The organism is Kocuria sp. UCD-OTCP, from assembly GCF_000349605.1.
GTDB lineage: Bacteria > Actinomycetota > Actinomycetes > Actinomycetales > Micrococcaceae > Kocuria > Kocuria rosea.
The window spans coordinates 180550-236741 of record NZ_KB714683.1; the positions used below are offsets into that span (position 1 = coordinate 180550).

The window sequence follows — 56192 nt, forward strand, 5'->3', positions numbered from 1 at the left end:
CGCCGCGGAGAGGGCGAACGTGGGAATGGTCGCGCCCACGGGGCTCGGCAGCACGTAGGTGAGCACCAGCGAGCAGACCGCGCCGACGGCCCACACCGCCACGGCGGCGGGGTTGACCCCGCCCCGGTACCAGTACCGGCCGCCGCGCCCGCGCAGGATGTCCGCCGCGTAGGCGCCGCGCTGGACCACGTAGTAGTCCACCAGCATGATCGCGAAGACGGGGATGAACAGCGAGCCGATCAGCACCAGGAACTCGGTGAACTGGTCCAGCAGGCCCAGCCGGGTGGACCCGAGGACCGACACGGCCCCCAGCACGAGCGCCGTGGGCAGGAACCGCAGCCTCCGCGAGGGCGTGAGGTTCACCACCGAGGAGACCATGCCGTAGACGACCATGGTGTTGGTGGCCATCACCGACAGGAAGACCACCACCGCCAGGGGCGCGCCGAAGGCGGCGACGAGCACCGTCGGGTCGAACCCGACCGCCTCCCCGCCGTCGAGCACCACGTAGGCGACGGCGGTGGCCCCGAGGCTCATGGCCGCGACCGTGGACAGGACGTACCCCGCGCCGGAGCCGATCATGCCCGCGGACTGCCGGCGGGCGAGCCGGTTGAACTCCGCGGAGAGCACGGTCCAGGAGATGGCCGTGGCGATGACGACGTCGAGGACCGCGATGGGGGACCAGCCCGCCCCGGGGTCCACGGGCAGGGCGGCGAAGTCGGCCACCGGGTAGGACGTGAACGCCACCGTGAAGACCCAGGCCATGATGCCCAGGATCACCACAGCCAGCCACGGCTCCACCCGGGCGATGCCCTCGTGGCCGAGGACGGCCAGCGCCACGACCAGCGCCTGGCAGAGCACCGAGAACAGCACCGGGTTCGAGTAGCCGGTCGCCTGCGCCACGAGGAAGTTCACGGTGACGCCGGCGAGCATCGCCTGCACCCAGCTCCAGCCCATGAGGATGACCACGTTCGCGGCCACCGGCAGGAAGGACCCGCGCAGGCCGAAGGAGCCCTTGGTCAGGGACATGGTGGCGAGACCGGTGCGGGTGCCCATGTTCCCCACGAGCACCAGCACCGCCCCGCCGATCAGCGTGCCCAGGACGATCATGGCCAGGGCCGTGGGCCAGGACACCCCGGGCACGAACAGCGTCCCCGTCAGCAGGGTGGTCACCACCAGGTTCGCCGCGAGCCAGATCATCCCGATCCGGCCCGCGCCCAGCGTGCCGCGCAGCGGGCCGTAGCCCTCGGAGTTCTCGTCCAGGTGGTCCGAGAGCCGGGACCAGGCGCTCACGGGCGGGCCTCCGCGCGGTCGGCGCCGGAGCCCGCGAGGCGCTCGTTCCACTGCCGCAGCACCCCGGCGTGCGTGGGGCGGGACAGCAGCGAGACCACCACGTAGACCAGCGCGGAGCTCGCCAGTCCCAGGTAGATGGGGGCGTTGGCCAGCACGCCGAAGACCGCCATGGACGCCACGGTCACCACGGACCCGACGAGCATGGACAGGGCCGCGCCGAGGCTCGTCCCCCGCCGCCACAGGAGCCCGCCGAGGATGGCGACGAGCAGGCCGCCCACCAGGATGTCGTAGGCGATGGTCAGGGCGGTGACGGTGTCCGAGACGAAGATCGAGATCACCGTGATCACCACGCCGAAGACGAGCACGTAGAGCCGGTCCCCGCGCAGCGCCTCGGCGGTGCCCTCCGGGGCGGGGGCCGCGTGCCGGGTGAGCAGGGACCTCAGGGTCGGCACGACGTCGACGCGGGCCACCGTGGCCGCGGCGATGAGCGCGCCCGAGGCCGTGGACATCATGGCGGCGACCCCGGCCGCGAGCACGATCCCGCCGAGCCCGGCCGGGACGTACTGCTGCGCCATCGTGGCGAACGCGTCGTCCGGGGAGGAGAGGTCCGGGGCCACGGCGGCGGCCGTCATCCCGATGACGGCCCCGGCCACGCCGTAGAGCGCCACGTAGGCCGCGGAGGCGAGCCCGCCCCAGCGGGCGACCTGCGGGGAGCGGGCGGTGAAGACGCGCTGCCAGATGTCCTGGCCGATCAGCATGCCGAAGCCGTAGACCACGAACTGGGTGACGATCGCCTGCGTGCCCATGCCGTCCCAGGTGAAGAACGTGGCGTCCAGCCGGTCCTCGAGCCCGGTCCAGCCGCCCGCCGCGGAGAGGGAGAACGGCAGCAGGACCAGGAAGATGCCGACCGTCATGAACACGAACTGCATCATGTCGGTGAGCGTGATCGACCACATCCCGCCGAGCACGGAGTACGCCACGACCACCACGCCGCCGAGCAGGATCGCCCACGACCGGTCGAGCGGGAAGAGGACCGAGAAGATCGCGGCGTACGCGGAGGTGGAGGTCACCGAGAGCATCACGGTGTAGGCCAGCATCACGAACGAGGACGCCTTGGCCCCGCCGCGCTCGCCGTAGCGCAGCTGCAGCATCTGGGAGACGGTGAACACCTTGAGGGACTGGATGCGGCCGGCAAAGAACAGGCTCAGCGCGGCCAGGCCGGTGGCGATCGCCACCACCAGCCACATCCCGGAGATGCCGTAGGTGTAGCCGAGGCCCACCCCGCCCACGGTGGACGCGCCGCCGAGGACCACTGCGGCCATCGTCCCGGTGTAGAAGCCGGGGCCCAGGCGGCGGCCGGCCACCCGGTAGTCCTCGGCGTCGTGGGCCCGGCGGCTGGCCCAGAGCCCGACCGCCACCATGGCGACCAGGTACAGCACGATGATCAGCACGTTCATGGGTGTCGCTGCTTCCTCGGGGCGCGGGCGCCCACGGGGTCGATCGGGAGCCTCCCCGGAACGGGGTTGCTCTACAAGAAACAAAAGTTGTCCCACATAGTATGATGCAGATCATGTTTTGGGAANAGGTACAGCACGATGATCAGCACGTTCATGGGTGTCGCTGCTTCCTCGGGGCGCGGGCGCCCACGGGGTCGATCGGGAGCCTCCCCGGAACGGGGTTGCTCTACAAGAAACAAAAGTTGTCCCACATAGTATGATGCAGATCATGTTTTGGGAACGGGTCCGGGTCGTGACGGGCGGGTAAAACCGTCCGGGAGGAGGCGTCGTCGTCGTGAAAGCACTGCCCATCGAGAGCTCCGGGCACACCGCCGCCGTGGGGTCGCGGCTGCGCAACCACCGGCGGCGCAGCCACATGACCATCGACCAGCTCGCCTCCGCCGCGGGCCTCACCAAGGGCTTCGTCAGCCGGGTGGAGCGGGACATCACCTCCCCGTCCGTGGACTCCCTGGTGCGGATGTGCCAGGTGCTGCGGATCGACGTGGGCGCGCTCTTCGCCGGGCCCGCCGACGTGGAGCTGGTCCGGCTCGAGGACGCCCCGCACATCGACCTCGGCGGCGAGGGCATCGAGGAGCAGCTCGTCACGCCGTCGGCCCAGCGCCAGGTCCAGGTCATCCGGGCCCGCGTGGCCGCCGGGGGCCGGGGCGAGGACGCGATGTACAGCATGGACTGCGAGACCGAGGTGCTGCACCTGATCAGCGGCCGGTTCCGGCTCCACGTCCCGGACCGCACCTTCGACCTGGCGGCCGGGGACACCGTCACCTTCCCCGGCTCCGAACCGCACACCTGGGAGAACCCCGGCACCGAGGACGCCGTGCTGCTGTGGATCCTCGGCTCGTGAGCCCCCCGCCCGGCCCGTCCGCCACCCCCGCCAGCACGCCTGTCAGCACCCGTGTCAGCATCCACCGAGAGGACCGCACACCATGAACCCCGAGCGCATCACCGGCACCACCCCGGACGGCACCCCCGTCGTCGGACCCGTCAACGCCGCCCTGACCCCGCGCTGGGCCGGCCTGGGCACGTTCGCCCGCCTGCCGCGCACGGACGAGGTCGAGCACACGGACATCGCGGTGGTGGGCGTGCCGTTCGACGCCGGCGTCTCCTACCGGCCCGGCGCCCGGTTCGGGGCCAACCACGTCCGGGAGTCCTCGCGCCTGCTGCGCCCCTACAACCCCGCGCAGAACGTCTCGCCGTTCGCCGGGGCGCAGGTCGCCGACGCCGGGGACATCGTGGCCAACCCCTTCGACATCCCCGAGGCGATCGCCTCCATCGAGGCCCAGGCCAAGGAGCTCATGGGCGAGGACACCCGGCTCGTGGCGATCGGCGGCGACCACACCATCGCCCTGCCGCTGCTGCGCGCCGCCCACGCGCGCCACGGCGAGGTCGCGCTGCTGCACTTCGACGCCCACCTGGACACCTGGGACACCTACTTCGGTGCCGAGTACACCCACGGCACCCCCTTCCGGCGCGCGTTCGAGGAGGGCCTGCTCGACACGGACGCCGTGTGCCACGTCGGCACCCGCGGGCCGCTCTACGGCACCGAGGACCTCGACGACGACGCCCGCTTCGGCTTCGGCATCGTCTCCTCCGCCGACGTCATGCGGCTGGGGGTGGACGCCGTCGTCGCGCACCTGCGCGAGCGCGTCGGCGACCGCCCGCTCTACGTCTCGCTGGACATCGACGTGCTGGACCCGGCCCACGCCCCCGGCACCGGGACCCCTGAGGCCGGCGGCATGACCAGCCGGGAGGTGCTCGAGATCCTGCGCGGGCTGCGCGGGACGAACGTGGTCGGCTGCGACGTCGTCGAGGTCGCCCCGGCCTACGACCACGCCGAGATCACCGGGGTGGCGGCCGCCCACGTGGCCTACGAGCTCATCAGCCTCCTCGCGCTGGGACCCGGCGCGGCGCCGGGCGGACCCGCCTACGGGCTGGCCGGGCACGTCTACGGGGACGCCGTCCCGGCGCAGGCCCCGGCGGGGGAGGACCGGTGACCGGGGGCGCGGCCGTGACCCCCCGGCCCGACCACACCTCGCTGTTCGCCCACCGCTCCGAGGAGTTCCGGCCCTCCCCGGTCCGGGCCGTGTTCGAGATCGCGATGCGCCCCGGGATCATCTCCCTGGCCGGCGGCAATCCGGACATGAGCGTGCTCCCGCACGACGTGGTGGCCGCGATGTCGGCGCGGATCCTCGCCGAGCGCGGCCCCGAGGTGCTCCAGTACGGCTCCGGGGCCGGGATCGGGCGCCTGCCGGGGCTGGTCGTGGAGCTCATGCGCCTGCAGGGCGCGGAGACCACGCCCGACACGATCCAGATCACCGCCGGGTCCCAGGCGGGTCTCGACCTCGTGACCAAGCTGTTCTGCGACCCGGGGGACGTGGTCGTGGCCGAGGGCCCCACCTACGTGGGGGCCCTCGGCGTGTTCGGCAGCTACGAGGTCGAGGTCGCCCACGTGGACGTCGACGACGACGGACTGGACCCCGAGGCGGTCGCCGGGCGGATCGACGGGCTGCGGGCCGCCGGCCGGAGCGTGAAGTTCGTCTACACCATCCCGAACTTCCACAACCCCACCGGGGTGACCCTCACCGAGGAGCGGCGCCGCCGGCTCGTGGAGGTCTGCGCCGAGCGCGGGGTGCTCATCCTCGAGGACGACCCGTACGCGCTGCTCGGCTTCGACCGCGCCCACCGGCTCCCGTCCCTGTACTCGCTGGACCCGGGCACCGTGATCCACCTGGGCAGCTTCTCCAAGATCTTCTCGCCCGGGCTGCGGGTCGGCTGGATCGCGGCGGCGCCGGCGGTGCGGGCCCGGCTGCAGATCGCGGCCGAGGCCGTGACCATCCACCCGTCCGTGCTCGGCCAGGAGCTCGCCGCCGAGTACGTGGCCAGCGAGCACTGGCGGCCCGCCCTGGACCGAGCGGTGGACCTGTACCGCGCGCGCTGCGCCGCCATGATGACCGCCCTCGAGCGGTTCATGCCCGAAAGGGTGCGCTGGACGCGTCCCGCCGGCGGCTTCTTCACGTGGCTGGACCTGGACCCGGCCCTCGACCACGGGGACCTCCTGGGCCGGGCCATCGGGCACGGCGTGGTGCTGGTGCCCGGCGGCGCCTGCTACGCGGACGGGCGCGCCTCCACGAGCCTGCGCCTCGCCTACTCCGCGGCCTCGCCGGAGGACATCACCGAAGGGGTCCGGCGGGTGGGGGAGATGCTGCGCGACTGACCTGCTGGGCCTCGGCGCCGCCCCCGGAGCTGGTGCGGTGTCCCCGGGAGGGGCGATACTGACCGCATGAGCGAGGAGCGGGCCGGGGGACTGTGGTTCCGCGCCCGGGGAAGCGGGCCGGAGTTCGTCCTGCTGCACCCCGGGGGCACGGACTCCCGGGCCCTGGGCCCGCTGGTCGCGGAACTGGCCGGCCGGTACCGGGTGATCACCCCCGATCAGCGCGCGCACGGCCGCACCCCCGACCGGGAGGGCCCGCTCTCCTACGCGGCGATGGCCGAGGACACGATCGCCTTCCTCGAGGAGGAGGCCGGCGCCCCGGTGCACCTGCTGGGGTACAGCGACGGCGCCGTCGTCGCCCTGACCGTGGCGCTGCGCCGTCCCGACCTGGTCCGGGACCTGGTGCTGGCGGCGGGGGTGCACCACCGCGACGGGTGGGAGCCCGGCGTCCTGGCGGGCGAGGCGGAGGTGCCGGCCTTCATGGTCGACGCCTACGCGGAGGTCTCCCCCGACGGGCGCGAGCACTACGGCGAGGTCGCGGCGAAGCTGCGGCGGATGCACGAGGAGGGGCCGGTCTTCACGGACGCGGACCTGGCGGGCCTCGACCTCCCCGTCCTGGTGCTCGTCGGCGACGACGACGAGGTGCGGCTCGAGCACGCCGTGGCCGCGTACCGCGCTCTGCCCCACGGGGAGCTGGCCGTGGTCCCGCACGCCTCCCACGGCGTACTGGTCGAGAAGCCGCAGCTGTGCGCGCGCCTGATCACCGACTTCCACGCCGCCGACAAGCCGGCCACGTTCGCCCCGAGACGGCGCCGGCCGGGATCCTGACGGAACGGGCCCGACGGGGCGTCGCCGTCGGGCGGACGGCCCCGACGGAGCACCGGCACCTCCGCGGCGGACGCCGGATCCGGTCCCGTTCGTGACGATCCCGGTCCGCCGAGTGGACCGGGGACTGAGGGTAGCCTAACCTCTCCTCCGGGGGATTCCCCGATCATTCACATGTCCTCGGCGGGCGCTCTGTCCAGGGACGTCGAACTGAGGTGGTTCTGTGCGCGCAGTTTTCCGGGTAGCGGCATCGACGGGTGCCGTCGCCGTTCTCACGTTGTCCGGGTGCGGTTTCAGCGGCGGGGACGGAGGGAGCGAGCAGGCGGCGGATACCGGCCAGCGGATCGTGGTGGACAACTTCCGTGCACCGGTGGCCGACTGGGCCCTCGAGAGCGACGCCGCCTACATCCTGTCCCTGTCCGGTTGCCTGGAGACCCTGACCCGCTACGACGAGGTCCAGGGGGAGATCGTCCCGGCCCTGGCCGCGGAGTGGGACCAGGTCTCCCCCACGGAGTGGGACTTCACCCTGCGGGACGGCGTGCAGTTCCAGGACGGCACCCCGCTCACCGCCGACGCGGTGGTGACCTCGCTCCAGAACGTCCTGGACGCAGAGGTCCCGGCCCGGGCCTTCAGCCCGGCCGTCGTCAGCGGCGTCGAGGCCGTCGACGAGCGCACGGTGCGGGTCACCACTCCGGAGGAGAGCCCCCTGGTTCCCTACCGGCTGGCCAGTGTCAACACCGGCGTGCTGGCCCCCGCCGCCTTCGAGGGCGGGGCGGTGGACCCGTTCGGGCACTGCACCGGGCCGTTCACCCCGGTCTCGGAGCAGCCCAAGCAGTCACTGACCCTGGACCGGAACGAGGACTACTGGGGCGGACCGGTGCAGCTCGCCGGGGCCGAGGTCCGGTTCATCACGGACGGGGCGACGCGGGCGACGCAGGTGCAGACCGGCGAGGCCGACGTCTCCCTGTCCATCCCCGTCGCCAACCTGTCCGCGCTGGAGGCCGATCCCGGCGTCGAGGTCCTCAAGGCCGAGTCCCCGCGGACCGCGACGCTGTACATGAACAACGGCAGGGCGCCGTTCGACGACGTCGACTTCCGCAGGGCCGTCCGCTCCGCACTGGATCTCGACGCCCTGGCCGGCAGCGTCTACGAGGGCGCGGCCCTGCCGAGCACCGGGCCCTTCGCTTCGTCCGAGCCCTGGGCGGGCGAGGAGGCCGAGACGCCGCAGCAGGACGTGGCGGCGGCGAAGGAGCTCCTGGACGCCGCCGGCTACACCGCCGAGCGGCCGCTGGAGATCATCGCGATCGTGGAGCGGGCCGAGTTCGCCGACGTGGCCACCGTCATCCAGGAGAACCTGGAGAGCGTCGGCGTCCCCGTCACCATCACGACCAAGGAGTACGCCGCGGTGGAGCCGGACCTGCTGTCCGGGGACTACGACATGGTGCTCAGCCAGCGCAACCGCCTGATCGACATCGCCGACCCGATCGGGTTCCTCACCGCCGACTACACGTGCGAGGGCAGCTACAACCTCAGCCACTTCTGCGACGAGGACTACGACGCGCTCATCGCCCGGGCCGCCGGGACCGCCGACGCCGAGCAGCGCTACGAGCTGTACGCCCAGGCCGGGAAGATCCTCGAGGACCAGGCCGTGAACGTCTGGCTGGTCAACGAGCAGGCCATCGACGCGGTCCGCACCGACCTGCAGAACTACGTCCAGGACCCGCTGTCCCGGTACGTGCTGCGCGCGGAGACGACGAAGTCCGGCTCGTGAGCACGACCGGCAGCCGCAGAGCCCCGCGAGCGCGGGGGCGTCGATGACGGCGTTCCTCGCCAGGAGGACGGCGACCCTGGGGGTCACCGTCCTGCTGGCGTCCTTCGTGGTGTTCCTCATCCCCTACGTCACCCCGGGGGACCCGGTGCGCAAGATCATCCGGTCGCGGGTGGCGGGGGAGGTGGTCGACGACGCCGCCGCCCAGGGGCTGGCGCTCGAGCTGGGACTCCAGGACCCCCTCGCGGTGCAGTACCTGCGCTGGCTCGGCCGGCTCGCCGGCGGTGACCTGGGCCTGTCCTACGCCAGCCGGACACCGGTGATCGAGCAGGTGCTGCCCGCCCTGTGGATCACCGTGAGCCTGGTGGTCGTGAGCCTCGGGGTGGCGGCCGCGGTGTCCGTGGTGCTGGGGACCGTGGCCGCCCTGCAGGAGGGGCGCCCGGCCGACCGGGTGATCACCACGGTCACCCAGGCCTTCATCGCGATGCCCGAGTACTGGCTGGCCCCGATGCTCGTGCTGGTCTTCGCGCTGCAGCTGTCCCTGCTGCCCTCCGCCGGGTGGGAGGGCCCCGCGTCCGCGGTCCTTCCGGTGGCGGTCCTGGCCCTGCGCCCCATCAGCTACTTCACCTCGGCGGTGCGCGAGGGGATGCTCGAGGCGCTGGGCGCCGAGCACGTCGTCGCCGCCCGGGCCCGGGGACTCAGCCACCCGCAGGCGGTCTGGCGCCACGTGCTCCCCAACGGTCTGCTGCCCCTCACCACGCTGGTGGCCGTGTGGTTCGCCGGTCTGCTGGGCGGGTCCGTCATCGTGGAGGTCGTCTTCGCGATCCCCGGCATGGGGAGGCTGCTGTTCGACGCCGTCCGCAACAGCGACATCCCCCTCGCCCAGGGCGGCGTGGTGGTGGTCGTGGGACTGGCGGTCGTCCTGACGACCGCGGCGGATCTGGTGCACGGCATCCTCAACCCCCGGATCAGGGGGCGTCATGCGTGACCGGCCCGTCCTGGTCCGGGCGGCGGCGGCGCTCCTGGCCCTGATCGTGCTGTCCGTGGTGTTCTCGCCCTGGATCGCACCGTACCCGCCGGCAGCCCAGGACCTCACGGCACGGCTCGCCCCGCCCGGCCCGGCGCACTGGCTGGGGACGGACCACCTGGGCCGGGACACCCTGAGCCGGCTGCTCGACGGCGGCCGGTTCTCCCTGGTGACCGCCGCCGTGGCCACCGTGCTGACCGCTGCGATCGGCACGGGGATCGGGGTGCTGAGCGCCCGCCGCCGGGGGTGGGTGGACGAGCTGCTCACCCGGACCAACGACGTCCTGCTGGCGCTGCCGGAGATGGTGGTGGCCCTGTTCCTGGTCGCCGTGCTGGGTCCCGGCCCCCTGTCCCTGCTCCTGGCCCTGACCGTGACCGGCTGGACGCCCTTCGCCCGGCTGGCCCGGGCACTGGCCTACGACGTCTCGGCCCGCGGCTTCGTCGAGGCCGCGCGTGTCCTGGGGTGCTCGCCGTCCTTCGTCGTCCTCCGGCACATCCTGCCGCACCTGTCCGGGCCCCTGCTCGGGCAGGCCGCGCTGCGGTTCGGCCAGTTCCTGATCACCGTCGGCGCCCTGTCCTACCTGGGGCTGGGGGTGCAGCCGCCGCAGTCGGACTGGGGGGCGATGCTGGCCGCGGCCCAGCCGTACGCCGTCCGGGCGCCGGTGACGATCCTCGCCCCGGGCCTGGTGGTCTTCACCGTTGCGCTGTGCGTGACACTGATCGGCCAACGGCTGGCGCACATGAGCAGCACCCGCATGCTGCTGCCGGCATCGTCGCGGACGGAACGCGATGTCTGAGCGCCTGGTCGTCGAGGGACTGCACCTCAGCCACCGGCCGGGCGCGGACGGCGCCGGTGGCCGCCCCCTCCTGTCCGGCGTCGACCTCACCGTGGCTCCGGGGGAGTTCGTGGCGCTGGTGGGCGCCTCCGGGTCGGGAAAGACCCTGACGGCCATGTCCGTCCTGGGCCTGCTGCCCCCGCAGGTGCACCGGGACGCCGGGACGATCCGGCTGGGTGACACCGACCTCGCCCGGGCCGGCGAAGCGGAGCTGAACCGTGTGCGCGGCGGCCGGATCGGCATGCTCTACCAGCAGCCCCAGCGCATGTTCAACCCCCGCCGGACCGTCGGCGAGCACCTGTGGGAGCCGCTGGGGCTCCATGCCGGGCTCCGCGGCACGCAGGCCCGTGCGCGGACGCTGGAGCTGCTGGCCGAGGTGGGGTTCGAGGACCCCCGGTGGTGCGCCCGGGCACGTCCCCACCAGCTCTCGGGCGGCATGGCCCAACGGGCCATGGTGGCCCTGGCGCTGGCCGGCCGCCCCGGACTGCTGCTGGCCGACGAGCCGACGTCGGCCCTGGACACGGTGCTCGAGCGGCAGATCCTGGAGCTGATCGACCGCGAACGGCGCGACCGCGGGCTGGGGGTCCTCTACATCACCCACAACCTGGCCACCGTGTCCGCCTACGCCGACCGGGTCGTGGTGCTGGACGCCGGGCGCGTGCAGGAGTCCGGGCCGGCCGGCACCGTGCTCAACGATCCGCGCAGCACGTGCACGAAGGCCCTCCTGGAGGCATCTGCCCTCACCCCCACCGGGACTCCGCCCGCCACCGGCGGGGCGCGCCCCCTCGTGGTGCTGGACGAGCTCACCAAGCGCTTCGGGCCGAAGCGGCGGGAGGCCCGTCCCGCGGTGGACCGGGTGTCCCTCGACCTGCGGGAGGGCGAGATCCTCGGGGTGCTGGGGCAGTCGGGCTCCGGGAAGAGCACGCTCGCCCGGTTGGTCGTCGGACTCGAGGCACCGGACGGCGGACGGGTCACCAGCACCCCGGGCGCCGGCCGCGCCGGCTCCGGCGCGGCGGCCTCGCACGTGCAGCTCGTCTTCCAGGACCCGCACGACTCCTTCGATCCCCGCATGCCGTTGGGCACCAGCCTGGAGGCCCCCCTCCTGCGGCACCGGAACGGCACGCCCGAGCAACGGCGTGCGAGCATCCACGAAGTGGTGCGGGAGGTGGGACTGGAGCCGGAGCTGCTGGACAGGCGTCCCGGCCAGTGCTCCGGAGGCCAGCTGCAGCGGCTCACCATCGCCAGAGCCCTGCTGCTGGAACCGTCGGTGCTCATCTGCGACGAGGCCACCTCGGCCCTGGACGCGGTGACCCAGCGCACCGTCCTGGACCTGCTGCTGCGCCTGCACCGGGACCGGCGCCTGTCCCTGGTGATGATCTCCCACGACCTGAGCGTCGTCCGCTACATGAGCCACCGGGTCGCGGTGCTCTTCCGGGGCCGCCTGGTCGAGCTCGCGGAGACCTCCGAGCTCTTCGCCCGGCCGCGCCACGAGCACAGCAGGCAGCTGGTGGCGGCGGCACTGCCCCAGGTGTGCGCGATCCTGGACACCCACCGCCTGTCCGAGGAGCACCTCGATGTCCTTCCGTGACCACCGGGCCGAGACGCGCACCCTGCTGGGCGCCCAGCTGGTGTTCAACCTCGGCTTCTACGCCGTGGTGCCCTTCCTGGCCGGAGCCATGGGCACCGAGTACGGCCTGGGCGCCGCGGCCATCGGACTGGTGCTGGGGGCCCGGACCTTCAGCCAGCAGGGCATGTTCCTGCTCGGCGGCATGCTGGCCGACCGGTGGGGTGCCCGCCGGGCCGTTCTCACCGGCTGCCTGGTGCGCATCGCCGGCTACGCCACGCTGGCGGCGGCGTCCGACTTCGCCCTGTTCCTCCTGGGCGCGGTGCTCACCGGTGCCGGGGGCGCCCTGTTCTCACCCGCCCTGGAGTCCCGGCTCTCCCACGCCGACCAGCCGGCGGGGACGGAGGGCCCGGGCCGCCGGACCGGCCGCCGGCGGTCGGTGTTCGTGTGGCTGGCGATCACCGGAGAGATCGGCGCCGTCCTGGGCCCGGTGCTGGGATCGTTCCTCCTGGGCTGGGGATTCGACGCGGCCCTGTTCCTGGGGATCGGGGTGTTCACCGCGGTGACGGTCCTGCTCTGGTACCTGCTCCCGGCCGAACCGGCCCACCCTCAACCGGACCGAGCGGCCGGGACGCCCACCGCGGCGCCCTCCGCGGCCGGCCCCCGGTGGGCCTGCCTGCGGGACCGGCGCTTCGTGACGTTCTGCGCACTGGCCGGGGTGAAGATGCTGGCCTACCACCAGCTCTACTTCGCCGTGCCCGTCGAGCTGGGCCGGCGAGGCCTCGACGGTGCCTGGCTCGGCGCGCTGTTCCTGCTCGCCTCGGTCCTGACCCTGCTGCTGCACCTGCCGGTCTCCGCCGCCGGTCTGCGCATGGGCCCCGGCGCCGCCCTGGCGGTCGGCTTCGTGCTCGAAGCCGGCGCGTTCGCCCTGGTCGCCGCGACCTCGATGCACCCCGGGACCGCCACCGGCTCGATGGCGCCGCTGATGGGCGCCGTCGCCGTCCTGATCCTGGGCCACATGCTCCTGACCCCCACGATCCTGTCCCTGATCCCGTCGTTCGTCCCGGCGCACGGACCCACCTCGGGGCGGGGCGCCTACTACGGGCTGGCCGCCACCTGCGGCGGCATCACCGTGCTGGCCGGCAACGCCGTGCTCGGGCAGCTGCTCGATCTCACCGACCGGCACCACTGGTGGCCCGGCACCCCCTGGGCGCCTCTGGTCGTGCTCGCGCTCCTGGCCGCCGCGGGCCTGCCGACCGTGCTCCGCGGCCACGGCACCGCCGGGCCCGCCGACGCGCCCTCCACCACGGCACCGGCTCGACGAACCCGCTGACGGCCGGCGGCCGCGGGGCCTGCTCCTCGGCAGGGGACGGGGCTCCGCAACGGCGGCGGGACCCCCGCGCACCGGCGCCCCACCGGTTCCGTCCGGTCGCCGGTCTGCCGATGGCTAAGCTCGGGGGACGACGTCGAGCTGCTCCGCGGAGCAGCCTCCGAGGCCGCGGCACCACGTGCCTTGGGCTCGGGGGAGGAGGCCATGTGCAGTCACTGACCGTAGGGGTTCTCGCTGATCCGGGGCTGCCGGAGAAGGTGGCCCGCCGGGTGGCCGAGGACCTGCCGCGGGCGCTCGCGGAACGCTCCGGCCCGGAGATCTCCTGGACGGTGGAGGTCAGCCGCGAGACCCTGCCCCTGACGGCCGAGGGGAACATCCCGCTGCTGGACAAGGCCGGCCGGCTGCGCGAGGAGCACGGGTGGGACTTCGTGGTGTACCTGACGGACCTGCCGCGCGTCCACGACGGGGAACCGCTGCTCTGCGAGGTCGGCGCGGCCGACGCCGCGGCGCTGGTCTCGCTGCCGGGCCTGGGCGCCGACCACTTCTCCCGCAAGACCTGCCGGCTGCTGGCCGCCCTGGTCGGCGCGATCCGGGACGGCGCCGAGGACGCCCCTTCGCCGTCCGCGGTGCACGGGGCCCTGGGACGGGCGGCGGCGCGCAAGGTCTCCTCGGGGGAGGCGGGAGGCGCGGCCTACGTCGTGCTGCCCGGGCGGATGAACCGGCTGCGGCTGCTGATCGGCATGATCCTGAGCAACCAGCCCGGGCGCCTGCTGCCGGCCCTGGCCAGCTGTGTGGCGGCCGCGGCTGCCACCGGCGCCTTCGGCATCTTCTACGCCTCCATCTGGAACATGTCCGATGTCCTGTCCCCGCTCCGGCTGGCCACGATCAGCGTGGTGGTCACCGCCGCGCTCAGCGGCTGGCTCATCATCCACAACGGCCTGTGGAACCGTTCCGCGGACGACGGCGAACCCTGGCGGTCCCGGTCGGACAACGCCTCCACCGTCATCACCGTGTGGCTGAGCGTGGCCCTGATGTACGTACTCCTGTGGGCGATGCTGCTCCTCGTGGGCCTGGCGGTGATCGAGGCCGGCTACCTCGAGTCCCAGCTGGGCCATCCCGTCGATCTCCTCGACTACCTGCACCTGTCCTGGCTCGCCGCGTCGCTGGGCACCCTGGCCGGCGCCCTGGGCTCGAACTTCGACAGCGACGAGGCCATCCGCGAGGCCACCTACAGCCGCCGGGAGCACCAGCGCCGCCGACTCGCCGACACCTACGACGACTGACCCGGCGCGGCCGGGTCACCCCCCCCCCGCAACCAGCGGGCTCAGGCCAGCAGGGCCTCGGCCGCGCGGCGCCCGGAGCGCAGGGCGCCCTGGGCCGAGCCGTCGGTGCGGTGGTCGCCGCACACGTACAGGCCGTCGCCGAGGGCGGCGGGCCGGTCGGCCACGAGCCCGGGCGGCTGCTCCGGCAGCGCCCGGCGCACCTCGTGCACGGTCAGCAGGTCCCAGGCGGCGGCGTCGGCGGACCAGATCGTGCCCAGCTGCCGGCGGACGTCGGCCTCGGCGGGGAGCTCGGCGCCCCGCGGCAGGAGGGCGGTCGCCTGGATCAGCGCCCGGCCGTCCGGGGCGTAGCTGGGGGCGGCGTTGCTGACCACGGCCGTGTCGACGAGCGGGCCGGTCGACTCGCCCGGCAGGACCAGGCACCCGAGGTCGGAGGGCGCGGCGTCCGCCGCGAACCACCAGGTCGCCTCGCCCTTCATGGGGGTGTCCGGCAGGTCCAGGAGCCGGGCGGCGGCCGGGCCCTCGGTGGCCACGACCACGGAGGACGCCCGCCAGGCGGCGTCCCCGGCGCCCACGGTCCACCCGTTCCCGGTGCGCTCCACCGCTTCCACGCGGGCACCGAGGACGGCCGGGGACCGGAGCCCGTCGTGGATCCAGGCCGGGAGCGCGCCCATGCCCCCGGAGGGCAGGCCGGGGGTGCCGAGCAGGAACCAGCCGACGAGCTCGCGCACGAAGGCGGCCGAGGTGCGGCCCTCGTCCTCGAGGATCACGCCGGCCAGGAACGGCTCGAGCACCAGGTCCCGCAGCGGTCCCCGCACTCCTGCGGCGTCGAAGGACTCGTGCCAGGGCAGGTCCCGCCGCTCCCGGCGCCGTGCGCGGAGGTCCAGGCCCGGGGCGAGCCAGGCCGCCAGGGCGGGCAGCCGGCGCAGCTCCACGAGCGGGCTGCGCAGCGTCCCCGGCAGCCGGGAGGGGACGCGGCGGGGGTCGGCGAGGACGTCGATGCCGTCGCCGCGGCGGACCCCGGCGGCGGCGTCGAACTTCTGGATCCCCAGGGCCGCGACGTCCACGCTGCGCCGCAGCTCGGTGTAAGCGGGGTTGAGCACCTGGAACCCGCGGTCGCAGCGGAAGCCGTCGACCGTGTCGGTGCGGATCCGGCCCCCGACGCCGTCGGAGGCCTCCAGCACCACCACGTCCAGTCCGTGCCGTTCGAGCAGGTGGGCGCACTGCAGGCCGGCGAGCCCGGCGCCGACGACGACGACGTCGTGGTCCACGGGAACCTCCTAGCGGATCGGGACGGCCGCGGCGGGATCGAGCTCCGCGGCCGGTGCCGCGGCCCGGGCGGGGATCGTGAACAGCGCCGACTCTACGGTCAGGCCCGGCCCGAACGCCAGGGCGCAGACGGTGCGGGTCTCGTCCGCCGGGGCCGCGTCGATCACCTGGCGCAGGACGTGCAGGACGGTCACGCTGCTCATGTTGCCGCGTGTGGCGAGCACGTCGCGGGACTCGCGCAGCGCCTCGGGCGGCAGCCCCAGGGTGTCCTCGAGCTTGTCGAGGATGCCGCGGCCGCCGGGGTGGAGGGCCCAGTCGGTGATGCGGTCCCGGTCGACGGGCCCCTCCGGCCCGTCCAGCAGCGCGGCGAGGGCGGTGTGGATGTTGTCCTCGAGGACCTGGGGCACCGCGGCGCCGAGGATCATCTCGAACCCGGCGTCGCCGATGGTCCAGGCCATGGCGTCCTCGCCGTCCGGGATCACGAGGGTGCGGAACCGGTCGAGCTCGAGCAGCGGGGTGACGCCCTCGGGGGCCCGCGCGCTGACCACGGCCGCCGCGGCGCCGTCGGCGAAGAGCGCGGCCCCCCGGATGGCGTCCGGGTCCCGGGCCGGGCGCAGGTGCAGCGTGCACAGCTCCACGGCCACGAGCAGGACGACGGCGTCCGGGTCCGCCGTGGCGATGGCCGCGGCCTGGCGCAGCCCGATCAGCCCGCCGTGGCAGCCCATGAAGCCGATGTGCGCACGGCGGACGGCCGGGTCGAGGCCGAGGTCCCGGACCAGCTGGTAGTCGGGGCCCGGGGCGAAGAAGCCGGTGCAGGAGACGGTCACCACGTCGGTGACGGTCGCGGGGTCGAGCCCGGGGCAGCGGGCGAGGGCGTCCCGCGCGGCCTCGGCGAAGAGCGCGGGGGCCTGCTCCACGTAGGTCCGGTTCCGGACGCCGGTGAGGGGGGTCAGGAACCGGCCGTCCTCCGTGATGTACGGGGATCCGGCGCGGGCGCCGTCCTCGACCAGCTCGGAAAGCACCGTGTGCCGGCGCTGGACCCCGGAGGCGCCGAACACCGTGCGCAGCAGCCGGGCGTTGAGCCGGTCGGTGCCGGGCTGGGCCTGGTAGAGGTCCTGGGCGTCGGTCTGCTCGAGCACGTGCGGCGGGAGGGCCGTGCCGAGGGACAGGAGTGCGGGCGTCATCCCGTCCAGTATCCGTCCTCGGGCCGACAGGTGCCACGGAGGGCGCGCGGGGGCCGGGCGGACCCGCGGCCGGCGGGTCCGCCCGGGGCCGCCTCAGACAGTGCGGGTCGCGGCGTCGAAGTCCAGGCGCGGCAGCCGGTCGTGGCGCGGGGCGGCGGGGGCGCCGATGTTCACGACCATCAGCGCGCGCAGGCTCGTCCCCGCGTGGAACTCGGCGTCCACCCCGGGGGCGTCGAAACCGCCCATGGGGCCCGCGGCGAGACCGACGGCGCGCACGGCCAGCACGAAGTACCCGGCCTGCAGGTGGGCGTTGTCCCGGCCCATCTGCGCGCGCAGCTCCTCGTTGCCCGCGAACATCTCCTGGTTGCCGGCGGCGGGCGGGAAGACGACGGGCAGGTGCTCGTGCCAGTCCACGTCGTAGCTGAGCACCGCGACGGCGGGCGCCGCGGCGGTCTTCGCCCGGTTGCCCTCGGCCATGTGGGGGAGCAGGCGCTCCCGGGCCTCCGCGGAGCGGATCCACGTCACGCGCAGCGGCTGGATGTTCATGGCCGTGGGGCCCATCTTGGCGAGCTCGAAGGCCGCCCGGAGCTGCTCGTCGGCCACGGGCTCGTCGAGGAACTCCGAGGCCGTGCGGGCCTCGCGGAAGAGGAGGTCGGCGGCGAGGGCGTCGAGGGTGAGCTGGTCCTGCAGGGTCTCGGGGGCCACGGGGTGTCCTTTCGGAGGCACGGTCATCTTGATGTACACGTCAACAAAGAGCGGGGCGGGTCTATGCCGGAGACGTCGTGTGCCGTCCGTCACGTCGCGGCGCCTCCCGCTGGGTACCCTGGCCCCATGCCCCTCCGTCTCCCGCAGCTCCTGTCCGGACCGGACCGCCGCGCGGCCCGCTCCGGCGCCGAGGCGGCACGCGCCCTCCGACTGGGCGCGGCCCTGTGCGGGACGGGCGTGCTCCACCTCGTCCGGCCCGCGCTCTTCGACGGGCTGATCCCGCGGTCCCTGCCGGGCCCGCCCCGCGCCTGGACGCTGGGCTCCGGGGCGGCGGAGATCGGCGTCGGGGCGCTGCTGCTCCGTCCCGGCACCCGCCGCGCCGGCGGCTGGGCCGCGGCCGCCCTGTTCGTGGGCGTGTGGCCGGGCAACGTCACCATGGCCTGGCGGGCCCGCCGCGGCTCCCCGGTCCGGCGGGTCGTGACGCTCGTGCGGCTCCCCCTGCAGGTCCCCCTGATCGCCACAGCCCTGCGCATCGCCCGGGCGGGCTGAGGGCCCGCCGCCCGGCCCGGGGCGTCCCCCGGACCCCGGTCCACGGGGTTCGCATTCGGTCACACACGCACACCGTCCCTACGCTGGGCAGAGCACAGGAGTGGGGGCTCCGTTTCCGCAGGGGGATCGCTCTCGCTCCAGTCCATCGGGGGGTGGGCCGTGCGCACCATGCCGCCTCCCGTCCCGACGGCCGGAGGAATCCTTGACCACCACCCGCAGCACCACCGCTTCCCTCGCGCTCGCGGCCGCCCTCGCCCTCGTCCCGCTGGGCTCCGCCGCGGCGGCGACCGGGGCCGCCGCGACCGCGGGCCAGGCCGTCCAGCCGGTCCCGGCGGCCACCGGAACCGCTCCCGGTGCCGACTCGGCAACGGCGGCGGCGACCGACCGCGTCGTCGTGAAGTTCCGGGACGGCGCCGCCCCCGAGGACTCCCGCGACGTCGTGTACGCGCAGGCCGCCGGCCGGTCCGGGGGCGCCGGGCTCGTGGAGACCACGGCCACCGCGGACGGCGCCCAGGTGGTGCGGACCGACGGGATGCTGGCCGGCGCCGAGCTCGACGCGCTGACCACCGCCCTGGAGCAGGACCCCGCCGTGGAGTACGCGGAGCCGGACCTCCTGGCGACCACCACCGCCGTGCCGAACGACCCGTCCTACGCCGCGCTGCAGTGGAGCCTGTGGGACGACCCGGCCGGACTGGGCATGCCCCTCGCGTGGGACCGGGCCACCGGCGCCGGGCAGACCATCGCCGTCGTGGACACCGGCATCACCGCCCACCCCGACCTGGACGCCAACGTCCTGCCCGGCTACGACTTCGTCTCCACGGCCCAGAACGGCCGGGACGGCGACGGGTGGGACGCCGACCCGACGGACATGGGCGACTACCCCGACGCCGTGCTGTGCCCCAACAGCCCCATGCCCCCGAGCTCCACCTGGCACGGCACCCACACGGCCGGCATCGCCGCGGCCGACGCGAACAACGGACTGGGCGTCGCGGGGGTGGCCCCGGACGCGAGGATCCTGCCCGTGCGCGCCGTGGGCGCCTGCAGCCAGGGATACATCACCGACGTCGCCGCCGGCGTCCTGTGGGCCGCCGGCGCCCCGGTGGCGGGCGCCGCCGCCAACCCGAACCCCGCGACGGTCATCAACCTCAGCCTCGGCGTGCCGGGGGAGTGCCCGGCGGTGCTGCAGTCCGCGATCAGCGAGGCCGTGAACCGCGGGATCCCCGTGGTCGTGGCCGCGGGCAACCAGGCCGTGGACGCCGCGCAGTCCGCGCCGGCCAACTGCGCCGGCGTGATCTCGGTCGCCGCGACGGACGTCTCTGGCGCGCTGGCCCCCTACTCCAACTTCGGCTCGGTCACGGTCGCGGCCCCGGGCGGGGACCCCTACGCGCAGATCCTCTCGACCGGCAACGCCGGGGCGCAGGGCCTCGGCGCGCCCACGTACACGGAGCGCAACGGCACGTCCATGGCGGCCCCGGCGGTCGCCGGCACCGTGGCGCTGCTCCGGGAGCTCGCTCCGGGGCTGGGCGTGGCGGGTCTCCAGGACGCCCTGACCTCGACGGCCCGGCAGGCCCCCGGCGGGTGCGCGCCCGGCTGCGGCGCCGGCATCGTCGACCCGGTCTCCGCGCTGGTCGCGGTGCAGGGCGGCGAGCCCTTCAGCACCGCGGGCGGCATCGGGGCGCTGCACCGGAAGATCGGCGCGACCACCGGCGAGGCCCGCTCCCGGGAGCTGTGCGCCCTGGGCGGCACGCCCTGCTTCCAGGAGTTCGCCAACGGCTGGATCGTCTGGAACGCCGGCCTCGGGGCCCGCTGGCAGCAGGTCCTCCCGGCCCAGTGGTGGGCGATCCCCGCCGCCGGCTGACCCTCGCCCCGCCCGCCGGCGCCGTCCACCCGCTCGGGGTGGGCGGCGCCGTCGTCGTCCCCGGGCCGTTCCTCCGGGGCGACCTCAAAGTCCAGCGAAAAGCATGGATCTTCCCATTCGGTAACAAGAGCAAACGCTCCGTACGCTGAGCGCAGCGGCGCCGACTCCCCTTCCCGTGGTCGGCGCGCCGCAGCTCCCCCGCTGCGCGCTGCACCCCCCCACCGGCTGGAGAGTCCATGACGTCCTTCCACGGCCGCGCCCTGACGGCCGCCCTGGTCCTGATCCTGGCCGGCGCCGCGGCCCCCGCCGCGGCCCGGCCCCCGGCCGAGGCCACCGTGCCCGCCGCACCGGCGCCCGCGCCCGCGCCCGCTGCGGAGGGGGCCGGGAGCCCCGGCGCGACCGACCGGGTGATCGTGAAGTTCAAGGACGGCGCGGAACCCGCCCCGCGGGCCCGCGAGCGCGTCTACGCGGAGGCCGCGGAACGGATCGCGCCCGGGGGCGCGGCGGCGGGCGAGCCGGCGGCGGCGCCCCTGCTGGACGAGATCAGCCGGACCGTGGACTCGGCCCGGGTCGTGGCGGCGGACGGGCTCCTCGACGCGGAACAGCTCGAGACCCTGACCGGCGCCCTCGAGGAGGACCCGGCCGTCGAGTACGCCGAGCCGGACCATCTCGCGAGCATCGCCGCGGTGCCCGACGACCCGTACTACGCGACGTCGCAGTGGAACCTCCAGCCCGCCGCGGCAGGCCTCGACCTGCCCAGCGCCTGGGACCGGGCGACCGGCAGGGGCCAGACCATCGCGGTCGTGGACACCGGGATCACGTCCCACCCCGACCTGGACGCCAACGTGGCACCGGGCCACGACTTCGTCTCCCTGCACGCCGGGGGCGTGCAGCCGGGCCACTCCCGCGACGGGGACGGCTGGGACCCGGACCCACGGGACGAGGGGGACCACGCCGGTCCCGGCGAGTGCGGATCCGGCTCCGCCGCCCGCTCCTCCTCCTGGCACGGCACGCACACGGCGGGCATCGCGGCGGCGCGGGGCAACAACGGCACCGGTGTGGCCGGTGTCGCCCACGGCGCGACGCTCCTGCCGGTGCGCGCCCTCGGGGCCTGCGGGGACGGGTACGTGTCCGACATCGCCGTGGCGATCGCCTGGGCCGCCGGCGAGGACGTCGACGCCGTCCCGACGAACCCCCACCCGGCGACCGTGGTGAACCTCAGCCTGGGCTTCCTCTCCAGCACGTGCCCGGCCGCCCTGCAGGACGGGATCGACCGGGCCCTGTCCCGCGGGGCGAGCGTGGTCGTGGCGGCGGGCAACCACGATCGCGACGCCAGGATGGAGTCCCCGGCCAACTGCCGGGGGGTGATCACCGTGGCCGCCAGCACCGCCCAGGGCGCCCGCGCCGGGTACTCCAACTGGGGCCGGGTCACGCTGGCCGCCCCGGGCGGGGACCCCTCCCGGCAGATCCTGTCCACCGCCGACACCGGGAGCGCCCGGCCCGGCGGCGGCACCTACTCCTACAAGTACGGCACCTCGATGGCCAGCCCCACGGTCGCGGGGGTCGTGGCGCTGGTCCGCGAGACGGACCCGTCCCTCTCCCCGGCCCAGGTCAAGGAGGTCCTGGTCGCCACGGCCCGGCCCCTGCCCGGGTCCTGCCCGGGCGGCTGCGGCGCCGGGCTCGTGCACCCCAGGGCCGCCGTCGCCCGGGCCACGCTCCAGGAGGGCTACCGCACCCAGGGCGCCATCGGCGCCCTCCACGCCCGGATCGGCGCCTCCACCGGGGCGCCGCGCTCGCACGAACGGTGCGGCCTCGCCCAGGACGGCTGCTACCAGGAGTTCGAGCGCGGGGCCGTCTACTGGAGCGCGGACTCGGGCGCCCGGTGGGTGCACGGCGGTGTGCGCGGCGCCTGGAACCGCGCCGGCGGCGTGAACGGCCTCCTCGGCTATCCCCGGACCGGGGAGCGCGGCAACGGCGCCGGCGGCGTCCACCAGCAGTTCCAGCGGGGCACGGTCGTCTGGAGCGCCGGGACCGGTGCGGCCCCCGTGCACGGCGCCGTCGGCGCGCGCTGGGCGGCCCTCGGTGCGGAGACGGGTCTGCTGGGGCACCCGCTGGGCGGCGAGCACCGCGGCCCGGCCGGCGGGGCGCACCAGTCCTTCGAGCGGGGCAGGATCCTGTGGTCGCCCGCGACCGGCGCGCAGCCCGTGCGCGGGGCGATCGGCCGGGCCCACGCCGACCTCCGGGGCGAGCACGGTCGCCTGGGCTACCCGGTGACACCGGAGCAGCGCTCCGGGGACACGGTCGTCCAGCGCTTCCAGGGCGGATCGATCGGCTACCGCCACGGCGCGATCACGGTCTCCGCCCGCTGAGCGGGCCCGGGCCGCCCGGATCCGCTCAGGAGTTGAGCCGGTGGATGCGGGCGCTCAGGACCGTGGCGAAGCCGCACCAGCCGGCGTAGGGGAGCAGGGCGGCGCCGTGCACGGGCCGTGCCTGCGCCGCCCGGCGCGCGAGATCGCCGGTGCTGACGGTCAGCGCCGCGGCGGTGCGCGCCCGGGCGGGTCGGCCGCTGCAGCTCGGTGAGCACGGCCGCGGAGGTCACCGCGAGATCCGCGTAGAGCACGGTCCACACGACCGGGAACACGGCGGCCGGCGGCTGCAGCCCCGGCTTCCGCAGGTCCCGGTACCAGGGGCTGTCCACCCCGGCGGAGGCCGCGGTGCCGGCCGCGGCGGCCGCCCCGGTCTGTGCGCTGGTCTTGAGCAGGTTCGTCCAGAACATGGGTCAGTCCTTCGTCTCGGTGGTGTCCGGGTCCTCGGCGGCGTGCCGCCTCCCGACGGCGTCCCGGGGTCCGGTGCGGTCCGGCGGGCCGGCGGCGTCCCCGTCCGGACGGGTGCCGCCGGAGGCGTCCGCCCGCTGCCGGGCCCAGGTGCCCAGGATCCCGGCGACCACCGCCCCGGCGTGGCCGGCGGCCATGTCGCCCATGGTGTCCAGGTAGCCCACGTTCACCTGGGGGTCCACCAGGTAGTAGCCGGCGAACTCGAGGTACTCCCACACGAGGGCCAGTGCCGCGCCCAGGGAGCTGACCAGGACCACGTGGGAGACCGGGCCGGGGGACGAGAGCCGGGACCACCGCTCGAGGGCGCGGAACGTCAGCTCGGCCAGCACCGCGGTGGCCGCGAAGTGGACGACCAGGTCCCAGTGGTCGTACCTCTCGTAGAGCAGGAACACGGAGCTCCAGGCCGCGACCAGCAGCGTCAGGTCCGTGATGATCTCCAGGGCCGCGGGCAGCCGGGCCCGCCACGTGATGGTGATGGCCAGGCACACGAGCATCATCACGGAGGCGCCCACGGCGTCGAAGAACAGGGCGGTGAGCAGCACGGAGAGCGGGCCGAGCCACCGCACCGCCAGGGCGAGCCGGCTCATGCGCGGCCCCCCGGCAGCCGGTGCCCCAGGCGCGCCTGCCACCGCTCCCACGGGCGCTCGTCGGCCCAGTTGAGCCGGATCGTCCGGAAGGCGCGCGCCAGCCGGCGGACGGCGGGGCGCCCGCCCCGCAGCGCCCGCGGGGACATGCCCACGGACAGGCCGGGCCGGAAGAGGATCCGGTGCGCCGGGTCCAGCCGGAAGCTGAGGTCGAAGTCGTCGTGCAGCTCCGGGTCGTGCCGGTGGACGCCGTCCCGGACCTCGAGCCACCAGGAGCGGCGCATCGCCATGTTGGTGCCGAACAGGGGAGGGTGGGCCAGCGCGGCGGCCGTGCTGAGCACGTACAGGCCGATGTAGAGCGCGGAGAGCAGCCGGTCGAGGCCGGGCGGCAGGCCGTGGAAGCGGCCCGGGCCGGCCACGGCAACCACGTCGGGGCGGGACGCAAGGGCCGCGAGCAGCCCGGCGATCCACTCCGGGCCGGGGACGGTGTCCGCGTCGCAGCGCACCACCACCTCCCCCCGGGCGGCGTCGTAGCCGGCGGCCGCGGCGGGCGGGATGCCCGGCGCGGGCTCGAACACCACGCGGGCCCCGGCGGCGCGGGCCACGTCCGCGGTGCCGTCGCTCGAGGCGTTGTCCACCACCACGACCTCGTCCGGCGGCCGGGTCTGCGCGGCGAGCAGCCCCAGGCAGCGCGCCAGGTGCACGGCGTCGTCACGGGCCGGCACGACCACGGACACCGTGGGGGCGCCGGACGCCCCCGCGGGTGGGTGGCCGGGTCCGGTCGGGTCTCTGCTCTCCGTCATGGCCCCATTCTCTCGCGCCCGCGCCCTAGAATCGGCACATGCAGTCCGACGAGGGCACGATGAGCACGTCCGGCGCCGCGGCGCCGGGCGGCGGCGCGCACCGGGGGCGGCGCGGCTTCGACGTGCTCTTCCTGCTGCAGCAGTTCAGCACCGAGGCCGAGCGGTACGCGGACCAGGTCCGCCGCCGCTTCGGGCTGGCGCACAAGGACGTCCACGCCCTCAACGAGGTCATGCAGGCCAACCGCGCCGGCCGCCCGATCCGCGCCGGGGACATCGCCCGCCGACTCGTGCTCAGCGGCTCGGCGACCACCACGGTGATCAAGCGCCTGGTCTCCGCGGGACACCTGGTGCGCGCGGTCGACCCCCGTGACCGCCGGGAGGTCAGCCTGCAGGCCACCGAGCACGCCTACCGCTCCGGCCGCCGGATGTTCGCGGCCATGGGCGAGGAGGTCCTGGCGGTGCTCGACGACTGCACCGACGAGGAGATCGACGTCCTGCGGCGGCGCCTGCCCCAGCTCACCGAGGCGGTCCGCCGGGCCGGTCACCGGGCAGGGGAGGGCGAGCCCGAGGTCGGGGCGGCCACCGGGGGGACCCCGCCCGCGGCGGCTCCGGAGGGCCCCGGGAGGGCTCCGCGCCCGGCGTGACACGGACAATTGATTCGATTTTCGAAGGACTGTGGTGGAATGGGGGAATGGTGACGGTCTTCTCGCGCGAATCGGCCTTCTCGAGCGCTCGTCCGGGCACCGGGACGCGGTCCGGGCACGGCGGGGGGCGGGAGCCTGCCCGGGTGCCCGTCCTGGAGGAGTTCCTCGCCGAGGCCACCGGCCGCGCCGAGGCCGTGGACCCCGGCTTCGCCCGGCTGTGGGGCGAGGTCGCCCGGCTCAGCTCCGGCGGCAAGCAGATCCGTCCGCACCTCGTGCGGCTCACGGCCGGCGCCTATCCCGCGCCTGAGCCGGACCCCGTGGTCGAGTCCGTCGGGGCGGCGTTCGAGCTGCTGCACACCGCCCTCATCGTGCACGACGACGTCATCGACCAGGACGAGCTGCGCCGGCACCAGCCCACCATCAACGCCGCCGCGGCCTCCCGGGCGTTCGCGTCCGGCTCGGGGCCGGACCAGGCGCGCCAGTACGGCGCGAGCGTGGGCGTCATCGCCGGGGACCTCGCCCTGGCCGGCGCGTACCGGCTCGTGGCCCGCTCCGGGCTCTCGCCCGAGCGGCTGCCCCGGGTCCTCGACCTGCTCGACGCCGCCCTGTTCTCCTCGGCCGCGGGCGAGCTGCTCGACGTCGACCACACCCTGCCCGGGGCCCGTCCCGGCCGCGAGCAGATCCTCGCGGCCACGTGCCTGAAGACCGCGGTCTACTCCTTCGAGACCCCCCTGCAGGCCGGGGGAGTGCTCGGCGGGGCCCCCGACCGGGACGTGGAGGTGCTCGGGCGCCTCGGCCGGACCGTGGGCACCGCCTACCAGCTCGTGGACGACCTGCTCGGCGTCTTCGGCGACCCGGAGGCCACGGGCAAGTCCGCGGTCAGCGACCTGCGGGAGGGCAAGCGGACCATGCTCGTGGCCGCCGCCCAGCGCACGCCCGCCGGTGAGGAGCTCGACGCGATCCTGGGCCGCCACGAGATCAGCAGCGAGCACGCCCTGCGCGCCCGCGACCTGCTCGAGCAGTGCGGGGCGCGGCAGGAGGTCGAGGACATGGTCGCCGGGTGCGCGGCCGAGGCCCGTGCCCTGCTCGACGCCGCGGGGCTGCCCCCCGCCCTCGAGGAGGACCTGCGCCGCATCGTGGCCGGGGCCACGGAGCGCATCCGGTGACCGCCGCCCAGCACACCGGGTCACCGGCCGAGGCCGCCGCCCGGTACGACGCCACCGCCCAGCAGGCCGCCGCGACCGTCATCCGCCGCTACTCCACGTCCTTCGGCCTCGCCTGCCGGCTGCTGGGCCCGGAGATCCGCCCGCACGTCTACGCCGTCTACGCCCTGGTGCGGATCGCCGACGAGATCGTCGACGGCGCCAGCGCCGGCGCCGGCGTCCCGCCCCGGGGCTCGCGGGAGCTGCTGGACGGCCTCGAGGACGAGACGTACGGGGCGATCGAGCGCGGCTTCAGCAGCAACCTCGTGGTGCACGCCTTCGCCCGCACCGCGCGCCACGCGGGGATCGGCCCCGACCTCGTGCGCCCGTTCTTCGCGTCCATGCGCGCCGACCTCAGCGAGGACCGGCACAGCGCCGACTCCCTCGACGAGTACGTGTACGGCTCGGCCGAGGTCGTGGGGCTGATGTGCCTGCAGGTCTTCCTGGCCGGCCGCACCGTGCCCGAGCGGCGCCGCGCGCAGCTCGTGGCGGGGGCCCGCCGCCTGGGCGCGGCGTTCCAGAAGGTCAACTTCCTGCGCGACCTGGCCGAGGACTACGGGGAGCTCGGCCGCGTGTACTTCCCCGGCGTGGAGCCGGGGGAGTTCTCCGAGACCGAGAAGAACCGCCTCCTCGACGACATCGACGCCGACCTCGCGGCCGCCCGCGCGGTCATCGACGACCTGCCGGGGTCCTCCCGCGCCGCCGTCCTCGCCGCCCACGACCTGTTCCGGGAGCTGTCCGTGCGGATCCGCGCCACCCCTGCCCGGGAGCTGCTGAGCTCCCGCATCCGCGTGCCGAACCCCCGCAAGGCCGCGCTCGCCGCGGCCGCCGTGGTCAGGGCGCACACCCGCCGCCGCCCCACCGGGCCCCGGGGGCGGCACGCCGTGGTGGTGGGGGCCGGAATCGCCGGGCTCGCCGCCGCGGGCCTGCTCGCGAAGGACGGGTGGGACGTGACCGTCCTGGAGCGCGGGAGCACGACGGGCGGGCGCGCCGGACGGCTCGAGCGGGACGGCTTCCGCTTCGACACCGGGCCCTCCTGGTACCTCATGCCGGAGGTCTTCGACCACTTCTTCCGGCTCATGGGCTCCAGCGCCGCCCAGGAGCTCGAGCTGCTCCGCCTGGACCCCGCCTACCGGGTCTGGGGCGAGCGCTACGAGCAGCCCATCGACATCCGCTCGGACCTCGAGGACACCGTGGCGCTGTTCGAGTCCGTGGAGCCCGGGGCGGGCGAGCGGATCCGGGCGTACCTGGCCTCCGCGAAGCGGACCTACCAGCTGGCCGTCGACCACTTCCTCTACACCTCCTACGCCTCGTTCACGCCGCTGCTCACCCGGCCGGTCGTGCGGGGCCTGCCCGAGCTCGCCCGGCACCTCACCGGCTCGCTGCACGACTTCGCCGCCGGCACCGTGCAGGACACGCGGCTGCGGCAGGTGCTCGGCTACCCCGCCGTCTTCCTGGCCAGCGCGCCCCGGATGACGCCGTCGCTCTACCACCTCATGAGCCACATGGACCTCACGGACTCCGTCCAGTACCCGCAGGGCGGGTTCCGCCGGGTCGTCGAGGCCGTCGAGCGGCTCGCCGTCGCCCACGGGGCACGGATCCGGACGGGCGCGGACGTGGTGCGGATCAGCACCTCCCCGGCCGCCGAGGGCCCCGTCCGGGCCACCGGCGTCGTGTGGCGGGACGCGGACGGGGCGGAGCACGAGCTGGCGGCGGACGTCGTCGTCTCGGCCGCGGACCTGCACCACACCGAGACCGCGCTGCTCCCGCGCGAGCTGCAGAGCTACCCGCAGCGGTACTGGGACCGGCGCCAGACCGGCCCCGGCGCGGTGCTCGTGATGCTCGGGGTCCGCGGAGAGCTGCCCGAGCTCCCGCACCACAGCCTGTTCTTCAGCGAGGACTGGGACACGAACTTCCGGGCGATCTTCGAGGAGCCCACGAGCGTCCCGGACCCCGCGTCCGTCTACGTCTGCAAGCCCTCGGCGACCGACCCCGGCGTGGCCCCGGACGGGCACGAGAACCTCTTCGTGCTGATCCCGGTCCCCGCCGACCCCGCGCTGGGCGCGGGCGGACCGGACGGCACCGGCTCCCCGCGGGTCGAGGCCGTCGCGGACCGGGTGATCGACCAGGTCGCGGCGTGGGCCGGTGTGCCGGACCTGCGGGAGCGCGTGGTGGTGCGCCACACCGTGGGCCCCGAGGACTTCCGGCGGGACTTCAACTCCTGGCGCGGCAACGTGCTCGGTCCCGCCCACGTGCTCAAGCAGTCCGCGTTCTTCCGGGGCGCCAACCGCAGCCGGAAGGTCGCCGGCCTGCACTACTGCGGGGCCTCGACGATCCCCGGCATCGGCCTGCCGATGTGCCTGATCAGCGCGGAGATCCTGCTCAAGGACCTGCGCGGGGACACCTCCACCGGACCGCTGGCAGAACCCCTGGTGTCGCGCGGATGAGCTTCGTGTACCTCGGCTTCCTGCTCCTCAGCCTGGCCGGGATGGTGCTCCTCGACGTGCGGGAGCGGCTGTTCTTCGCCCAGGACCCCCGCCGGGCGGCCCTCGTGCTGCTCGCTGGCCTGGTGTTCTTCCTCGCCTGGGACGTCGCCGGGATCAGCCTCGGGATCTTCCTGCACAGCCGCAGCGCGTGGGCGACCGGCTGGATGGTCGCCCCGCAGATCCCCGTCGAGGAGGTCGTGTTCCTCGTGTTCCTCTGCTACCTGACGATGAACCTCGTCCGGCTCACGGAGAAGGCGCTGGCGCGCCGCTCCGCGGCGGCCGGTCCGGCCCGCGGAGGAGCGGACGCCCCGTGACCTACGCCCTCGTGATCCCCGTCTTCCTCGCGCTCGCCCTGACCCCGGCCACCCTGCTGGTCCGCCGGCCCTCCCCGGCGCCGCCGCGGCGCCGGGCCCTGGCCGTGCTCGGGATCTCCTTCGCCGTGCTCGCGCTGCTGACGGTCGTGTTCGACAACCTCATGATCGCCGCCGGGTTCTTCGACTACGGGGCCGGGCACATCACGGAGCTGCGGATCGGCCTCGTGCCGGTCGAGGACTTCGCGTACCCGCTCGCCGCGCTGCTGCTGCTGCCCTCGCTGTGGTGGGGGCTGGCCGAGCGCGGCCGGCTCACCGCCACCGTGCGCACCCTGGTGGCCACCTCCCGGCCGGTCTCCTGGGTCAACACCGCCTACCCCTTCGCGGCGGCCTATGTCCTGACCACGGGCCGGGTGGACCTGCCCCTGGTGGTGGGGACGCTGTTCTTCCTCTTCCCGTACAACCTCCTGATGTACGGGATCAACGACGTCTTCGACTACGAGTCCGACCTCCGCAACCCCCGCAAGGGCGGTGTCGAGGGCGCGCTCGTGGACCGCTCCGAGCACCGGTCGGTCCTCGTGGGCTCGGTGCTGACGGCGCTGCCGTTCCTGGCGTACCTGTTCCTGGCGGGCGGGGCCGCCGCGGCGGGGGTGCTCGGGATCAGCCTGTTCGCGGTGGCGGCCTACAGCCTGAAGGGGCTGCGCTTCAAGGAGGTCCCGTTCCTGGACTCGGCGACCTCCGCCACCCACTTCGTGTCCCCGGCGGTCTACGGCCTCGTGCTCGCCGGCGCGGCCTGGTCGGGGGGACTCGTGGCCCTGTGCGCCGGGTTCTTCCTGTGGTCGATGGCCTCGCAGGCGTTCGGGGCCGTGCAGGATGTCCAGGCGGACCGGGAGGGCGGGCTGCGCTCGATCGCCACCGTCCTGGGCGCCCGCCCCACGGTGTGGGCCGCCGCGGCCCTCTACCTCGCCGCCGGGGTGCTCCTGCTGCTCGCCCCCTGGCCCGGGCCGGTCGGGTCCCTCCTGGTGCTGCCCTATCTCGCCAACCTCGTGCCGTTCCTGACCATCACGGACGCCGGCTGCGAGCGCGCCAACCGGGGCTGGCGGCGGTTCCTGTGGCTGAACTACCTCACCGGGTTCCTCGCGACGCTGCTGCTGCTCTGGGCGTGGGAGCTCGCCCGCTGATCGGCCGCCCGGCCCGGGGCGGGGACCTGCCGGGGGCTCCGGCCCTACCCGAGGCGCTTCAGCAGCTTGTCGGTCGAGATCATGGCGCCGCCCAGCACCGCGGGCAGCCCGCCGCCCGGGTGCACGGATGCGCCCACCCGCCACAGCCACGGCCGCAGCGGACTCGTGTGGGCCGGGGCGTGGAACGGGCCGCTGCGCCACGCGGGACGCACGGCGCCGTAGAGCGCCCCTCCTGCCGAGCCGTGCGCGGCGAAGTACGCGGGGTCCAGGATCTCCGCGCTCCGGAAGCGGTCCGTGATCGGCCCGGGCAGCCCGAGCACCCGCGCCGTGCGCTCGAGCTCGCGCGCGACGAACGGGTCCTCGAGGGTGTAGGACTTCCCGTTGGCCGGCGCGGTCAGCAGCAGGGCGAGCGTGGCCGCGCTGTTGGGGTGGCCCGCGTGCGCCGGGTAGTGGTTGGCGAAGGCCATGGTCTGCTCGGGCTCGGTCCCGGCCTCCAGGTCGGCGTAGAGGTCGGCGGGCCGGTCGGGCATGATCACCCCGTGCCGGGGCGTCCCCTCGGGCAGCTCGTGGTCGAGCACGGCGTAGACCGCGATCGCCGAGCAGCTGAGCCGGCGCGGGGCCCGGGGCGCGCGCCCGGCGAGCAGCCCGTCCAGCCGGTGGGCGTCGAGCCCGCTGACGACGGCGTCGGCCGGGTACGCGCCCCGGGCAGTCAGGACGCGCCGGCGGGCGACGGAGGTCACCGGCTCCCCGGTGCGGAGCTCGACCCCGGCGTCCACGGCGAGGCGCCGGAGCGCCTCGACGAGCTCGTAGACCCCGCCCCGGGGGATCCAGACGCCGTCGCGCGCCATGACGGCGGGCATGCTCGCGTACAGGGCCGGGGTCCGTGCCGGGCCGACACCGGCGTTGAGGGTGTGGATGGCGATGACCTCGCGCAGGCCCTCTGGCATCCAGGTGAGGCTGTCGAGGTAGTCGCGGGTCGTGAGCCGGCGCCCGTACAGCGTCCCGAGCCGGCCCAGCGCGGGATAGGCCGCCCGGTCCAGCACGTCGGTGGTCAGCAGCCGGGTGATGTCCGGGCCGAGCACGCCGTGCTCGGCCTCGAATCGGGTCCAGGCCGCGTGCCAGGGGTGCCCGGGCGGGACGGGCAGCTCGCACCGGGTGCCGCGGTAGTAGTACGTGCCGACCGCGGGCAGGCGCTCCAGCTCCAGCCCGGCGGTCTCCTCGGCCCTCGGCGCTCCGGCTCCCGCGGTGCCGGCGTCCCGCAGCCGGTCCAGGCGGTGGAGGAGCTCCTCCCACACCCCCGGGAAGGTGAAGAGGGACGGTCCGGTGTCCAGGCGCTGCCCCTCGGCCTCGAGCCGGCGGCTCTTGCCGCCGAGGTGGTCGGCGGCCTCGAGGAGGGTGACGCGGTGACCGGCGTGGCCGAGCAGCACGGCCGAGGTCAGCCCCCCGATCCCCCCGCCGACGACGACGACGCGGCTCACGGGTACAGCCCGAAGAACAGCGCCACCGTCAGCTGCACGCCGGCCACGGCGCCGGCGACGTAGGGGAACGCGATCGAGTACCGGTACAACCGGTGCCCGGTCCCCGGCCTCGGGTCCCGCAGGAGGGAGACCACGAGCCACCCGGCGATGAGCGCGTTGACCGCGGCCACCGGGAGGCTGACCAGCGCGAAGCCCAGCGTGGACACGGCCCACCAGCCGCCGCTCCACAGGGCCGTCCCGCGCGCGCCCAGCCGGACCGCCGTCGTCGTGATGGCCACCGCGCGGTCCTCCTCGATGTCCTGGACGGCGTCGAACGCGTGCTTGGCCACGCTCCAGGCCATCAGGCCGAGGGCCGCGGGCCACACGGGGGCCGCCCCGAGCGCGTGGGCGACGAAGACCAGCGGCAGCGCGTAGGCGGCGTTGCTCAGGGAGTCGAGGTATGCCCGGGCCTTGAAGCGCAGGGGAGGGGCCGAGTAGAACACGAAGACCAGGACGTACAGCGCGATCCAGCCCAGCGCGGCCGGGGGCAGGGTCACGGCGAACCAGACGACGAACGGCACATTGGTGACGAGCACCGCGGTCAGGATCGTGCGCACCTCCTCGGACCGGATGAGGGCTCCCTCGAGCGAGCCCTTGCGGGGGTTGAGGGCGTCGGTGTCCTGGTCGAAGACGTCGTTGACGCCGTAGATCAGCAGGTTGAAGGGGAGGGTGAGCCACAGCAGCAGCGGCAGTGCCTCCCACTGCCAGAGCGAGCCCGCCAGCCACATGCCCACCACGCCGGTGCCCAGGGCGTTGATCCAGAGCACCGGTCGCGAGATGTGCACGATCCGCTGGAGCGCGGGGGCGAATCCGGCCTGGGGCACGGCGGCGGACCTCCTCGGACGTCAGGTGACCCGGGGGTCCGGGTGCACCCCACACTACGTCGGTTCCGGGGCCGGTGCGGCGGCGGGCCCCGGCGGTCCCGGGGTGCTCCGCCGGTCCGTTCGTGCGCCGTCCCGCCGCGGGGCAGACTGTGGGGGTGCGCATGATGCTGCTGACCTCCGGAACCCGCGGCGACGTGGAGCCCTTCGCGGCCCTGGCCCGGCACGCCGCCGCACAGGGCCACCGGGTCCGGCTGGGGGTGCCGGAGAACTCCGGGGTGGACCTGGCCGGGATCGACACCGTCGGCCTGGACGTGGACTTCCACCGGCTGATGGACGCCCCCGGGGCCTCGCCGCGGGCGGCGGTGCACCACGTCCGCGCGGAGGTCCGCCCCGGGATGCGGCGGATGTTCTCCGCGGCGGTGCGCGAGACCCTGGCGTTCGACCCGGACCTGGTCCTGCACCACCCGCTGATTCTCAGCGCGCCGGCCGTGGCCGACGCCCTCGGCGTCCCCCGCGCGCTCGCCGAGTTCGTGCCCGTGGCGACGCCCACCCGGGAGTTCTCCGCACCGGGCGGGCCCACGGTCTCGAAGGACCTCGGGCGGTTCAACCGGGCGACCTACGCGGTGCCCCGCGGCGGCGCCCGGCTGTTCCGCCGGGACGTCGAGCACGCGTGCCGGCAGCTGCCCGGCGGCCGGGCGCCCCGGCACCCCGCACCCTCCCGCGCCACGCTGATGGGGATCAGCCCGCAGCTGCTGCCCCGGCCCGCCGACTGGCCGGCCCGGGTGCACCTGACCGGTGCCTGGCACCCCGGCGCGGCCGCCCCCGCCCCGGACCCGGCGGTGGCCGAGTTCGTCCGGGGCGGGCCGTGCCTGGTGGCGACCTTCGGGTCCATGGCGGCCGGGGACCCGTCCGCGCGGGGGAGGACGGTCGTGGACAGCGCGCGCGCCCACGGGCTGCGGACCCTCCTGGTCACGGGCTGGGGCGGTCTGTCCCTGCCGCCGGACCGCCGCGGCGAGGACGTGCTGGTGGTGCCGGCCGCCCCGCTGGGCGCCCTGCTCCCGGACGCCGCGGTGGCGGTCCACCACGGCGGAGCCGGGACGGTGCACGCGGTGGCCCGTGCGGGCGTCCCGTCCGTGGTGGTGCCCTTCCTCGTCGACCAGCCCTTCTGGGGCCGGCAGCTGCACCGGCTCGGCATCGCCGCGGCCCCCATCCCGCGCCGGTCGCTGACGGCGGAGGCCCTGGTCCCCGCCGTGGGCGACGCCCTCGCCCGCCGGGAGCGGGCGCAGCGCGTGGGGCGCGCGGTCCGGGCGGAGCAGGGCCTGGACACCGCCCTCGACGTCCTCACCGGCCTCTGAGCGCGGGCCGCCTCCCGGGGCACGTCCCCGGGATCTCGTGACCGGGCCGGCGACCCCGGCAGAAATCATCAGCGGGGCTGACGGATCAGCATGGGAAAACATCGCTGTTCCGCACGGATGACGCCCCCGATACTGGAGGGACCGGGCGACGCCCCGCCCGCCGCCACCCCTCCCGGAGGACTGCACCATGACCGTCGACCTGCTCCCGCCCCGTTCCCCCCGGACCTCCTCGCGCCCGGACGACGCCGCCGGCCGCGGACCGGCGGCACCGCTCCTCCGGGGCGGGCGGCACAGCTGGGCCGACGTCGAGCAGGACTGCCCGTACTGCGCGGGTCCCGAGACCGACTGAACGGCGCCCCGCCCGAGGCGTCGTCGGGGCCTCCGACGTAGTGTGGTCGGGAACACCCCGACCGTCAGGAGGTCCGCCGTGGAACGGCGTCTGCCCCAGTGGTCCGAGCTGCGCCCGCTCCTGCAGTTCGAGCCCCCCGCCCTCGACCGCCGCGCGGCCCGGCTCGCCCGGGCCGCGGACCTCTGGGACCTGCGCCGGATCGCCCGCCGCCGCACCCCGCGCCCGGCCTTCGACTACGCGGACGGCGCCGCCCAGCGCGAACTGACCCGCCGGCGTTCGCGGGAGGCGTTCGACGCGGTCGAGCTGCTGCCCCGGATCCTGCACGGCATCGCCGCTCCCGACCTGTCCACGCCGATCGCCGGGGCGCGGTCCGCGCTGCCGTTCGGGATCGCCCCGACCGGCTTCACCCGCTTCATGCACGCGGAGGGTGAGATCGGGGGAGTCCGCGCGGCGGAGCGGGCCGGCATCCCCTTCACGCTGTCCACCATGGGCACCCGCTCGCTGGAGGAGGTCGCCGCGGCCGGACCGGACGCGACCCGCTGGTTCCAGCTGTACCTGTGGAAGGACCGGGCCAGGTCCCGGGACCTGCTGGAGCGCGCCGCGGCCCACGGCTACGGCACCCTGCTCGTCACCGTGGACACCCCGGTGGCGGGCCAGCGGCTGCGGGACGTGCGCAACGGCATGGTCATCCCGCCCAGGCTGACGCTGCGGACGGTGGCCGACGCCTCCTACCGGCCCGAGTGGTGGTTCAACTTCCTCACCACCGACTCCCTGAAGTTCGCGTCCCTCTCGAGCACGAGCGCCGACCTGCCCACCATCACGAACTCGATGTTCGACCCGACCCTGTCCTACGCGGACCTCGAGTGGATCCGCTCCGTGTGGCCGGGGAAGCTCTTCGTGAAGGGGGTGCTGACCCGGGACGACGCCCGGCAGTCCCTGGCCGCCGGGGCCGACGGGCTGGTGGTCTCCAACCACGGCGGCCGCCAGCTGGACCGAGCCCCCGCCTCGCTGCACGCGCTGCCCGAGGTGCGGGACGAGGTGGGTGAGGGCGTCGAGCTGATCCTCGACTCCGGGGTGATGAGCGGCGCGGACGTGATCACCGCCCTGTGCGCCGGAGCGGACTTCGTGCTGATCGGCCGGGCCTACCTCTACGGGCTGATGTCCGGCGGGCAGCAGGGCGTGGAGCGGGCGATCGGGCTGCTGGCCGAGGAGGTGCGGATCAGCATGCAGCTGATGGGCGCCGAGACGGTCGCCGACCTGGGCCCGCACCTGCTCGGCGCCCGCCACCACCCCGCCCCCTCCCGCCGGGACACCCCGGCCGACCGGCGCTGAACCACCGGCCCCCGCACCGAGGAGTCGCGTTCCGCCTCCGCCGCTGCCGAGGGGTCGCGTTCCGCCTCCGCCGCTGCCGAGGGGTCGCGTTCAGTCGACATGTGGCCGCGATACCGACCGAATGCGACTCCTCGCGAGGGGGTGCGCCGGACGCGACCCCTCGCGATGGGGGTGCGCCGGACGCGACCCCTCGCGGGCGGCGGCGGGACCGGGGGCCGCTACAGGTCCGCGAGCACCGACACCGGGTTCTCCACCGCGTCGGCCACCATGCGCAGGAAGCCGCCGGCGGCCCCGCCGTCGCACACCCGGTGGTCGAACGCGAGGGAGAGCTGGGTGACCTTGCGGACGGCCAGCTGCCCGTCGACCACCCACGGGCGGTCGATGATCCGGCCGATCCCGAGGATCGCGACCTCCGGGTGGTTGATGATCGCCGCGGCCCCGTCCGTGCCGAACACCCCGTAGTTGTTGAGCGTGAACGTGGAGCCGGACAGCTCGGCGGGCCCGGCCTTGCCGGAGCGGGCGAGCTCGGTGAGCCGCCGGAGCTCGGCGTCGAGCCCGCGGGCGCTCAGGGTGTGCGCGCCGCGGATGTTCGGCACCACGAGCCCGCGGTCGGTCTGCGCCGCGAAGCCGAGGTTCACGCCGTCGAAGCGCACGATCTCCTGGCTGCCGTCCTCGAGGGTCTCGATCCGCGTGGCGAGCTCGGGGTGGCGGGCCAGGCCGGCGAGCACGAACCGCGCGATCAGCGCCATGAGCCCCGGGGCGGTCGCGGGGTCCTGGGCCTTGAGCTCGGCGCGCAGCTCCACCAGCCTCGTGGCGTCCACGTCCACCCAGACGGTGGCCTCGGGGATCTCGGCGCGGGAACGGGTCATGGCCTGCCCGATGACTTTGCGGATCCCGGAGACCGGGACCCGCTCCGCGACCCCGAGCCCCGTGCGGGCGTCCACGGCGGACGGCGCCGCGGTGGACGGCACCGGGGCGGGGGCCGACGACGACGGGGCCGTGCTCTCCCGCGCGGCCGGTGCGGCGGGGGCGGCCGCCGCGGTCACCACGTCCCGGCGCAGGATGAGCCCGCCGGGGCCCGAGCCGCGCACGGTGGAGATGTCGACCCCGCGGTCCTTGGCGAGCTTGCGCACGATCGGCGAGACGACCGTGGGCGCCAGGCGCGGGGCCGAGGCCATCGCGTCGTGGGCGGCACCCGCGGCCTGCTCCGCGGCCCGCGCGCGGGCGGGCTCGGGGACCGGCCGGGCGGCGGAGGCGGCCGGGCCGGTGGCACCGGCCCGCTTCGGCCGGCGCCGGCGTCCGGCCGTGCCGCCGGCGGGCGTGCCGTAGCCGATGAGCACGCTGCCCGATCCGGCGTCGTCGTCGGAGGCCGCGGCGACCGCGGAGGCCTCGGCGGCCGCCGCGGGGTCCGCCCCGGCGCGCTCCTCCTCCCGGTAGGACTGCCCGCCCTTCGGGCCGCCGCCCTGCGGGGCGGGCGTCCCGGCCCGGTCCGCGGTGTCGACGGAGATCAGCGGCGCGCCGACGTCGAGGGTCTGCCCCGAGGCGCCGTGCAGCTGGTGCACGGTCCCGGCGAAGGGGCAGGGCACCTCCACGGCGGACTTGGCGGTCTCCACCTCGGCGATCGGCTGGTCCACGGCGACGGTGTCGCCCACCTGGACGAGCCAGCTCACGAGCTCGGCCTCGGTCAGTCCCTCGCCGAGATCCGGCAGGGTGAACGTCTTCACGGTCATGGTCAGTCCTCCCACTGCAGGTCGTCCACGGCGTCGAGGATGCGGTCGACGCTCGGCAGGTAGTGCTCCTCGAGCTTGGGCGCCGGGTACGGGATGTCGAACCCGGTCACGCGGCGCACGGGCGCGGCCAGGGAGTGGAAGCAGCGCTCCTGGACGCGGGCCACGATCTCGGCGGCCACGGACGCGAAGCCCGGCGCCTCGGCCACGACCACCACGCGCCCGGTCTTCCGCACCGACGCGGCGACCGTCTCGTCGTCGAACGGGACGATGCTGCGCAGGTCCACGACCTCGAGCGAGCGCCCCTCGGCGGCGGCGGCCGCGGCGGCCGCCACGGCGGTCGGCACGGACGGCCCGTAGGCCAGCAGCGTGGCGTCCTCGCCGGCGCGGGCGACGACGGCGCGGCCCTCCCGGCGCTCGGGCGCCCCGTTCTCGTAGCGGTCCCTCAGCTCGGCCAGGTCCACGGGGGCCTTGGACCAGTAGAGCTTCTTGGGCTCGAAGAACACGACGGGGTCGTCCGAGTCGATCGCCTCGCGCAGCATGAGGTAGGCGTCCTCGACCGTGGCGGGGGTGAACACCTTCAGGCCCGGGGTGTGGGCGTAGTAGGCCTCGGAGGAGTCGCAGTGGTGCTCCACGCCGCCGATGCCGCCGGCGTAGGGGATGCGGATGACGATCGGCAGGCGCACGGCGCCGCGGGTGCGGTTGTGCATCTTCGCGATGTGCGAGGCGACCTGCTCGAAGGCCGGGTAGGCGAAGGCGTCGAACTGCATCTCGATGACGGGGCGCATCCGGTTCATCGCCATGCCCACGGCCATGCCGGCGATCCCGGACTCGGCCAGCGGGGTGTCGAAGCACCGGGTGCGGCCGAAGCGCTTCGTCAGCCCGTCGGTGATGCGGAAGACGCCGCCGAGGGTGCCGACGTCCTCGCCGAAGACGACGACGGCGGGGTCGGCGGCCAGCGCGTCGGCCAGGGCGGTGTTGAGCGCCTGGGCGAAGGTGGCGGGCTTGACCGCCGGGGCCTCGCCGGCCGGGGCGGGGGCGTGCAGGGTGCTCACTGTCCGGTCTCCTCTCGGGCGAGCTCGGCGGCCAGGAACTGCTCCTGCTCGGCGAGCTGCGGGGTCTGCTCGGTGTAGACGTGGCGGAACAGCTCGAGCGGGTCGATCTCCACGTCGGCGTTCATGCCGTCGCGCAGGGCCGTGGCGACGTCCTCGGCGGCGGCGGCGATGCGCTGCTCCGCCGCGTCGTCGAGCACGCCCTCGGCGCCGAGGTAGGCGCGCATCCGGGTCACCGGGTCCTTGGCGATCCACTCCTGCACCTCGGCGTCGTCCCGGTAGCGGGTGGCGTCGTCGGCGTTGGTGTGCGCCTGCATGCGGTAGGTGTGCGCCTCCACGAGGAGGGGCTCGGACTCGGAGCGGGCCAGGTCCACGGCGCGCCGCAGGGTGGCGAGCAGCGCCACGAGGTCGTTGCCGTCCACGCGCTCGCCGGCCATGCCGTAGCCGACCGCCTTGTGGGCGAGGCTCGGGGCCGCGGACTGCTGGGACAGGGGCACGGAGATCGCGTAGCCGTTGTTCTGCACGAAGAACACGACCGGCAGCTTGAACACGGCCGCGAAGTTCAGGGCCTCGTGGAAGTCGCCCTCACTGGTGGCGCCGTCCCCGCACATCGCCAGGACCACGGTGTCCTCGCCGCGCAGCTTGGCGGCGTGGGCCACGCCCACCGCGTGCAGCAGCTGGGTGGTGAGCGGGGTCGACTGGATGCCCACGTGGTGCTCGTGCGGGTCGTAGCCGCTGTGCCACTCGCCGCGGAAGATCGCCATGACCTGCATCGGGTCCACGCCCTTGGTCATGACCGCCACGGTGTCCCGGTAGGTGGGGAACAGCCAGTCGCCCTCCTCGAGGCACAGGGCGGCCGCCACCTGGCAGGCCTCCTGGCCGTGGCTGGACGGGTAGACGGCCATCCGGCCCTGGCGGACCAGCGCGGAGTTCTGGTCGTTGACCCGCCGCCCGACCACCAGCTTCTCGTAGGCGCCCAGCAGGACGTCCGGGGCCGGCAGCGGGTACTCGTGGCCGGGGCCGGTGCCCTGCTCCTCGGGGGCGAGCAGCCGCCCGCTCGGGTCGACCATGCGGATCTCGCCGCGGGCCGGGAGCATGTACTGCTCCGGTGTGATGCCGAAGCTCTGGGAGGCCCGGAGGATCGGGTCCTCGGGGGTCTCGACGGTCTGGCTCATGGTGTCCCCTCGGTCGGTCCCCGGTGCGGCCGCGGTCCGGGGAGGGCAGGAAGGTGGTGCGGCTCTGTCTCCCCAGTATGGGAACCGGGCATGGTTCGTATCCACAGAGCGGGGAAAATGCAGAAGTCTGAGACGGACAGTGCACCGCGCGTGGACGAAATGTTCTAGTGTGGCGTGGAGCACACGCATTCGTCCGACACGTTCCGGGCCCCGCGCCCGACCCCGCCCCGAAGGAGCCCGCCGTGCCCTCGACCCCCGTGCCGCTGGACGAGACCGACCGGAAGATCCTCGCGGAGCTGTCCCGGGACGCGAGGCAGTCCGTGACGGCGATCGCCGCGGCCGTGCACGTCTCCCGCGCCCACGCCTACGCCCGGATCAACCGGCTCCGGGACGAGGGGGTGATCCTGCGCTTCAGCACCGTGATCGACCCGGTCCGGGCGGGCCTGCAGGCCTCCGCGTACGTGACGCTCAAGCTCCAGCAGAACACCTGGCGGGAGCTGTGCGCCCAGCTCCAGGCGATCCCCGCCGTGCACCACATCGCCCTGGTGGGCGGGAACTTCGACGTCATGCTCCTCGTGCGGGCCGTGGACACCGTGCACCTGCGGCAGGTGATCTTCGAGCACGTCCAGCAGCTGCCCGGCGTGGTGGACACCCAGACGTTCCTGATCTTCGAGGACATCGACACCCGGGCCTGACGCGCCGGCCCCGCGCCGGGCCCGGCGCGCACGGCCGGCGTCACGAACCGTCACGGTCGTCATCTTCCGACGCGGAGGGACACCCACTACCTCTGCGCATAGTGTTGTTCCAGCTTCACGAGACGTGACCGCCAAGCTCCGACTTGGTCACGCACCAACCCCATGCTCATTGGGTGGTTCGGATGAGGAAGCGGCCTGCATCTTCCGCGGCGTGCCCACCGGGCCCGCGCGGATGACCGGTGCGGGTAAGAGCAAGGCACAGGAGCAGCGCCATGTCCATCCCCGTGACCGACCACGACCTCGCGACCCGGCAGATCCACGCCGGCACCCACGACCAGGTCACCCAGCGCACCCTGACGGTGCCGATCTACCAGACCGCGGCCTTCGAGTTCCCGGACTACGAGGCGGCCCGGCAGATGTTCGCCCAGACCCGGGCAGGCTTCACCTACACGCGCACCGGCAACCCCACGGTGGCCGTGCTCGAGCAGCGGATCAGCGACCTCGAGGGCGGCGCGGGCGCCGTGGCGACCGGCTCGGGCCAGTCCGCCGTGGCCGTAGCGCTGCTGGCCCTGCTCGGCCAGGGCGCCGGGAAGCACCTCGTGGCCTCCGAGAAGCTCTACGGGGGCACGGTGGACCTGCTCACCGACTCCTTCGCGGACTACGGCATCGAGGTCTCCTTCGTGGACCCCACCGCCCCGGGGGCGTGGGCCGCGGCCGTGCGCCCCGACACCCGCGCGTTCCTGCTCGAGTCCATCGGCAACCCGCTGGCCACCCTCCCGGACCTGCCCGGGATCGCCGACGTCGCGCGGACCGCCGGGGTGCCCGTCGTCGTCGACAACACCCTCGCGTCCCCGGCCCTGTACCGGCCGCTGGAGAAGGGCGCGGACATCGTGGTGCACTCGGCCACCAAGTTCCTGGGCGGGCACGGCAACGCGCTCGCCGGGGCGGTCGTGGACGGCGGGACCTTCGACTGGTCCGCCCGGCCGGACAAGTGGCCGCAGTTCACCCAGGCCCGCGCCCGCTGGGGCGGGCTCAGCCTCGTCGACAAGTGCGCCGCCGCCAGCCCCTACCTGCACCTGGTCCGGGCGAAGTACGTGCACGACCTCGGCACCACGCTCTCCCCGTTCAACGCCAGCCAGATCCTGCAGGGCACCGAGACCCTCGACCTGCGCGTGGCCCGCCACACGGCCTCGGCGCTGGCGGTGGCCGAGTTCCTGGCCGGGCACCCCGCCGTCGCCCGCGTCCACCACCCCGGCGTGCCCGGGGACCCCGGCGCCGGGATCGCGGCCCGGGACTTCCCGCGCGGGACCGGCTCCGTGTTCTCCTTCGACCTCGCCGCCCCGGACGGCGCCGTGGGCCCGTTCATCGACGCGCTCCGGCTGTTCAAGCTGGTCGCCAACATCGGGGACACCCGCAGCCTCGTGGCCCACCCGGCGGCCATGACGCACTGCCGCCTGACCCCCGAGCAGCGCCGGGCCGGCGGGATCGCCGAGACCACGATCCGGCTCTCGATCGGCCTCGAGTCCCCCCAGGACCTCGTGACCGACCTCGGCCAGGCCCTCGACACCGTCGTCACCGCCGTCCAGACCACCCGGAAGTGAGCCCCGCCATGACGTCCCCCACCGAGACCCGCACCCGCCACCGGGGCTTCACGACCACCGCCGTCCACGCCGGCCAGGAGCCCGACCCGCTGACCGGGGCGGTCATCCCGCCGATCTACCAGACCTCCACGTTCGCCCAGGACGGGATCAACGTGCTGCGCGCCGGGCACGAGTACAGCCGCGGCTCCAACCCCACCCGCAGCGGCTTCGAGGAGCAGCTCGCGGCCCTGGAGCGCGGCGAGCGGGGGTTCGCGTTCGCCTCGGGGATCGCGGCAGAGGACGCCCTGCTGCGCGCCGTGCTGCGCCCGGGCGACCACATCGTGCTCGGCGCCGACGGCTACGGCGGCACCAACCGGCTGATCACCCGGGTCCTCGCCCCGTGGGACATCGGGCACACGCCCGTGGAGATCACGGACCTCGACGCCGTCCGGGCGGCCGTGCGCCCCGGCGCCACGAAGGTGCTGTGGCTCGAGACGCCGTCCAACCCGCTGCTCGGCATCGCCGACGTCGCGGCGTGGGCGCAGCTGGCCCGGGACGCCGGGGCGCTGCTCGTCGTCGACAACACCTTCGCGTCCCCGTACCTGCAGACCCCCCTCGAGCTCGGCGCGCACGCCGTGGTGCACTCCACCACGAAGTACATCGGGGGGCACTCGGACGTGCTCGGCGGCGCCGTGGTCGTGGGCGCGGCCCAGTGGCGCGGGGCCCCGCTCGCCGAGGCGGTCGGCTTCCAGCAGTTCGCCGCCGGCGCCGTGGCGGGCCCCCAGGACAGCTACCTGGCCGCCCGCGGGCTCAAGACCCTGAGCCTGCGGATGGAGCGCCACCAGGACAACGCGCAGCGGATCGCCGAGTGGCTCCTGGAGCGCCCCGAGGTCGCGCAGGTGCTCTACCCCGGGCTGCCCGGGCACCCCGGCCACGCGCTCGCCGCCGCGCAGATGCGCGGGTTCGGCGGCATGGTCTCCTTCCGGCTGACCGGCGGGGAGGCCGTGGCCCGGGCGGTGGCGGAGGGCACCCGGCTGTACTCGCTGTCGGTGAGCCTGGGCGGGGTGGAGTCCCTGATCTGCTACCCCTCGGAGATGACGCACGCCTCCGTGAAGGGCACTGCGCTGGCCGTGCCCGTGGACCTGGTGCGGCTCTCGGTGGGCATCGAGGACGTCGAGGACCAGTTGGAGGACCTCGAGCGCGCGCTCACCGCCTGACCGGTCCTTTCCGCCCGGTCGGCTGCGCCGCCGGCGCCGCCGGCGCCGCCGGCGGCGCCGGCGGCGCCGGTTCCGCCGGGTCAGCGGGCGGCGCCCGGTCCGCCCCCTGGGTCCGGCCTGACGGCCGCGTCCGGCTCCGGCCAGGCCGGAGCCGGATCCTCCCGGCCGAGGAGCAGCCGGCGGACCAGGTGCACGAGCATGGCAGTGAACACCATCGCCCAGGCGCTCAGGGCCACCCACAGCCAGACGGCCCCGACCAGACCCACGATCGGCAGGTCGTCCGCGCGGCCCAGATAGATGCTGGCCACGGCGTACATCCCCAGCGGGAAGACCACACTCCACAGCGAGGACTCGTAGCGCAGCGGCACCCGGTGCAGGCGGTGGCGCCACCACCCGGCCGCCACCAGGGCCGGGATCAACCAGGTGGCGAACGCCCAGAAGACCAGGCCCAGACCCGCCACGAGCCCGCGGACCACAGCGACCATCGGGGTGTCGGACATCTCCACGATCCGGGAGGCCGCCAGCACGGTGATGGCGCACGCGCCCATCGCCACCCAGTACGGCGGGGTCAGGTCGACCGGCCGCAGCGGATAGAGCATCATGCGCAGCGTCACGAGCACGCCCGCCGCGGCGTAGAGGAACAGCCCCACGGACCAGCAGGCGACCGCGACGACGGAGAGCACGTGCCGCCAGGCGTCGCTGCCCACCACCGGGTCCAGGGCCGCGGCGGCCACGGCCACGGACTGGCTGGCCACCACCCAGATGAACCAGGTCCCGTTGGCGGTGCTGACCACGGGGCGGGTGCGCCGGGAGAGCACCGCGCTCCACGGGACCACGTAGCCGAGGCCCAGCCACACCGCCCCGGCGAGTCCTAGGAGCGCGGCCGTGGCCCCGTGCCAGCCCGTCGTCGCGAGCCGGGACGCCAGCACGTTCGTGCCGGCCACGAAGGTGAAGAAGCCGAACGCGCGGCGAGGGTCGAGGAACTCCACGACGAACTCTCGCCGGAAGACGGCGAACCGCCAGACGGTGAGCAGGCACAGCGCCGCCCAGCTGCCCGCGCACACCGCGAGCAGGGCCGTGGACAGCGCGGCGAAGCCCTGCATCTGCAGGCCCACCGAGAGGATGCCGCTGGCCATGACGAGGGCGAAGTAACCGGGCGCCAGGCCGCGGACGCCGCCGAGGACACGTTGTCGGAGCGATTCGGCCACCTGCCCAGGCTACCGGGGCCCCGCCCGCGGCCCCGCCCCGTGCGGCTGCCGGGACGGTACTGCCCCGGCGGAACTAGCCTTGGACGCATGAGCACCGGCACCCGGAACGACGACATCAGCGCATCGCTCGAGCTCCCCGGGCCCGTGGTGAGCACCCACTGGCTGGCCGAGCACCTCCAGGACCCCCGGCTGGTGCTCGTGGACGCGAGCTCCACGCTCAACCGGACCGACGAGGCCCTCCCCGGGGCGGTGCTCCTGGACCTGGACGGGGCCTTCTCGGACCCGTCCTCGGACCTGCCGCACACGGCGCCCCCGGCGGAGCAGCTGAGCGCGGCGGCCCGGGCGCTCGGCATCTCGCGCACGAGCACGGTGGTGGCCTACGACGCCAAGGGCGTCTTCGCGTCCGCCCGCGTCTGGTGGCTGCTCCGGACCGCGGGCTTCGACCGGGTCGCCGTCCTCGACGGCGGCCTCCCGGCGTGGGCCGCGGAGGGCCGGCCCACGGGGGCGCACGCCGCGCCGCCGGCCGAGCCCGGCGACGTGGAGCTCGTGCCCCGTCCGGGCGGCTTCGTCGGGGCGGAGGACGTCGCCCGCGCCCTGGCCGACCCGGACGCCACCGTCCTGGACGCCCGCTCCGCCGGCCGGTTCGCGGGCACCGAGCCCGAGCCGCGGCCGGGCCTGCGCCCCGGGCACATGCCGGGGGCGGTCAACCTGCCCTACACCGACCTGCAGGACGGGCAGGGGCGGCTGCTGCCGCTGCCGCAGCTGCGGGAGCGGATCGCGGCGGCCGCGCCCGAGGGGCGGCGGATCGTCACCAGCTGCGGCTCGGGCCTCACGGCGTGCGTCCTGGCGCTCGGCGCCCACCTCGCCGGCCGCGAGGACGTGACGGTCTACGACGGCTCCTGGAGCGAGTGGGGCCGCCCCGGTCCCCGGCCCGTGGCCGGCCCCGAGGGGCTCAGCCGCGGGCCGGGGTCTCCCCGGCAGGACTGATCCGCGCCGCGGCCTCGTCGGCCTGGTCTGCCTGGTCTGCCTGTCCCGGGGCGCCGGGGGCTGGGTCGTCCAGCGCGGCGGCGGTGGCGAGGATGTTGCGGGCCATGGACGGGAAGATGAAGCCGTGGAAGGGCCACACGCCCCACCAGTAGAGCCGGCCCGGCAGGCCCCGGGGGAAGAAGATGGCCCGCTGCGTGTACCGGCTGCCCTCGCCCTCGGGCTCCACGGACAGCTCGAGCCACGCCCGGCCGGGGGCGCGCATCTCGGCGTGCAGGAGCAGCTTGTGCCCCTCCTCCATGGCCTCGACGCGCCACCAGTCCACGTACTCGCCCACCTGCAGGTCCGTGGCGTCGCGGCGGCCGCGGTTCAGGCCGGCCCCGCCCACGAGCTTGTCCATGACGCCGCGGACCTGCCACGCCAGGGGCAGCGAGTACCAGCCGTTGCGCCCGCCGATGGACTCGACGACCCGCCACACCTGCTCGGGCCGCGCCGGGCCCGTGCGGCTGCGCTCGTCCACGAACACGGTGCGCCCCGCCCAGTCCGGGTCCGAGGGCAGCGGGTCCGCGGCCGCCTCGGAGGAGCTGTAGTGGACGTCCCACGTGGTCTCCACGGAGTTGTCCTCGATCTTCTTCAGCGCGAGCGCCACGGCGCGGCGGTAGCCGGCCAGCCCCTCGGGGGGCGGCGGGATGTGGTCGTCGATGTCGTGCTCGCCCGACACGGCGTCGTGCTGCAGCGACTGCACGAGCGGCACGGCCAGGCCCAGGGGGATCGGGGTGACCATGCCCACCCAGAACCCGGACAGCCGGGGCGCGGGGAGGGGGAAATGGAAGACCACCCGCCGGCGCAGCCCGGCCACCCGGGCGTAGCGGCGCATGGCGTCCGCGTAGGTCATGACGTCGCGGGAGCCGATGTCGAAGGTGCGGTTGAGGCCCTCCGGCAGATCCATGGCGTGGATCAGGTAGTACAGCACGTCACGGACGGCGATGGGCTCGATGCTGTTGGTCACCCAGGACGGCGCCGGCATGATCGGGAGGGTGTCGCCGAGGTGGCGGATCATCTCGAAGGACGCCGAGCCGGAGCCGATGACCACGCCGGCCTGGAAGACCACCGCCGGGACCGAGCTCGCGAGCAGGATCTCGCCCACCCGGACCCGGGAGCGCATGTGCTGGGACAGCTCCACGCCCTGGGGGTGCAGCCCCGAGAGGTAGACGATGCGCCGCACCCCGGCCCGCTCCGCGGCCCGGGCCACGGTCCGGGCCATCTCGGCCTCCTCCTCCTCGAACTCCCGGGAGCCGCCCATGGAGTGCACCAGGTAGTAGAGGGTGTGCACGTCCTGGCACGCGGCGGTCATCCCGTCGAGGTCGTTGAGGTCTGTCTCGGCGACCTCCACCCGGTCCCGCCACGGCACGGCGCGCAGCTTGCCGGGGGACCGGACGGCGACGCGCACGGTGTGCCCGGCCTCCAGCATCCTGGGCGCCAGGCGCCCTCCGATGTAACCGGTGGCACCGGTGATGAGGACGCGCTGGGGAGAGCTCATGGCCTGCCTTTCGTGCGGGTCCCGCGAGCCTACCAACGCCGCCCGACAGGAGCCCGGCCCGGTCCCGGCACGCGGAACGGCCGCGTGCCGGAGCATCGCGGCCGTCCGGCCCGTCGTCGTGCGGGGACGGATCAGGGCAGGGCCAGGCGGAACACCTTCGCCCACGCGGAGGCGACCTGCTTCGGCAGGGGCCCGGTGGTGTAGGGCAGCTCGTAGCGCTCGCAGATCTCGCGCACCTTGACGGCGACCTCGGCGTAGCGGTTCGAGGGCAGGTCCGGGAACAGGTGGTGCTCGATCTGGAAGGACAGGTTGCCGGTCATGAGGTGCATCAGCCTCGACCCGGAGATGTTGGCCGAGCCGATCATCTGCCGCACGTACCAGTCGCCGCGGGTCTCGCCCTCGATCTGCTCCTCGGTGAACGTGTCCGCCCCGGCGGGGAAGTGGCCGCAGAAGATCACGGCGTGCGCCCAGACGTTGCGGACGGCGTTGGCGGTCAGGGTCGCGGTCAGGGCCTGCTTCCCGGAGCCGGCCAGGGCCGCGGCGGCGGGGGTGGCCACGTAGTCCTTCGCGGCCTGCTTCAGGAACTTCGCCCCGAGGGCCTTCAGGCTGCGCCGGAGCTCCGACTTCGGCTTGCGGCCCTCGCGGTACTCGTCGAGCTCGAGGTCGTAGATGGCGATCCCCCACTCGAAGACCGGGGCGAGCAGCGCGTTGTACACCGGGTTGCCGAGGTTCCAGGGCTTCCACTCCTGGTCCTCGTCCATGCGCAGGATGGTGTACCCGACGTCCCGGTCCTTGCCGACCACGTTGGTCCAGGTGTGGTGCAGGTCGTTGTGGGTGTGCTGCCACGCCCGGGACGGGGTCACGAAGTCCCACTCCCAGGTGGTGGAGTGGATGTCGGGATCGCGCATCCAGTCCCACTGCCCGTGCAGCACGTTGTGCCCGATCTCCATGTTCTCCAGGATCTTGGCGACGGTCAGCATGCCGGTGCCGGCGAACCAGGCGGGCTTGTGCTTGGCGAACAGCAGCGTGGCGCGCCCGGCCAGCTCGAGGGAGCGCTGCGTGGCGATGACGCGGCGGATGTAGGCCGCGTCCTTCGCCCCGCGGGTGGCGATCACGGACTCCCGGAGGGCGTCGAGCTCGCGGCCCAGCTCCTCGACCTGCTCGTCGGAGAGGTGCGCGGCGGCGGAGGGCTTGGCCGACTCGGTGGGGCGGCCCGAGTCGAGCAGGAAGGGGGTGACGATCGTCATGGTGTCGGTCCTTTCGGAACGGGGTCGGGGAACGAGTGCTGGAAGCTTCGGGGTCAGGCGTCGAGGCTGACGGGACCGGCGGCCGTGGACACGCAGGTCTGGACGAGGTGGCCGGGCTCGCCGTGGACCTCGCCGGTGCGGGTGTCACGGACCTGCCCGGAGAGCAGCGGGGTCACGCACGCGTGGCAGATGCCCATGCGGCAGCCGCTGCGCATCATCAGACCGGCGTCCTCGCCGGCGGCCAGGAGGGTCGTGGCGCTGTCGGCCTCGACCTCCTTGTCGGACTTCTCGAAGGTCACGCGCCCGCCCTCCCCGCCGGAGCCGGGGGCGACCACGGCGGCGAAGCGCTCGACCCGCAGCTCGCCCTCCTCCCGCTGCCAGAGCGCCTCGGCGGCGTCGAGGAAGTCGGCGGGGCCGCACGCGTAGGCGGCGCGGTCGCGCCAGTCGGGGCACGCGGTGTCGAGGTCGGCGGTGGCCGCGAGGTCGAGGCGGCGGCCGCGCTCGCCGGTGAACCACTGGACCAGGCGGAAGCCGGGGAACTGGTCGGTGAGCTCCAGCAGCTCCTCGCGGAACAGGGACTCCTCCGGGGAGCGCGAGGAGTGCACGAGCACCAGGTCGGCGTCCGGGCGGCGGGGCACGAGGGTGCGGATCATGGACATGACCGGCGTCAGGCCGCTGCCGGCGGTGAGCATCAGCAGCGGGCGCGGGCTCTCGGGGAGGACGAAGTCGCCCTCGGGCGGGGCGAGGAACAGCACGTCACCGGGCCGGGTCCCCCGGACGAGGGCGGTGGAGACCTTGCCCATCGCCGTCACCGTGATCGCCGGGTCCTGGCCGGCGCCCGTGCTGAGGGAGTAGGAGCGCCAGTGCCGCACGCCGTCGATCTCCACGCCGATGCGGGCCCACTGGCCGGCCTCGTGCGCGTTCCAGCCGCGGCCGGGGCGGAAGCGGATCGTCACCGAGTCCGCGGTCTCGGGCACCACGGCGGTCACCAGGCCGCGCAGCTGGCGGGCGCTGGCCAGGGGGTCGATGAGCCGCAGGAAGTCCTCGGGGGAGCGGGGCGTGGTGAAGGCCGAGGCCAGGCGGGTGAACAGTCGCAGTTGGGGCACGTAATAACTGTGCCCCAAATCCGACGGCAGTTCTCGTCCCGTCGCGTACTCTTTCAGCAGAGAAATTGTGGTGTCGGAATGAAAGCGGGGGATCGTGGAGCGGGTGGACCACACGACGGAGCACGCGCAGCCGGGGCGGCGGGCGGACCGGGAGCTGCCGTGGACCTCCCTGCCGCCGGCGCTGACCCCCCTCCTGGTCCCGCACCTGCCGGCGGTGACGGAGGAGCTGCTGGACGCCGTGCGGCTCGACGTCCCGGTCTACGCCCGGCCGCTGGAGGGCCTGTTCGGCGACAGCATCCGGCGCGGGGTCGAGGTGGCCCTGACCCGGTTCCTGCAGCTGCCCGGCACCCAGCAGCCGGCGCTGATGGGGGACGACCGGCGGGTCTACGAGGGGCTCGGCCGCGGCGAGGTGCGCGAGGGCCGTCCGATGGACGCCCTCTTCGCGGCCTACCGCTCCGGGGCGCGCACCACGCTGCGCTCGCTCTCCCGCGTGGCCATGGACGCGGGGTTCGAGGCGTCCGTGCTGATCGGCCTCGCGGAGTCCGTGTTCGCCTACATCGAGGAGCTCTCCGCGGCCAGCGCCGAGGGCTATGCCATGGAGCAGTCCGAGCGTGCCGGGGAGCGGGACCGTCTGCTGGACGCGCTCGCGGACATGCTCGTCCGCGGCCACGTGGTGGAGGACGCGGTGCGCACGGCCGCCGCCGCCGCGGGGTGGCCGGTGCCCGACCGGGTGGTCGTGGTGACGCTGGCCGCCGACCGGCGGGTGGGGCTGCGCTCGCGCCTCGGGGAGCGGGCGCTGCTCACGTCCCGCCCCGGCGACGTGGTGGCGGTGGTCCCCGAGCCCTCCTCGCCGACCGGCCGCCGGGAGCTGGAGCGCGCGCTCACCGGCCGGGGAGCGGTGATCGGCCCGGGCCGGCCCTGGTACGCGGCCCCCGAGTCCCTGCGCCTGGCCGTGCTGACCCGGGATCTGCTGCAGCGGGAGGAACCGGCCGACGCCGGGCCGCTGTGGGTCTCGGAGCACCTCATGGAGCTCGTCCTGCACAGCGAGCGCAGTGTGGTCGCGGACCTCGCCGCGCAGTGCCTGGCCCCGCTGGACGAGCTCAAGGCCGGGCAGCGGGAGCGGCTGGTCGCGACCCTGCTGTGCTGGCTCGAGCACCACGGGCAGCGCGCGGCGATGGCCGCCGAGCTGAACATCCACGAGCAGACGGTGGGCTACCGGGTGAACCAGCTCCGGGAGGTCTTCGGGGACCGCCTCAACGACCCCAGGAGCCGGTTCCAGCTCGAGCTGGTGCTGCGCGCCGGCTTCCGCTGAGACGGTGCCCCGGCCGGGCTCAGCCGGTGCGCTTGTAGGCCTCCCGCTCCCGGGCGTCGGCGTCGATCTGCTCCTGGACCGTGATCGCGCTCCCGCCCCGGTGCGCCGGCATCCACCACGCACCCGGCTCCGGGGTCACGGGGTAGCTGTCGATGCACCGGTCGATCCCCTCCTGCAGCAGCGCGCGCAGCCGGGCGCTCGCGGCGCGGACGTCCTCGTCGGGGTCCACCCGCAGCACCGGGCCGACGTGCACGCGCACCGGCGTGCGCCACACGTCGCGCAGCCGGATCCGGCCGCGCCCGCGGGTGAGCATCCGGTGGCCGCCCCACACGGACACCGGGATGACGGGGGCGCCGGTCTCGGCGGCCATGCGCACGGCGCCGGTGCGCAGCGGGCGCACGGTCCAGCTGCGGCTGACCCCGCCCTCCGGGAACACCGCGAGGAATTCGCCGCGCGCCAGCTTGGCCACGGCCTCGGCGTAGGCCGGGGCGCCGTCGGCGCGGTCGACCACGACGTGGTCGCACAGCCGGCACACCGCCGTGACGAAGGCGCTGCCGGTGTGCTTGCGGGTGATGAGGAAGCGGGAGTGGGCCCGCAGCCGGCGCCAGACCACCAGCTGCGCGAAGACGAAGTCGAGGTAGCCGAAGTGGGTCACCGCCACGACGGCGCCCCGGCCCGGGCGGACCTCCCGGTGCAGGCCGCGCACCACCTGGTCGGTGGGCAGGTGCTCCTCGCCCGAGGCCAGCAGGGGCACGCGGAAGAGCTTCACCGCGGCGAGGCCGGCGAGCACGATGGCCCGGTAGGCGTACTTGTTGGGGCGCAGCTGCGGAGCCACGGGCCTCCCTCGGGAAGAGGCCCGCGGGGGCGGGCCGGGAACGGTCTGCCGAGAATCGTAGACCAGCGCGCGTCGCGTCGTCGTCGTCGGTGCCGTGCGTGACGGCGGGGATCCGCCGCCGTCATGTGCGGTCTTCCCCCATACCGGGCGCGGGCCCGGCCCCGATACGCTGGCTGCACCGCGCCGGTCCGGCGTCCGCGGCACCGGGTGCCGCGACCGGTTCCGCCACTGCCCACCAGGAGAACCCCATGTCCTACCTTCCACCGTCAGCACCCCGTCCGCAGTACCGGGCGCAGGGGGACGACCGCACCATCGCGGTCCTCACCCACCTGTCCGGACTGATCGGCGCGCTGGTCTCCGTCGGGTGGCTCGGATTCGTGGGTCCCCTCGTCGTCTGGCTCGTCCACCGCGACAAGAACGCGTTCCTGCGCGCCACCTCCGCCGGGTCGTTCAACTTCAACCTGTCCATGTGGCTGCTCAACGTGGTGGCGTGGGTGTGCCTGTTCACCGTGATCCTGATCCCCGTGGCGATCGTGCTGTGGATCCTCGCCGCGGTCCTGCTCGTGGTGTGCCACGTCCTGGCCGTGCTCAAGGCCAACAAGGGCGAGGTGTACCGCTACCCGCTCCAGCTGCCGGTGCTGCAGTGACGTCCTTCCGGACCGGCCGGCGGCATCCTCCGGACGGTCCGGAACCATTCCTTCGGCCGATGGCCGAGGCCTCCCGGCTCTCGTAGATTCTGAGCCATCACCCGGGGAACCCGCCGGATGATGCACCCCCCACAGAAACCTCGGGAACACAGGAGCTCTTCATGACCACCCCCCGCACCCCCTCCGTCCGCACGGTCCTGCCCGTCTCGGCCGCCGCCTCCGTCGCCGTCCTCGGCCTCGTCCTCGGCGGTGTCGGCATCGCCTGGGTCGCCGGCTCCCTCGGCATCTCCGCCGCGTCCGCGAGCCAGATCGTGGCCGCGGTCGAGGCAGGCGGCTGGGCGCTGACCCTCGTGGCCGCGATGTTCGGCTTCGGCATCGGCGGCGCGGTCGTCGGCACCATCCGCTGGTACCTGTCCAAGAAGGCCCGCAACCTGGCCATCGCCTGAGCCGCCGCCCGCTCCGCCGACCCTGCCGGGACCCCGCCATGAAGACCGTGCCCACGGACCTCCGCACTGCTCCCCGCGACGCCCGGGCCGCGCGCCGCACCCTCGGGTGGGCGGCGGCGGCCGCCACGGCGCTCTTCGTGGCGGGGTTCCTGGTGGGCTACGAGAGCATCTCCCGCGTCCCCGCGACCCTGCAGGACACGGCCGGCGCCGGTCAGGACCACGACGGGTCCTTCGGCGCCATCGTGGTCCGCAACCTCGGCGCCGCCGCCCTGCTCTACAGCGGCGTACTCACCGGCGGCCTGCTGACCGGCACGTCCCTGGCGCTGCTGTCGGTCTACGTGGGGGCCACGGCGAAGATCGGCGTGCTCAACGTCGGCGCCGCCGCGCTCGTCGGTGCGGCCGGGTGGTACGCGGGGCTCGAGTTCCTCGGCTGCCTCGTGGCCGCGGCCGCGGGCCTGCTCCCCCTCACCGCCGCCCTCACCGCCCGCCGGCACGGCCTGGTGCGCGGCTACCTCACGGCGCTGCCGGCCTCCCTCGGCGTCCTCGCCCTCGCCGTCGCCCTCCTGCTCGCCGCCGCGGGCATCGAGGCGGCGCTCATCGCCCGGCGGTGAGCGCCGCCGTTCCCCCGCTATCGGAAGGCCCCCGATGTCCAGCCTCCACGTCTCCGCCCACCCCGGCGCCGGGACCCCTGCCACCCGTCCGCTGCCGGCGACCACCCGGCCCGTCCGGACCGTCCTCTGGGCGGTGGGGCTCGGGCTGCTGCTGCTGCGGCTGCCGGCGACCACCGACCAGATGCAGGACCAGGCCGCGGCGGCCGTGACCGGCGAGCTGGAGGGGGTCGACCCGTCCCTGATCGGGCTCTCGGTCAACGTCGCCGTGCTCGTCGGCGTCCTGGTCTTCGCCGTGGTCCTCGCCCTGTACCTCTGGTTCGCCGGGCTCCTCGAGAGCAGACTCCTCCCGCAGGGCCTGCCGCTCGGCGGCGGGCAGCGGATCGGGCTCTACACGCTGGTGGTCGGCGGCCTCACGGTGCTGTCCCAGGGCTGGGCCCTGGCCACCGGGCGGATGGCGGAGGGACCCGTGGAGGCCGCCGCGGTGCTGGTCCTCGCCCTCGCCGCGGCGCTGCTCTACCGCGGCCGGTGGAGGTCCTGCGGCGCCGGCCGCCAGGTGCTCGTGGTCGTCGTCGCCGTCGCGACCGCCGCGCTCGTCGCCATGGTGTGACCCGGCCACCGTTCCCGCCGCCGGCCCCGCCCCCCACCACTCATCAGATCCTCGACCACCAGGAGTGCCCACCGTGCCGACCCTCACCCAGAACCACGTCCGACTGGTCCTCGTCACCGTGGCCGTCCTGAGCGCCGCAGCCCTGACCGCGATCCTCCTCGAGGGCCGGGGCACCAGCACCGTCCCGGTCGGGCTGTGGTCCCTCCTCGTGGGCGGGCTGGCGGTCGCCGGGGTGCTCCTGCCGCTCGTGGCCGCCGCGACCCCGCTGTCCCGCCCGCGCTCCGTGGCACCGGCCGCGCTGCTGTTCCTGGCCATGACGGCCCACGCGACCTTCCTCGACGAGCAGCTGAGCGGGTTCCCCGTGGGCTGGCTGTGCACCATGGGCGTGGTCGTCGCCCTCGCGGGCACGGTCGTGCTCCTGTTCAACGCGCTCGGGCTGCGCCGGGAGCGGTCCGGGACGCGCAGCAGGCTCTCGTGACGACCAGCGCGACCGCGAGCCCCACGAGCGGGTCGGTGCGGCGGCGGCCGCCCGCCCCGCCGGCCCGCCGCCGTCTCCGGCTCCTGGTGGACCTGCGGATCGCGGACCTGCTGCAGGCGCTGGGCACGTCCGTGCCGGTGGACACGGCCCGCCGCATCGTGGTCGGGGCCGCCGCCGGAGCCGTGCTCCTGGCGCTCGCGGCCGGGATCCTCGCGGCGCGCGCGGCCGCGGTGCTGGCGCCGGGCGCGGACGTGGTCGGGCTCTTCGTGCTGCTCTGCGCCTACGCCGGGCTCGGCGCCCTCGCGGGCGAGACCCTCGGCCGGTTCCGCAGCTGCGTCAGCGACCACCCGCAGCGGGACTTCTTCGTGGGCCTCGACGTCCGGGCCGCGGACGTGTTCGTCGTCCACGCCCTCCCGCGCGTGGCCGTGGCGAGCGCCGTGTGGGGCGCCGCGGGCCTGGGGGTGCTCGCCGGGTCCGTCCTGGCCGGGCACGGGCCCGGGGCCGCGGGGACGGCACTGCTGCTGGGGACGCCCGTGGCCTTCGGCGCGCTGACGGCCGCCGGGGCGCTGCGCTCCGCCGCCCGCCCCGAGAACGGGCGCCGGCACTTCCCCGCGGTGCTCGCGGCGGCGTCCGTCCTGGCCGGGGCCGGGGCGCACGGGGCGGTGCTGCTGCTGGCCCCCCTCGTCCCCGGCGCCCTCGTCCCGGCGGCCGGTGCGGCACCCGGTCCCGCGCCGGGGCTGCCGGAGCCCGTCCTCCTCGCCGGTCTCACGGCGGTCGCGGCCGTCGGCGCGGCCGGTGCCGTCGCCGGCCGCCGCGCCCTCGCGGCGGTGTCCTTCCCGGCCCGGCGCGCCGCGCCCCCGGTGCGCCGGCCGCGCCTGAGCGGTCCCGCGGTCCTGCAGTTCGCCCGGGTGCTGGGCGTCCAGCGGGCGCACGGGTGGCGCCTGCGGGCCCAGCAGCGGATCACCGTCGCGGTCGCCGCCGCGACCACGGCGCTGCTCGGGGCGACCTCCGCAGGTCTCCGGATGCCGCCGCTGCCCGCCGTGCCGGACGCGGCGTGGGAGGCGGCGCTGCGGCCCACCCTGGGCTTCGCCGCCCTCATGACGGGTCTCGCTCTCGCGGAGCTCGTGAGCTCGGACATCGGCGCCTTCCGCTACGGCCGCCACCTGCGCACCGCCGTGGAGTCCGGGGCGTCCCGCTCCTCCGTGGCGCTGGGGCACCTCACCGCGCTCACCCTGCCGCTGCTGCTGCCGGCCCTGCTGCTCGTCGTCGCGGCCCGGGTGCTGACGGGGACCCTGTCCGCGGCGCCCGCGGCCGTGGTGCTGGGCGCGGTGTGGGCCGCGACCGTCGCGGAGCACCTGCTGCCCCCGCCGCGCACGGTCGAGGGGACGGGCGCGGACAGCCCGCTCACGGGGGTCCTCACCGTCGTCCTCGCCGCGGCGCCCGTGGCCGTCCCGCTGACCTTCCCCGCCACCGACCCGTGGATCGTCCCCCTGCTCGCCCTGACCCTCGCCGGAGGTGCCCTCACATGCCTGCACCGCTCCCTCACCCGCCGCTGATCCACGTCGAGGCGGTGAGCGCCGGCTTCGACGCCGGGCGCCCCGTCCACCGGGGGCTCACGCTGCGGATCGACGCCCCCGGGCTGACGCTGCTTCAGGGGCCCAACGGCTCCGGCAAGTCGACGCTCGTCGAGGTCCTCAGCGGGCATCTGCCGCAGACCGCGGGCACGGTCACGCTCGCCGGCGTGGACGCACGCTCGCCGGAGGCCTCCCGGGTGCGCCGGATCTGCCGCACCGAACCGGCGCTCTACCCCACGATGACCGCACGGGACCACGTGGTGTTCGCGAGCGGCTGGTGCGGGGCCGACCCGCAGGAGGGGCTGCGCCGGGCGGAGCGCCACGGGCTCGGACCGTGGCTGGACGAGTCCGCCGAGCACCTGTCCACGGGCAACCGGCGCAAGCTGTGGACGATCGTGTGCACCAGCGGCGACTTCGACGTCGTCGTCCTGGACGAGCCGTTCAACGGACTGGACGGCGCGTCCACGACGGTGCTCTGCGAGGAGCTCACGGAGTGGGCGGCGCGGCGCGCGGTCCTGGT

Annotated in this window: 51 protein-coding genes and 1 riboswitch (2 of these 52 only partly in view); of the genes, 33 read left to right on the top strand and 18 right to left on the bottom strand. The window is 74.9% G+C overall.

Annotated elements, in window-relative coordinates:
• Together H488_RS34475 and H488_RS34480 are read right to left on the bottom strand one after the other, a co-directional pair.
• Positions 1-1290, bottom strand: partial view of a purine-cytosine permease family protein gene (locus H488_RS34475; protein ID WP_017834810.1) — the 5' portion only. Its footprint begins 216 nt before the window's first position; the window shows 1290 of its 1506 coding nt (coding positions 1-1290); its start codon is at positions 1288-1290; its stop codon lies off the left edge, out of view.
• Positions 1287-2747 (bottom strand): sodium:solute symporter, encoded by a 1461-nt coding sequence (locus tag H488_RS34480; protein WP_017834811.1) that lies wholly within the window; start codon positions 2745-2747, stop codon positions 1287-1289. The genes H488_RS34475 and H488_RS34480 overlap by 4 nt, the downstream gene beginning before the upstream one ends.
• A gap of 334 nt (positions 2748-3081) precedes the next feature.
• Between H488_RS34480 and H488_RS34485 the strand changes: the two genes are divergently transcribed.
• From H488_RS34485 to H488_RS34530, 10 genes are all read left to right on the top strand, one after another.
• Positions 3082-3648: a helix-turn-helix domain-containing protein gene (locus H488_RS34485; RefSeq protein ID WP_017834812.1), complete on the top strand. Its 567-nt coding sequence runs from the start codon at positions 3082-3084 to the stop codon at positions 3646-3648.
• An 82-nt stretch (positions 3649-3730) separates the two neighbouring features.
• A complete protein-coding gene (speB, locus tag H488_RS34490) occupies positions 3731-4798 on the top strand; it encodes an agmatinase (protein ID WP_017834813.1) in 1068 nt (355 codons plus the stop codon).
• A complete protein-coding gene (locus H488_RS34495; protein ID WP_017834814.1) occupies positions 4795-6018 on the top strand; it encodes an aminotransferase-like domain-containing protein in 1224 nt (407 codons plus the stop codon). Before speB ends, H488_RS34495 begins: the two co-directional genes overlap by 4 nt.
• 66 nt (positions 6019-6084) lie before the next feature.
• The gene (locus H488_RS34500; protein WP_017834815.1) at positions 6085-6843 is read left to right on the top strand and encodes an alpha/beta fold hydrolase; all 759 of its coding nucleotides are present in this window, start codon (positions 6085-6087) and stop codon (positions 6841-6843) included.
• A gap of 346 nt (positions 6844-7189) precedes the next feature.
• Entirely contained in the window at positions 7190-8611 is a 1422-nt protein-coding gene (locus tag H488_RS34505; RefSeq protein ID WP_229587199.1) for an ABC transporter substrate-binding protein, read from the top strand.
• Positions 8612-8654: 43 nt separating this feature from the next.
• Positions 8655-9596: an ABC transporter permease gene (locus tag H488_RS34510; protein WP_017834817.1), complete on the top strand. Its 942-nt coding sequence runs from the start codon at positions 8655-8657 to the stop codon at positions 9594-9596.
• Entirely contained in the window at positions 9589-10431 is an 843-nt protein-coding gene (locus H488_RS34515; protein ID WP_017834818.1) for an ABC transporter permease, read from the top strand. The genes H488_RS34510 and H488_RS34515 overlap by 8 nt, the downstream gene beginning before the upstream one ends.
• Entirely contained in the window at positions 10424-12058 is a 1635-nt protein-coding gene (locus tag H488_RS34520) for an ATP-binding cassette domain-containing protein (protein ID WP_017834819.1), read from the top strand. Before H488_RS34515 ends, H488_RS34520 begins: the two co-directional genes overlap by 8 nt.
• On the top strand, positions 12045-13367 hold the full coding sequence (locus H488_RS34525) for an MFS transporter (RefSeq protein WP_017834820.1): 1323 nt from the start codon (positions 12045-12047) through the stop codon (positions 13365-13367). Before H488_RS34520 ends, H488_RS34525 begins: the two co-directional genes overlap by 14 nt.
• A 203-nt stretch (positions 13368-13570) precedes the next feature.
• Positions 13571-14647 carry a hypothetical protein gene (locus H488_RS34530; protein ID WP_031283739.1) on the top strand — a complete coding sequence of 359 codons (1077 nt, stop codon included), beginning with the start codon at positions 13571-13573 and terminating at the stop codon, positions 14645-14647.
• Between the two features lie 41 nt (positions 14648-14688).
• On the opposite strand, the gene H488_RS0119175 is transcribed toward H488_RS34530, so the two are convergent.
• The 3 genes from H488_RS0119175 to H488_RS34540 form a co-directional block, all read right to left on the bottom strand.
• The gene (locus H488_RS0119175) at positions 14689-15915 is read right to left on the bottom strand and encodes an NAD(P)/FAD-dependent oxidoreductase (protein ID WP_017834822.1); all 1227 of its coding nucleotides are present in this window, start codon (positions 15913-15915) and stop codon (positions 14689-14691) included.
• Positions 15916-15924: 9 nt separating this feature from the next.
• Entirely contained in the window at positions 15925-17097 is a 1173-nt protein-coding gene (locus H488_RS34535) for a type III polyketide synthase (protein ID WP_017834823.1), read from the bottom strand.
• Positions 17098-17190: 93 nt separating this feature from the next.
• On the bottom strand, positions 17191-17802 hold the full coding sequence (locus tag H488_RS34540; RefSeq protein ID WP_017834824.1) for a malonic semialdehyde reductase: 612 nt from the start codon (positions 17800-17802) through the stop codon (positions 17191-17193).
• A gap of 126 nt (positions 17803-17928) precedes the next feature.
• On the opposite strand from H488_RS34540, the gene H488_RS34545 reads away from it, so the two are divergent.
• The 3 genes from H488_RS34545 to H488_RS36260 all read left to right on the top strand — a co-directional run bounded on the left by H488_RS34545 (position 17929) and on the right by H488_RS36260 (position 22578).
• Complete coding sequence (locus H488_RS34545; RefSeq protein WP_017834825.1) at positions 17929-18351, top strand: DoxX family protein; 423 nt, start codon at positions 17929-17931, stop codon at positions 18349-18351.
• Positions 18352-18553: 202 nt separating this feature from the next.
• On the top strand, positions 18554-20209 hold the full coding sequence (locus H488_RS34550; protein WP_051063830.1) for a S8 family serine peptidase: 1656 nt from the start codon (positions 18554-18556) through the stop codon (positions 20207-20209).
• Between the two features lie 236 nt (positions 20210-20445).
• On the top strand, positions 20446-22578 hold the full coding sequence (locus H488_RS36260; protein WP_051063831.1) for a S8 family serine peptidase: 2133 nt from the start codon (positions 20446-20448) through the stop codon (positions 22576-22578).
• Here the strand turns inward: H488_RS36260 and H488_RS38785 are convergent.
• From H488_RS38785 to H488_RS34560, 3 genes are read right to left on the bottom strand one after another with little or no spacing between them, the layout of a single operon-like run.
• Positions 22542-22985, bottom strand: coding sequence for a TspO/MBR family protein (locus tag H488_RS38785; protein ID WP_441295104.1), 444 nt, complete (start codon positions 22983-22985; stop codon positions 22542-22544). The genes H488_RS36260 and H488_RS38785 overlap by 37 nt on opposite strands.
• Positions 22986-22988: 3 nt before the next feature.
• Positions 22989-23630, bottom strand: coding sequence for a hypothetical protein (locus H488_RS36265; protein WP_017834826.1), 642 nt, complete (start codon positions 23628-23630; stop codon positions 22989-22991).
• On the bottom strand, positions 23627-24430 hold the full coding sequence (locus H488_RS34560) for a glycosyltransferase family A protein (RefSeq protein ID WP_017834827.1): 804 nt from the start codon (positions 24428-24430) through the stop codon (positions 23627-23629). Before H488_RS34560 ends, H488_RS36265 begins: the two co-directional genes overlap by 4 nt.
• A 38-nt stretch (positions 24431-24468) precedes the next feature.
• Between H488_RS34560 and H488_RS34565 the strand changes: the two genes are divergently transcribed.
• From H488_RS34565 to H488_RS34580, 5 genes are all read left to right on the top strand, one after another.
• Complete coding sequence (locus tag H488_RS34565; RefSeq protein ID WP_017834828.1) at positions 24469-25074, top strand: MarR family winged helix-turn-helix transcriptional regulator; 606 nt, start codon at positions 24469-24471, stop codon at positions 25072-25074.
• A 143-nt stretch (positions 25075-25217) separates the two neighbouring features.
• On the top strand, positions 25218-26240 hold the full coding sequence (locus H488_RS34570) for a polyprenyl synthetase family protein (RefSeq protein ID WP_031283749.1): 1023 nt from the start codon (positions 25218-25220) through the stop codon (positions 26238-26240).
• Positions 26237-28723: a phytoene desaturase family protein gene (crtI, locus tag H488_RS0119195; protein ID WP_017834830.1), complete on the top strand. Its 2487-nt coding sequence runs from the start codon at positions 26237-26239 to the stop codon at positions 28721-28723. Before H488_RS34570 ends, crtI begins: the two co-directional genes overlap by 4 nt.
• Entirely contained in the window at positions 28720-29076 is a 357-nt protein-coding gene (locus H488_RS34575) for a lycopene cyclase domain-containing protein (protein ID WP_017834831.1), read from the top strand. The genes crtI and H488_RS34575 overlap by 4 nt, the downstream gene beginning before the upstream one ends.
• Positions 29073-30254 carry a prenyltransferase gene (locus tag H488_RS34580; RefSeq protein WP_017834832.1) on the top strand — a complete coding sequence of 394 codons (1182 nt, stop codon included), beginning with the start codon at positions 29073-29075 and terminating at the stop codon, positions 30252-30254. Before H488_RS34575 ends, H488_RS34580 begins: the two co-directional genes overlap by 4 nt.
• 44 nt (positions 30255-30298) lie before the next feature.
• On the opposite strand, the gene H488_RS34585 is transcribed toward H488_RS34580, so the two are convergent.
• Together H488_RS34585 and H488_RS34590 are read right to left on the bottom strand one after the other, a co-directional pair.
• Positions 30299-31732 (bottom strand): phytoene desaturase family protein, encoded by a 1434-nt coding sequence (locus H488_RS34585; RefSeq protein WP_017834833.1) that lies wholly within the window; start codon positions 31730-31732, stop codon positions 30299-30301.
• Positions 31729-32595, bottom strand: coding sequence for a UbiA family prenyltransferase (locus tag H488_RS34590; RefSeq protein WP_017834834.1), 867 nt, complete (start codon positions 32593-32595; stop codon positions 31729-31731). The genes H488_RS34585 and H488_RS34590 overlap by 4 nt, the downstream gene beginning before the upstream one ends.
• Before the next feature lie 161 nt (positions 32596-32756).
• Here H488_RS34590 and H488_RS34595 point away from each other — a divergent pair, with 161 nt between their 5' ends.
• The 3 genes from H488_RS34595 (at position 32757) to H488_RS34600 (ending at position 35631) form a co-directional block, all read left to right on the top strand.
• A complete protein-coding gene (locus H488_RS34595; RefSeq protein WP_017834835.1) occupies positions 32757-33950 on the top strand; it encodes a glycosyltransferase in 1194 nt (397 codons plus the stop codon).
• Positions 33951-34137: 187 nt separating this feature from the next.
• Positions 34138-34299: a hypothetical protein gene (locus H488_RS37530; RefSeq protein WP_017834836.1), complete on the top strand. Its 162-nt coding sequence runs from the start codon at positions 34138-34140 to the stop codon at positions 34297-34299.
• 78 nt (positions 34300-34377) lie between these two features.
• A complete protein-coding gene (locus H488_RS34600; protein ID WP_017834837.1) occupies positions 34378-35631 on the top strand; it encodes an alpha-hydroxy acid oxidase in 1254 nt (417 codons plus the stop codon).
• Positions 35632-35849: 218 nt separating this feature from the next.
• Here the strand turns inward: H488_RS34600 and H488_RS34605 are convergent, their stop codons facing one another.
• From H488_RS34605 to H488_RS34615, 3 genes are read right to left on the bottom strand one after another with little or no spacing between them, the layout of a single operon-like run.
• A complete protein-coding gene (locus tag H488_RS34605; RefSeq protein ID WP_017834838.1) occupies positions 35850-37361 on the bottom strand; it encodes a dihydrolipoamide acetyltransferase family protein in 1512 nt (503 codons plus the stop codon).
• 2 nt (positions 37362-37363) lie between these two features.
• Complete coding sequence (locus H488_RS34610; RefSeq protein WP_017834839.1) at positions 37364-38413, bottom strand: alpha-ketoacid dehydrogenase subunit beta; 1050 nt, start codon at positions 38411-38413, stop codon at positions 37364-37366.
• Positions 38410-39585 carry a thiamine pyrophosphate-dependent enzyme gene (locus H488_RS34615; protein WP_017834840.1) on the bottom strand — a complete coding sequence of 392 codons (1176 nt, stop codon included), beginning with the start codon at positions 39583-39585 and terminating at the stop codon, positions 38410-38412. The genes H488_RS34610 and H488_RS34615 overlap by 4 nt, the downstream gene beginning before the upstream one ends.
• Positions 39586-39827: 242 nt before the next feature.
• Between H488_RS34615 and H488_RS34620 the strand changes: the two genes are divergently transcribed.
• The 3 genes from H488_RS34620 to H488_RS34630 all read left to right on the top strand — a co-directional run bounded on the left by H488_RS34620 (position 39828) and on the right by H488_RS34630 (position 43077).
• Positions 39828-40280, top strand: coding sequence for an Lrp/AsnC family transcriptional regulator (locus H488_RS34620; protein ID WP_017834841.1), 453 nt, complete (start codon positions 39828-39830; stop codon positions 40278-40280).
• Positions 40281-40393: 113 nt separating this feature from the next.
• A riboswitch (SAM riboswitch) is annotated at positions 40394-40515 on the top strand.
• A gap of 37 nt (positions 40516-40552) precedes the next feature.
• Positions 40553-41881, top strand: a complete 1329-nt coding sequence (locus tag H488_RS34625) for an O-acetylhomoserine aminocarboxypropyltransferase/cysteine synthase family protein (RefSeq protein WP_017834842.1) — start codon at positions 40553-40555, stop codon at positions 41879-41881.
• Between the two features lie 8 nt (positions 41882-41889).
• Entirely contained in the window at positions 41890-43077 is a 1188-nt protein-coding gene (locus tag H488_RS34630) for a cystathionine gamma-synthase (RefSeq protein ID WP_017834843.1), read from the top strand.
• A gap of 80 nt (positions 43078-43157) precedes the next feature.
• On the opposite strand, the gene H488_RS34635 is transcribed toward H488_RS34630, so the two are convergent.
• Positions 43158-44285: a tellurite resistance/C4-dicarboxylate transporter family protein gene (locus tag H488_RS34635; protein ID WP_237740476.1), complete on the bottom strand. Its 1128-nt coding sequence runs from the start codon at positions 44283-44285 to the stop codon at positions 43158-43160.
• 87 nt (positions 44286-44372) lie between these two features.
• Here H488_RS34635 and H488_RS34640 point away from each other — a divergent pair, with 87 nt between their 5' ends.
• The gene (locus tag H488_RS34640; protein ID WP_017834845.1) at positions 44373-45272 is read left to right on the top strand and encodes a sulfurtransferase; all 900 of its coding nucleotides are present in this window, start codon (positions 44373-44375) and stop codon (positions 45270-45272) included.
• Here H488_RS34640 and H488_RS34645 read toward each other — a convergent pair.
• The 3 genes from H488_RS34645 to H488_RS34655 all read right to left on the bottom strand — a co-directional run bounded on the left by H488_RS34645 (position 45238) and on the right by H488_RS34655 (position 49162).
• Entirely contained in the window at positions 45238-46809 is a 1572-nt protein-coding gene (locus H488_RS34645; RefSeq protein WP_017834846.1) for an SDR family oxidoreductase, read from the bottom strand. The genes H488_RS34640 and H488_RS34645 overlap by 35 nt on opposite strands.
• A gap of 131 nt (positions 46810-46940) precedes the next feature.
• Positions 46941-48056, bottom strand: a complete 1116-nt coding sequence (locus H488_RS34650) for a fatty acid desaturase family protein (RefSeq protein WP_017834847.1) — start codon at positions 48054-48056, stop codon at positions 46941-46943.
• Positions 48057-48109: 53 nt separating this feature from the next.
• Positions 48110-49162, bottom strand: coding sequence for a ferredoxin reductase (locus H488_RS34655; protein WP_017834848.1), 1053 nt, complete (start codon positions 49160-49162; stop codon positions 48110-48112).
• Positions 49163-49265: 103 nt separating this feature from the next.
• Here H488_RS34655 and H488_RS34660 point away from each other — a divergent pair, with 103 nt between their 5' ends.
• Positions 49266-50474, top strand: coding sequence for a PucR family transcriptional regulator (locus tag H488_RS34660; RefSeq protein WP_229588109.1), 1209 nt, complete (start codon positions 49266-49268; stop codon positions 50472-50474).
• 19 nt (positions 50475-50493) lie between these two features.
• Here H488_RS34660 and H488_RS34665 read toward each other — a convergent pair whose 3' ends face one another.
• The gene (locus H488_RS34665; RefSeq protein WP_017834850.1) at positions 50494-51309 is read right to left on the bottom strand and encodes a lysophospholipid acyltransferase family protein; all 816 of its coding nucleotides are present in this window, start codon (positions 51307-51309) and stop codon (positions 50494-50496) included.
• 248 nt (positions 51310-51557) lie between these two features.
• Between H488_RS34665 and H488_RS34670 the strand changes: the two genes are divergently transcribed.
• The 7 genes from H488_RS34670 to H488_RS34690 all read left to right on the top strand — a co-directional run.
• Positions 51558-51956, top strand: a complete 399-nt coding sequence (locus tag H488_RS34670; RefSeq protein ID WP_017834851.1) for a DUF4870 domain-containing protein — start codon at positions 51558-51560, stop codon at positions 51954-51956.
• 161 nt (positions 51957-52117) lie between these two features.
• Entirely contained in the window at positions 52118-52402 is a 285-nt protein-coding gene (locus H488_RS0119205; RefSeq protein WP_017834852.1) for a hypothetical protein, read from the top strand.
• 38 nt (positions 52403-52440) lie between these two features.
• Positions 52441-53013 (top strand): hypothetical protein, encoded by a 573-nt coding sequence (locus H488_RS36270; protein WP_017834853.1) that lies wholly within the window; start codon positions 52441-52443, stop codon positions 53011-53013.
• A 34-nt stretch (positions 53014-53047) separates the two neighbouring features.
• A complete protein-coding gene (locus H488_RS34675; protein WP_017834854.1) occupies positions 53048-53620 on the top strand; it encodes a hypothetical protein in 573 nt (190 codons plus the stop codon).
• A 73-nt stretch (positions 53621-53693) separates the two neighbouring features.
• On the top strand, positions 53694-54098 hold the full coding sequence (locus H488_RS34680) for a hypothetical protein (RefSeq protein ID WP_017834855.1): 405 nt from the start codon (positions 53694-53696) through the stop codon (positions 54096-54098).
• A complete protein-coding gene (locus tag H488_RS34685; RefSeq protein ID WP_150110407.1) occupies positions 54095-55654 on the top strand; it encodes a hypothetical protein in 1560 nt (519 codons plus the stop codon). The genes H488_RS34680 and H488_RS34685 overlap by 4 nt, the downstream gene beginning before the upstream one ends.
• Positions 55624-56192: the 5' portion of an ABC transporter ATP-binding protein gene (locus H488_RS34690; RefSeq protein WP_017834856.1), read on the top strand. The gene runs 115 nt beyond the window's last position; 569 of the gene's 684 nt are visible here — the first part of the coding sequence; the start codon lies at positions 55624-55626; the stop codon falls past the right edge of the window. Before H488_RS34685 ends, H488_RS34690 begins: the two co-directional genes overlap by 31 nt.

What these genes read in the sequence shown, in the direction of transcription:
- H488_RS37530 (WP_017834836.1), top strand. Translation starts at nt 34,138, where the DNA reads ATGACCGTCGACCTGCTCCCGCCCCGTTCCCCCCGGACCTCCTCGCGC.
- H488_RS0119205 (WP_017834852.1), top strand. Translation starts at nt 52,118, where the DNA reads ATGACCACCCCCCGCACCCCCTCCGTCCGCACGGTCCTGCCCGTCTCG.
- H488_RS34565 (WP_017834828.1), top strand. Translation starts at nt 24,469, where the DNA reads ATGCAGTCCGACGAGGGCACGATGAGCACGTCCGGCGCCGCGGCGCCG.
- H488_RS34500 (WP_017834815.1), top strand. Translation starts at nt 6,085, where the DNA reads ATGAGCGAGGAGCGGGCCGGGGGACTGTGGTTCCGCGCCCGGGGAAGC.
- speB (WP_017834813.1), top strand. Translation starts at nt 3,731, where the DNA reads ATGAACCCCGAGCGCATCACCGGCACCACCCCGGACGGCACCCCCGTC.
- H488_RS36260 (WP_051063831.1), top strand. Translation starts at nt 20,446, where the DNA reads ATGACGTCCTTCCACGGCCGCGCCCTGACGGCCGCCCTGGTCCTGATC.
- H488_RS34575 (WP_017834831.1), top strand. Translation starts at nt 28,720, where the DNA reads ATGAGCTTCGTGTACCTCGGCTTCCTGCTCCTCAGCCTGGCCGGGATG.
- H488_RS34650 (WP_017834847.1), bottom strand. Translation starts at nt 48,056, where the DNA reads ATGACGATCGTCACCCCCTTCCTGCTCGACTCGGGCCGCCCCACCGAG.
- H488_RS34560 (WP_017834827.1), bottom strand. Translation starts at nt 24,430, where the DNA reads ATGACGGAGAGCAGAGACCCGACCGGACCCGGCCACCCACCCGCGGGG.
- H488_RS34675 (WP_017834854.1), top strand. Translation starts at nt 53,048, where the DNA reads ATGTCCAGCCTCCACGTCTCCGCCCACCCCGGCGCCGGGACCCCTGCC.
- H488_RS34630 (WP_017834843.1), top strand. Translation starts at nt 41,890, where the DNA reads ATGACGTCCCCCACCGAGACCCGCACCCGCCACCGGGGCTTCACGACC.
- H488_RS34535 (WP_017834823.1), bottom strand. Translation starts at nt 17,097, where the DNA reads ATGACGCCCGCACTCCTGTCCCTCGGCACGGCCCTCCCGCCGCACGTG.
- H488_RS34605 (WP_017834838.1), bottom strand. Translation starts at nt 37,361, where the DNA reads ATGACCGTGAAGACGTTCACCCTGCCGGATCTCGGCGAGGGACTGACC.
- H488_RS34615 (WP_017834840.1), bottom strand. Translation starts at nt 39,585, where the DNA reads ATGAGCCAGACCGTCGAGACCCCCGAGGACCCGATCCTCCGGGCCTCC.
- H488_RS36270 (WP_017834853.1), top strand. Translation starts at nt 52,441, where the DNA reads ATGAAGACCGTGCCCACGGACCTCCGCACTGCTCCCCGCGACGCCCGG.
- H488_RS34480 (WP_017834811.1), bottom strand. Translation starts at nt 2,747, where the DNA reads ATGAACGTGCTGATCATCGTGCTGTACCTGGTCGCCATGGTGGCGGTC.
- H488_RS34625 (WP_017834842.1), top strand. Translation starts at nt 40,553, where the DNA reads ATGTCCATCCCCGTGACCGACCACGACCTCGCGACCCGGCAGATCCAC.
- H488_RS34595 (WP_017834835.1), top strand. Translation starts at nt 32,757, where the DNA reads ATGATGCTGCTGACCTCCGGAACCCGCGGCGACGTGGAGCCCTTCGCG.
- H488_RS34515 (WP_017834818.1), top strand. Translation starts at nt 9,589, where the DNA reads ATGCGTGACCGGCCCGTCCTGGTCCGGGCGGCGGCGGCGCTCCTGGCC.
- H488_RS34670 (WP_017834851.1), top strand. Translation starts at nt 51,558, where the DNA reads ATGTCCTACCTTCCACCGTCAGCACCCCGTCCGCAGTACCGGGCGCAG.
- H488_RS38785 (WP_441295104.1), bottom strand. Translation starts at nt 22,985, where the DNA reads ATGTTCTGGACGAACCTGCTCAAGACCAGCGCACAGACCGGGGCGGCC.
- H488_RS34525 (WP_017834820.1), top strand. Translation starts at nt 12,045, where the DNA reads ATGTCCTTCCGTGACCACCGGGCCGAGACGCGCACCCTGCTGGGCGCC.
- H488_RS36265 (WP_017834826.1), bottom strand. Translation starts at nt 23,630, where the DNA reads ATGAGCCGGCTCGCCCTGGCGGTGCGGTGGCTCGGCCCGCTCTCCGTG.
- H488_RS34645 (WP_017834846.1), bottom strand. Translation starts at nt 46,809, where the DNA reads ATGAGCTCTCCCCAGCGCGTCCTCATCACCGGTGCCACCGGTTACATC.
- H488_RS34510 (WP_017834817.1), top strand. Translation starts at nt 8,655, where the DNA reads ATGACGGCGTTCCTCGCCAGGAGGACGGCGACCCTGGGGGTCACCGTC.
- H488_RS34640 (WP_017834845.1), top strand. Translation starts at nt 44,373, where the DNA reads ATGAGCACCGGCACCCGGAACGACGACATCAGCGCATCGCTCGAGCTC.
- H488_RS34545 (WP_017834825.1), top strand. Translation starts at nt 17,929, where the DNA reads ATGCCCCTCCGTCTCCCGCAGCTCCTGTCCGGACCGGACCGCCGCGCG.
- H488_RS34520 (WP_017834819.1), top strand. Translation starts at nt 10,424, where the DNA reads ATGTCTGAGCGCCTGGTCGTCGAGGGACTGCACCTCAGCCACCGGCCG.